The following is a 44,174-nucleotide window of genomic DNA, read 5'->3' as shown; positions in this document are numbered from 1 at the left end:
ACAAATGGCCCAACCAGCGGGCGCGTACTGGGGATAACCACATACTCCAAGCCTCCCATGCATCTGGAAGGCTCAGTGTCCCGGAACCACAATCCGCTCAACAGATGGGGTTCGTGGAGCGCTTACGAACAGGCCGACGCTGATGACGGGGAGTCCGTCACCGAGACCACCTGGGCCGGCCGGCGGCTGGTCGTCGCCCACAACCCGGAGCGCGCCGCCGAGCAGAGCACCAACCGGCGCCGTCGAATCGAGCGCGTCGACGAACTCGGCGAACGGCTCGCTCGGCGCCTGGAGAACCAGGATGCCGGCAAGGCGGGCCGGGGGCGGCGCTCCACCGACCGAAGCGCCTACCAACGCTTCCACAAGGCGGTCATCGAACAGCGCTTGTCCGGGATCATCAAGGCCGACCTCTCGGCCCCGGAGTTCCACTACGACATCGACGACAACGCCTGGGCCGCCGCCGAGCGGCTGGACGGCAAGCTGCTGCTGGTCACCAGCCTCAACGACCGCGAGGCTCGCGAGATCGTGGAGCGTTACCGCTCGCTGGCCGATATTGAACGCGGCTTCCGGGCGCTGAAGTCCACGCTGGACATCGCCCCTGTTCATCACCGGCTGCCGGATCGTATTCGCGCCCATGCGCTGCTGTGCTTCCTGGCACTGGTGGTCTACCGCGTGCTGCGTATGCGTCTGAAGGCCAATGAGGCCCTGGGTCTCGCCAGCGTCGAGCGGCTGCTGGAGGCGCTGGAGACCGTGCAACTGCATCAGGTCCACCTCGACGGCGAGGCCATCCAGGGGATCTCCATGGATAGGGTTCAGCGGGATCTGTTCAAGCATCTGGAGGTGAAGCCACCGCACCGCGATCACGTGGCCTAAGTTGTGCCAACTCAAAAGTCGCTCCCCGCGATATCAATAGCTTATCGCCACGGCTGATGAACTTGGGTGCCCAGCCCCTCGATGGAGGCCAGGCGCATGGCCGCATCGAGGATCTGGGCGTGGGTCTGTTCCCCGTCCGAGCGGCGGCGTGGGCCGCCATGGTCGTGATTACCGTCCGTCATTCTTGACAAGATAGCACGCCTGTCCTATGTACAGGGTATAGATCGCACGACCGTATTATCTAGTAGAGTGATCACCCCGTCACAGGGATGTGACCGATTGCAGGGGCCGACGTCGAGTACAGAGAAAACCGGTCGAGTGCCGGGGAGGAGTATGAAAATGGCAATGGTCAAGCTGAATGGCGTTCGGCTCTTCTACGAGCTGGTTGGCGCCCCCGGGGCGGTGCCTCTCGTCCTGGTACATGGATCCTGGGATTCCCATCACGACTGGGATCCGCTCATGCCCGCCTTGAGGGAGGCATTTCAGGTGCTCAGGTACGATCGCCGCGGACACAGTCAAAGCGAGCGCCCCACCGGACCGGGCAGCATTCGGGAGGACGTCGCGGACCTCGCGGCCTTGATCGAGTACCTTGAACTCGCGCCAGCGTGGGTGGTCGGGAACTCCTTCGGTGCGTCGATCGCGCTGCGGCTGGCCGGTGAACATCCGGGCCTGCTCCGCGGCGTCGTCGCCCACGAACCACCCTTGTTTTCGCTGCTCGCCGAAGATCCCGACCTCTCGCCAATGCTTGCGGATGTCCAGAGCAGAATCAGGTTCGTCGTTGAACGGATTGAATCCGGAGACCATGCAGGCGGGACCGAGGCATTCGTCGAGACCGTCGCGCTTGGTCCTGGCACCTGGCAAACGGTACCACCCGACTACCAGCAGGTGATGATCGAGAATGCGCCAACGTTCCTGGACGAGGCGAAGGATCCGGATGCGCCTGCCTTCGAACTCGACTGGATCAGTGACTTTTCCAGACCGGTCCTGCTCACGCTTGGCGATCAAAGCCCGCCAATCTTCGCGCCCGTGGTAACTCGCCTCTCGGAGGCTCTTCCCCGAGCGGAAGTCGTCACCTTTCCGGGTGCCGGCCACATTCCGCACGCAACCCATCCGGAGGCCTATCTGGAAACCGTTGCCGCCTTCGTTCGCCGGCACAACATGATGGCGGCCGATCAAAACCTGGAGTGCGGTGCTTGACGCCGTGTGAAGCTGAGAACTCCGGTCGAGCCCCCGGGTATGGCGCTCAGCCCGACGTGAGCAAGGCCGCCTGGCGCTTCCGGGGAATGCCCGCGAGCAGGTTCAGGCGCAGCCAGGAGGGAAAGGCGGTGCAGAGCGCTGGTGGGCCGTGGAGGCGGATGAGGCCATCGCGGATCGCCTGGTTCAGTGGCAGATCACCGTACCAGACCAGGGTCACCGTCCGGCTGCTGGCGGTGACGTAGAGGTCCACATCGAATCCGGGGTCGGTGATGCACAGGTCCACGTCGCTGCGGTCCGCGATGATCCAGCGCAGGCGCTTGATCTTCGGTTGATCATCAAACTCGAACCGGATCACCGTCCGCGTCGCGGGCAGCTTCTCCGCGTCCATCCGGCGGTGCATGTCCCACATCACCAGGTCGGGGTCGGCGCGCGCGTCGCTCAGCGTCGCGGGCAGCCATTCCCGGGACCAGATCGCCAGGCTCTCGACGGCGGGCGCAAGTGCCGCACCGGCCTCGGTGAGGTGATACCCCACGTGATCGCCCTCGGGTTCGCGCCGGATGATGCCGGCACGCTCCAGCATCTTCAGCCGGGTGGAGAGCAGCGAGGGTGACATCCGCGGCACGCCGCGGTGAATGGCATTGAAACGGGTGGAGCCGAGGATGAGTTCCCGGAGCACGAGCAGGGTCCAGCGCTCCCCCAGCACTTCGGAAGCGATCGCAAGCGGACAGTACTGACCGTAGCCTTTCATGTCTTGAAACTAGTCCAGCCCACCCATTACGGCCACTACAGATTTTTGACTAGGCGCCGCCGGCGTATCCGTGCACCTTGATGAAGCACATGTCGTCCTCGTTTACGAGGAGGTATCCCATGCTCCAGCGTGCCATCGACCAGGATCAGCTCAACGCCTTTCTCTCCCGCTGGACGGCTGACCAGGCCGCAACCCTGCATGCGGCCACCGTGGTCATCGGCGACAAGCTCGGGCTTTACAAGGCGCTGGCCCAGGGTGGCAGGCAGACCGCCCCGGCACTGGCCGCATCCACCGGGCTGAACCCACGCCTGGTGCGCGAGTGGCTGAACGCCCAGGTGGCCAGCGGCTACTGCGAATACGAGCCGGAGTCGGCCGTTTACTGGCTGACGCCGGAGCAGGCCGCCTGTCTGGCGGAACCGGACAGCCCCACGTTCGTCGCCGGCGGCGCGCTGGTCTCCAACGCCAGTCACTACGATACGGACCGTGTGGTGAGGGCGTTCCGGGACGATGGCGGCATTGGCTGGCATGAACATCACCAGCACCTGTTCGAGGGCACGCAGCGGTTCTTCGAGCCCATCTACCGCCGGCACCTGGTGAAGGACTGGATACCGGCACTGGACGGCATGGAGGCGCGCCTGCGGCGCGGCGCCCGGGTGGCGGACATCGGCTGCGGGCAGGGCGCCTCCCTGATCCTGATGGCCCGGACGTTCCCGGCGTCCCGGTTCACCGGTTTCGACTACCACGTCGATTCCATCAAGGCGGCACAGCGCAATGCCGAAAAGGCGCAGGTGGCGGATCGGGTGTCGTTCCAGGTGACAGGCGCGCAGGATTTCGAGGGCGAGGACTTCGATCTCATCTGCGTGTTCAACGCGCTGCACGAGTGGGGAGACGCCGTCGGCGCGGCGTCCCGCATCCGCGAGGCATTGGCGCCGGAGGGGTTGTGGATGTTCACTGAACCGCTGGCCGATCCCTACCCCCAGGAAAGCGTTCGCGGGCGGACCTTCTTCTCCGTCTCGACCTGCGTGTGTACGCCCAGTGCACTGTCCCAGGGCGGCCGTGAATCCATGGGGGCGCAGGCCGGCGAGGCCGAACTACGCCGTGTGGCCCACGCGGCGGGCTTCACCCGATTCCGACGGGCGGCGGAAACGCCCATGTTCATGGTGCTGGAGGCCTCCTAGGCTCGCGCCCGGGCGCTCGTGCCTCGCGCCTGTTCGCTGTAGGTTGAACAGTCACAGCGGACAGGAACAACGCGGGAGCGACCCATGACCAACTACCGGACCACCTTTGTTGCCGACGAAGACAAGAACGACTGGCGCGCCCTGTTCAACGGCTACGCCGATTTCTACGGGGTGCCGATGGATGATGCCACCGCCGATCGAGTCTGGCGCTGGCTGCGGGATCCGGGTCACGTCCTCGAGGGGTTGGTGGTGCGTGATGAAGCCGGGCGGATCGTCGGCCTTGCCCATGTCCGCAGTTGTCCGCGGCCCCTGGGCGGCTGCGACATCGGCTTCCTCGACGACATGTATGTCGCTCCGGATGCCCGCGGCAGCGGCGCGGCCGATGCGTTGCTCGACGGCGTGCGCGCTTTGGCCGAGGAGCGTGGCTGGCCGGCGGTCCGCTGGGTCACCCAGCACTTCAATGCGCGTGGCCGGCAGTTCTACGACCGCTACACCGGCGGCCCGAGCGACTTCATCATGTACCAGTGGAAGCAGGGGTGATCTGCCGGACCTGAGATTCTCCGTGACGCCCTGTCGATTTGCTCGCCTGGCGTTCGACAAAGGGTTGTCATTGGAGAACTGATCAGGAGAACGACATGGCAACCCCAGCAAAGAATACGGTATGCCTCTGGTACGACCACGGCGCTGAAGAAGCCGCACGCTTCTACGCCGATACCTTTCCGGACTCAGACGTCGGTGCGGTTCTCCATGCGCCGGGCGATTACCCGTCGGGCAAGGCAGGGGATGCGCTCACCGTGGAGTTCACGGTGATGGGCATCCCGTGTCTCGGCATCAACGGTGGGAGCGCCTTTACGCACAGCGAGGCGTTTTCATTTCAGGTCGCAACCACTGATCAGGCCGAGACGGACCGCTATTGGAATGCGATCGTTGGCAACGGCGGTGAGGAAGGCCAGTGTGGCTGGTGTAAGGACAAGTGGGGCCTGTCCTGGCAGATCACGCCCGTCGTCCTGACCGAGGCCATCGCGCATCCCGATCCGGCAGTGGCAAAGCGCGCCTTCGATGCAATGATGCAGATGAAGAAGATCGATATCGCTGCCATCGAGGCCGCGCTACGCGGATGACGACGCGCAGGCGATCAATGTCGTGCCGACCTCGCCCTCGCAGAGGGGTGCCCTTTGCCGGGCAAGGTCGGCGCAGGCCTCATCGTCCTCCAAAGGTTGGTGCGTGATCCTGGCAGAACCTCAAGAACGGCGTCGGCTCCCGGCCCAGGATGTTCCGGACGTTGTCGGTGACCGTGTCGTCGTGGGTTTCGCCGTTTCGATTACGGCGATTGACGTCCTCGACAAAGCCGGCGAAGTCCTCGGGCACGCCCTGGGCAATCAACCGGCGCCGGAAGCTGTCGTCGTCCAGTTCCACGTACCGGATGCGTCGCCCCAGCACCTCGGACAGCACTTCGGCCGCATCGTGGTGAGTGATGGCCTCGGGGCCGCTGAGTTCGTAGGCGCGGTTGTCATGGCCGGACTCGGTCAGCACCCGGGCAGCAACGTGGCTGACGTCGCGTGTGTCGATGCGGCTTACTCGGGCATCACCGATGGAGTCGTAGAAGGCGTCGTCGTTGCGGATGTCATGGCCCATGAGGGTGATGAAGTTCTGCATCAGGTAATTGGGACGCAGAAACGTCCAGACCATGCCGGTCTCCTGAATCCGCAACTCGATCTCCCGGTGCAGTTGGCCGATGACGAAGGTATCTGTGTCCGCCCCGAAGGACGAGACGTACACAATACGCCTGACTCCCGCTTCCCGGGCGGCGTCGACCATGGGCTTCTCGTGGGTGACCTGCTGGGACAGCAGAAACAGCGAATCCACCCCTTCGAGCGCCGACGGCAAGGTCTCGGGGCGATCGTAGTCGATGTTGCACGTCTCCACACCGTCGACGTCCAGCGGCCGGACATGGACCGCTGCGCGCACGGGTTCATCTTTCCTCACCAGCTCTCTCAGCAGTTCGGAGCCGATCGTTCCGGATGCGCCTGTTACAAGAATCATGAGGAGTCTCCTTGCGGTTGCGTTGCCTGCGATGGGCAACGGTGTCAGGTCAACGACTTCGGCCGAACGGGAAGCCGTTGAGCCCGAGGCTAGCGGTGATGGGCGCACTGGCGCTTCGCGCAGACGGGCCATGAAGCGCAATTCGGGGGATGGCCCGTTTCGGCCATGGACGGGTCAGATGAGGCCGGCGGTGGCGGCTTGCGTTGCGGCCGCGGCGCGTGTCGGGGCGTTCAGGCGCAGCAGGATGTTGGCCACATGCCGGTGCACGGTATGCGTGCTGATGCCCAGCGCGGAGGCGATCTCCGCATCATTCATGCCCTGTCCGACCAGCCGAAGGATCTCGGCCTGTCGCGGCGTGAGCGGTGGTGGTTTTGAGGTGGAGGGCTGCTCAAGCCGGCCGCGGGCGCCCAGGCGTTCCAGGGTGCGCCGTGCGTTGGCTGTCTCGGCCCGGGCACGCTTCGGGCGCTCCAGGGCGGCGAGCACTTCGGCGAGTTCCAGTCGGGCTCGGGCGGCCTCGAAGGGGGTGCCGGTCCGCTCGTAGGCCGCTACCGCGTCTTCGAGACAGGCAAGGGCATGCTGCATATCACCCGCTGCTCGGGAGAGGACGCCAGCGGCGAAGCACGCCGCCCCCTGCAGGGGGCCAGTACCTGTGGCCAAGGCAATGGCCTTGAGTTCATCGGTGGCCCTGGCCGCACGCGCATGGTCACGGTTGGCGGCGTCGATGCGTACCTGAAGCTCCAGAGCGGCGGCACGGCCAAGGCGGTTGCTGATGGGGATATGGCGCAGGACGGTTGCGACCCGCTCGGCGGCGTCCTCAAGGTGTCCGCGATCCACGGCGACCTCGGCCAGACCAAGCATCGCCAGTGGATGCCATTCGTACGGCAGCATCAGCGCTTCAGCTTCGTCCAGATACCCCTGGCGACGCCGCAAGTCCCCCAGGCGAATGGTGGTCTCGGCCGTTTGTGGCGGCCAGCTGGCCTGAAAACGAGCCGCAGCCTCGTTCAGGGTGGACTCCGCCTCCTGCCAGCGGCCGCGGCAAGTCAGAAGCGTCGCGTAATGAGCGCGGCATATTCCCTGGCTGGCCGTGTGCTCGAGCTGCTCGGCGGCGTCGCGCATCATCTCGCACCATTCAGCGGCACGGCCGAAATCGCGGGCCCGTTCGCAGGCGAAGATAAGCCAGCAGAGCACGGGCAGTTCCCAGATCGGCTGCCGTAGCTCTCCACCGAGTACTGCGGCCGCCGCTTCGTCAAGTCGCTGCATGCCGTCATCAATCCGGCCGTCACTGACCAGTGCGAGCCCTTCCATGGCCAGCGCAAGGATGCCGAGGTCGGGGTCGTCGCAAGCCTCCGAGACGGTCAGAGCGGTGCGCGTGCACCGCCGGACATGGTCAGGGTCCTCGTCGTGGCTGAGGGAGGCCCAGCAATCGAACAGGGCGAGCCAGCCGTGTTCCGGCACCATCGGGTGATCCTGCAGCAGGCGGTGTGCACGTTGCCTCCACCCGCGGGCGACCGCCAGTTCGCCACGGAAATCCTCGTGGTCCTTTCCGGCCCACATGGCCATGCGTGCGGCGCTGACGGGGTCGTTCTGTTGACGGTACAGCCGGTAGGCGTTCTGCCGGGCCCATAGCGCTTCATCACCCGCATCCATGGCCAGTGCGGCCCAGCTCAGGCCTTCGTAGGCTCGCGCGCTTTCCCGGGCCTTCAACGCCTCCTTGAACGTGGTGCGGGCCCTCGCCCAGTTATTCTCCTGCAGGGCCTTCTCAGCGCGGCGTAACGGTTCGTCCGAGTCGGCGCCCGACATGGCAGCCTCCGTTATCACCCCCTTGCGTCAAGAGCGGGTGCTTGTGCCCGGGCAGCCCCCCAGTGGGCTCCTCCTGAAAGGTTAGTACTATTGGCGTAAGTCGGGCGGCCTGCCACGTCGCCGCGCGCTTAGTCCGAGGTGCGGTGGCGTGTCTTGGTGCGATGGGTCGGCGTGTCGCAATAGAGCGTGCCGCGGGCCACGCGCTCCAGGTCGATGTGCCGTTCCACGCCGCGCTGCAGCTGGTTCTGCGTCGCCGCCAGCGTGGTGCACGTGTTGCGGTTGGGTCGACAGAGTTCGACCTGCGCGCCGTTGTAATGGGCCTCGGCCTGGACGCGGCGGGTGCTGCGGTCCTTCTCGCGGATTTCGATGGTCTTGGTGTCGCCCCGCAGCACCGCGAAGCCGACGGGGTCCGCTGTACGCCAGTCGCCTCCCAGGTAGCCCTCGGCATCCTGCAGCACGCAGTGCACCACCTCGCCCGGCCCGGCGTCGCGCAGGCGCGCTTCGCGGCGGTCCTGTTCCAGCTGTTCCTGCTCCGCGGCCAGGCGGGCGGCCTCGGCACGCCGCGCCCGCTCCGCCTGATCCAGCTCGGCCTGTTGCTGCCGTGCGTCCAGTTGCTGCTCCGGGCTCAGTCGCGCCCATTCATCCTCGTCCATGCCGAGGGGGTAGGAGGTGGTGGCGCAGCCGGCCAGCAGCGACACGGACAGGGTGATCAGGGCGAGACGGGTTGCATGCAATGGTGTGTCCTCGGGTGAATGGGTCGTGTCGCTCAATGGACTGGCGGAACAAGATAATGGAAACTTGTGCGAAACACATAATCGAGGGTGCGCAGAGTGAGAAAGCGGGTAATGGGGGTGTGCCTGGCGGCGACGCTGGGCGCGGGCGTAACAGCAGTGTCTGCATCCGGGGCCGAGGACCGGCCCCTCACGGCGCTGGGCGGTGTCGAATTGCTGATGTCCGGGGCGGATTACGAGGTGATCCTCGATCATCTGCTTACGGCCAATATCGGGGTCGAGCCGGAGCATCTCGGCATTGCCTTCCACAATGCCGAGACCGGTGAGCGCCTCGATCGTCAGGAGGTGCGCGAGCTCATGGGGCCTGTGCGGCAGGATGGCGCGTACGAGCTCCTGGGCCTGGCCACGGAGTTCACCGGCGGGGCGCTGCCGTACACGCAGGCGCAGCTGGAACTGCTCATGGACGCTGCGTTCGTTGCGAGTATGCGGCAGCCCCCGGACCACATCAGTGTCGAGTATTACGACACCCGCACGGGGCCGACCGGTGTCGGGGGCGGCGTGTCCGGCCGGGTTCCGGAGCGGGCGGAGAGCACGCCGCCGGAGGAGCCGGCGCGGTTATCGCCGGAGTCGTATCGACCTGCCACCGAGGCGGAGGTGATCGCCCACTTCGAGCGGTTGAACGTCCGTGTGCCGCAACGCCCGGGGTACGTTGTCCTGCCGTTGATGGCCGGGGCGGCCGACGAAGATGCGCTGGACGCGGCGCTGGAGCGGGAGATCGCACGGGCGGAAGCCGCCTTCGATGTCCGCTTCGAGGAACGCATCGCCAAGCTGATCGACGTCAGCCCCGACGGAGTGCAGCGCGTCTCCATGATCGGGTACTACACCGCTGAAGAAGACGTGCTGCGGGCGCTGGAAGAGGAAATGGACGGTATGTTCTACGAGGCGGATTCCGAGTCGGATGCCCGTTGAGGGGGCGGGAGCCCGGCCTACGTTATCGAGGGCTTTGCACCGCAGCCGTTAAGACGCTAGATTCACGATTCTGGATGCCCGGCCACGGAGCGGTTGGGAGGCAGGAGCAGCCGCAGCGCACAGGGATGTCGAGCGCACCGGGCCCATGGCTCGCCTATCGCTTGCCCCCCTGACGTTGCCGCGCGTTCAGCCCGCCATTGCTCATGCCGGGCTGGATTGTGGTGTCACAGGGAGTGTGTGCGATGACAGGACGTCAGGCGGAAATGGCGAGTGCTGCAGGCGGGGCGGATGATCCGCTGATTGCCCCGCACCCCCACAGGCAGTTCCGGCTGGAGCTGCCCGGCCTTCCCCCGGACGCGCTGGAGGTGGAAACCCTGGCGTGTGACGAGCACGCGGTGGACGCGGATTACCGGTTCGATGTGGCGGTGGTGAGCCGCGAGCCACTGGATGCCAGGGCACTCCTCGGCGCACCGGCCCGGCTGGCACTGGGGCTGGGGGATGCGGCCTCGGTGATCCACGGCGTGGTTGTGGCGGTGGAGCAGACTGGCGAGGGGGATGTGGGCCATGAGGCGCGGCTGCGCCTGCACTCGCCGCTGTGGCTGCTGACCCACGCGGTGCACCACCGCGTATTCCGCAAGCGCACGGCCCCTGAGATCGCAACCGCAGTGCTTGAGGCCGTACTGCCCGACGGTGTGCGGGTGGAGGCCGAAGTCGGGCGGGACTGCCCGCAACAGCCCATGGTGGTGCAGAACGACGAGCCCGATGCGGTATTTCTCCAGCGCGTGCTGTCACGGGACGGGCTCCTGCTGCTGGTCCGCCAGGAGGCGGACGGCCCGGTGGCGGTCATCCACGACGATCTGGCCCAGGCGGTGGACGGGTGTCTCGAGCTGACCTACCAGCGCCAGAGCGGCCAGGTCCGAGGTCATGACAACACCGTGCACGCGCTGCGCCACTGGGATGCGCTGCAACCGGCCGGCGTGCGTGTTGCCGACTTCGATCCCGCCTATCCCCAGGACAACGCGCCCGGCCTGGCCGAGGGCACCAGCGGCGCCGGCCGGGTGGAGCTGTTCGGGCAGCGTGGCGGCGGGCGCGAGGCCTCTCGCGCGCTCGCCGGCGTGCATCTGGCGGCCTGGGACGCCCAGCGCGAAGGCGTGGAGATCGAGACGGCGTGCCGCCACCTCGGGCCCGGCGTGCGCATCCGGCTCTCCGGCCACCCGGACGACGCCGTCAATGGCGAGTACGTGACCGTCTCGGCCAGCCATCACGGTGATCAGGCGGCGGCACTGAAGGGCGGCGAGGGCGCTGGTCGTCCCACTTACCGCTGTACCGCACGGCTGCTCCCGGTGGCCGTGCCGTATCGGACCGCTCCGGTGGGGCGTCCGGCGGCCGGCGCCGGCCTGCTGGTCGGCGAGGTGGAGGGGAGAGAGTCGGGGCAGGCCCACCTGGATCAGGAGGGTGCCTACCGGGTCCGTCTCGCGCTGGACGAGGGCGACGCCGACACCGCCGAAGCGAGCCCGCCGGTACGTATGGCGCAACCATACGGCGGCACGGACTACGGCCTGCATTTTCCGCTGCTGCCGAAAACCAGGGTCGCCATGGCGGGGCTGAACGGTGACAGCGAGCGCCCGGTGATTCTGGGGGCGCTCCCGTCCGACAGGCAGCGCCCGCCGGTGACCACCGAAAACCCCCACCATCATGTGCTGCGAACGCCCGCGGGCCATGCGTTCTGTCTTGATGACAGGCCGGGCACGACCCGGCTGAGCCTCACCGCCGCCAAAGAGGCGGGCAGTCTCGTGATGGAACAGAGTGAGTCGCAGCGGCGGGTGGCCCTCACCACGGAGGAGGGCAGCATGGCGCTCACCAGCGGTGGCGATCTCACCGTGCGCAGTGGCGGCGACCGGCGCGTTGAGGTGGAGGGCGATTACGCCGCCAGCGTGGTCGGCGATCACACCCTCCGTGCCGAGCGTGGCGCGGTGACGTGGAGCGCGTCCGACCGGCTGGAGCTGTCCACGGACGAGGGGGACCTGCTCCAGGAAGCCGTTGAAGGTGATGCCGGGATCAGCGCCGGGGGCGAGCTGCGTGTGGAGGCCGGTGGCGGGCTAAGCATGCGCGCCACGGAGGGGGATGCCGCGATGATCGCCGAGGCCGGGGCCCTGGACCTGGAGGTGGACGGCGATCTGGCGCTGGTGAGCACCGGCGACGGCGATATCGCGATTGGGCAGAGCGGCGGGCTGCGGATCTGCGGCAACGGCGATGTGGTGCTCGACGGGGAGGAGGTCAGCATCAGTGGCGACCGCATCACCCTGACGGCCAGCGACATCGCCGAGAACTGAACGCAACGGTACAGGGAGGTTCCGTCACGGCAGATACACCGTGGTCGCGGCCCTGGGGGCGCGTGTGGCTGGGTCAGACCGCATTCCCGGTCAAGCGGCTGGATGTGCGCGAGTGGGTGTCCAGCCCCTTTCGGGCGTGGGCCTACGTGGTGGTGGGCAAGGGCGAGCAGGCGCCTGCCCGCACCGATATCATCGGCCAGCCGGCCCACCTGGAGTGGGGCAACGGCGACTGGGGGCGGCGGTGCCGCGGGGGCGTGGTTACCTGGCTGCGTGGCGGTGACTGCGCGCAGACGGGGCGGCGCTATTTCGAGCTGACCATCGAGCCCCGCCTCACACAGCTTGCCCGGGGCCGGGCCACGCGCCTGTTTACCGCCGTGGAGCACCGGGAGCTGGTGGCCCACCTGCTGCACCGGGCCGGTTATCCCGCCCCGGCCATGGACTGGCGCGGCGATACCCTCGAGCGGCGCAGGCACCTGCTGCAGGCCGAGGAGAGCGATCTTGACCTGTTGCAGCGCGTGCTGGCCCGGGCCGGTGTCTGTTACGCCTGGGGCGACGGCGCTGAGGAGTGCATCCGGTTCGTGGAGGACCCGCGGGACTTCCCGTTACACGCGCAGACTGCCGTGTTGTCGCCGCAGTCCGTGGCGCCGGGGGCGCACGGGTTTGATCGGCACGCCTTCGTGCGCCAGCTCGCGGTGCCGCCCACGGCACCGGTGGCGCCACGGATGCGTGAGGATGCGCAGCGGCTGCGCACGGTGAGGCGCCAGCGTGCCGATGCGGCCACCTGCCGCCTGAAGGCGTCCGGCCCCAGGGCCGACCTGACCGCCGGTGATCGGCTGAAAGTCGCCAGTGATGACGGGCCTGATGTCCCGTATCTCCTTGTTCATACCCACCACCGCCTGAACCTTGATCGCAGTGGTGAACAGGTGCCCGGTGGTTTCCAGCTCAGCCTGGAGGCGGTGCCGGAGTGGGACGACGGTCAGGAACGCATCTACCGCCCGCCGGAGCCGCCCAAAGTGGCGCGGCCATTGGCAATGAGCGCGGAGATCGTATCTCGGTCGACCCGAGGTCCCGAGGCCTTCCCGGGCGGCGGCGCCCGGCTTCGCCTGGCGCAGGATGAGCAGCCCTCGGGCGAACTGCCCCGCGTGACCGCGTTCAACGGCCGGGGCAGCAGTAGTGGAGCGGGTTGGTACACCCCGCTGGCCGATGGGAACCGTGTGCTGGTGTCGTGCCTGGAGCACGACCCGGATGCCCCCGTCATCCTCGGCGTCCTGCCCACAGCCAGGAACCGCCAGCAGGCCGCGCGCACCAAGGGGCGCGACGGGGCGTGGGTGTCCGCGGCCGGTCAGGGCCTGACGGTCACGTCGGCCGGCGTCCGCGTGCCGGAACAGACTCACCTCACCCTGCACTCGCCGGGCGCGGACAACTGCCTCCAGTTCCGGGTGGAGGACGAGCGCGTAAGCGAGCTCGTGCGGCTGGCCAGCGAGAAGGGATTGTTGAACCTGGAGTGTGGCGGCGATCTGCTCGAGCGCACCGGTGGTGACCGCCGGGACGACGTCGCCGGCGACGACACGCTCACCGTAAACGAGAGCGTGACCGTGGCCGGTGAGGCGGGCGTCTACGTGCGCGCGGCGCAGTCCATCAACCTGACGGGTGGTTCCGGGGTGCGCGTGGCCAGCGGCGGGGCACTGCAGTTGCGCGCGGCCAAGGGGGCGACCCTGCGTGGCGCGGCCGGCACGCGGGTTCGCCTCTCCGGCGGGGACGGCGTCTGGCAGACGCTCGGCGGGGATCTGCAGCTCCAGGCTGCCGGCCCGATACGCCTCCGCTCTCACCGCGGGACGATCACCCTCACCAACGCATCCCGGTCGGCCGGGCTGTCGGTGGACAGCGGCGGCCGCACGGCCTTGTGGGGCGGGGATGTCACCCTGCGGGCGAACGGCAGCTTGGTCATGCAGGGGGATGTGGACTACAACACCGGTGGGCCGATCCCGGTCGAGCCGGTGGTGGTCAAGCCATCGGAGTGCGCTGGTCTGACCAAAGTGGCCGTGGAAGGCGCCATGGACATTGAACCAACGGAGTGGTGACAGCGATGCCGGGTACGGAGCTGGAGAGAATGGTCAGGCCTCAGGAGACGCGGCAACTGCGTTTTCGTGCCCGCCGCGCCGAAGACGGCGACGTGGCGACAGTGTCCGTCTACTGCGTGGATGGCAACGGGGACCGCAGGGGCGATCCGATCACGGAGAAGGAGGTGGAGCTGCGGTCCGGGCAGACCGACTACGTCGCCGAGGTTACCCTGCCCGACGGCGGTGGCGGCTGCTCCCGGGGTGGTGGGCAGGCGGCCGGCCTGCGTTTCGGGCTGCGCGTCCAGGGCACGCGCAATCGCACGCCGTCGCCCCTGGCGCGGGTCATACAGTCGTTGCGGCTGCGCCTGGAGACCTCACCGGAGACGGACTGGCAGCCGGACTGGGCCGGTGCGCGTGTCCTGCTGCGAGACCGGGAAGCGGATGTGACCTTCGAGGCGACCGCCGATGCCGCCGGCGAGGTCGCCTTCCCCGAGCTGACCTTCGGCGGGGAGATGGAGATCCGTGTTGCACTGCCCCGCGAGTCGGCTATTCGTGACACGGCCGCTACCGACGCACCATGGGTGGATGCGGCCATCTACGGCGTCGTGGGCGACGATGTGGAGGGTGACGTGCGCGTGCTGCCCGGGACGCCGGTGGTGTTCCGGATCGACGGCCCGCTGCGCGAGCCGCTCAAGGTGCGCTGCCTGCCGCCTCCCGTCATGGTCGACCTGCGCCTTGCGCCCGAGGACGCCCCGGATCCGGCGTACCGCCTGAGCGATCAGGAGCTCCGGTACTTCCAGGCGCAGGGCAACGCCGTGATCTTTGTGCATGGATACAACGTCGACCATGGTGGCCTGCCTAAGCGAATCAACGAGCTGGATCAGGAGTACAGGCTCGACGAGCGCATCAGTGTGCATCGAAGCCACTGGTCCGCAGTGGTCGACGACGACGTCGCCCGGCCCATCGCCTATGACCACTCCGTCCTCGCGGATCGATTCCCGGAGTTCCGTCGGGCGATCGATTATCCGCAGATGGTGAACATCGAGCCGAACATGGACCCGGATGAGCGGCTCAACGGCGAGGGCGCCTGGGGCTGGCTGCTGTGTATGGAGTACAACCTCAACCGGGCGGCCGGGCTTGGTGGCGAGAACGACGATGACTGGCCCTGGGAGCGCTACACCCGCTGTATCGGGGTCACCTGGACCGGTGACAACGGAACCAGGAACTTCAAGGAGTCCCAGACGGCGGCGGTCGTGGCCGGCCGCAGGCTGGTGCCGCTGCTGCGCCAGCTACACGACGCCGGCGTCGCCGTCACGCTCATGGGGCATTCACTGGGCGCGCGCGTGGTGCTCAGTGCGCTGCACGTCCATGCCGATACCGGCGATCCGCGCCGTGTGGTCGACAGCGTCGTGCTGTGGCAGGCGGCCGTGGCCGACACCGCGCTCTCTCCAGCCCCGGACAACGAGCGCGACGATCCGGACGACCCCAGCCCGCTGGGCACGGCGGTGTTCCCTCGCGCCCACCGGGCGGCCGAGCGTTTTCTGGTGTTGCACTCCAATGGCGACAACGTCCTCGGGGGCGAGGCGCCAAGTCCCGGCAGCGGATCACTGCGGGAGGCGATCCTCGGGATGTTCGGCGGCGTCTACCCCAAACACCGCTGGCGGATGAGCATGAACAGTGAGTTTCGAAGGCTGCTGGAGCCTTACCTGGGCTCCCACTACCGGATGCCGGCACCCATGGGGCGCGAGACTCGGACGGATTACGAGCGTCGTCTCGACGACTACGCACGGAGGCCGCATGTCCGCGCCGCGTGGTCCCGGTTTCGCAACGCCGTGATGGACGAGGCGCGCACCGCCAGCGCACCCGCACCCGATCTGCTGCCTGAATACGACCTGCTCAGCCCGGTCGCCCTGGACGAGCGGATCACCGAAGCCAGCGCCAAGGCTTACTTTGATGCCCTGCACGCACTGTGGCGGAACCGCTTTCATGTCAACCATTCGCCTCGGTCGGCTATGGGGTATGACGGGGTGGATATGGAGCGTGGCGGACTGACCAGTGATGGCTTGTTCACCGCCGAAGTCACGGACTTCAACCAGGAGGATGTGTTGCACCAGCACAGTGGCATGCGGGTACCGGAGGGGTTGATGGGGTTCGAGAGGAATGACGAGACCCTTTTTGAGCGCGTTTACAAGAGACGGATAGTCGGCCAGCTACTCAAGGCGCGCACGGGTTTCGGTTCATGGACAGAATACGGGGGTGAGTAGATGGTTTGGCTGCGTGTCGGTTGGTTGGTTGCCCTGTCCGGGCTAGGGGGGTGCTCGCTGCTGCAGCCCGGCCCGGCGCAGGTGGTGAGTGTCTCGGACGACGGCCGCTACGTGGTGAGCTCCCACGACAACCGACGCCTGATCCTGTGGGACACGGAGGAGCGCTGGCGCAGCGTGGTGAGCCGCAACGCGAACATCTACTCGGCGCACTTCGTTTCCGGGCGCGACGACACGTTCCTGTGGCAGGACCTGGATGACGTGGTGCACGTGCAGACGGTGGACGGGGAGGTGCTGGAGTCGTTCGAGCACTTCCCGACTTACGGCCACGTCATGGGTTCGGATCTCAAGACGTATTTCTCCTCGGATGCCAGGTTTCACATCTACAAAGGATGGGGCGATCAGAAGGAGCCCGTGAAAACGGACAGCGAGGGAGGCCAGTTCCTTGGAACCCTGCTTAACCTGGCGCTTCATGAGGACGCGGGCATATTGCTCAGCGTGGCTGAGGGCGCAGATTGGGACAAAAGGGCCTTGGGTGAGTACGGCCCATTGGACGACCGTCGAATTTCAAGGTTCGATGGGCCGGTTGTTTGGGATCTTGAAACGACGAGGCCGTTAAACAAGCTCCCCGGTCTCTACGGAAAAGCCCACGGCGACATTAGCCCGGACGGGCAGTATGTGGTCGCGGCTGGCGAGAATAAGTGGGGCTTCGTGTGGGAAACGGATACAGGCGAGCGACGCTGGCAGCTTGCGAACTACTGGTATGGCAAGCCGCGGCGTGATGTGGAAGTGCCGGAGGGCAAGGAACTCGGCGATCTTCCCCCCGAAGAACGGCTCAGGCTGGACCGGCTGATCGACATCCCCGAAGGTGGCCGGGAAGGCGAAGAGGGCCACCTGCGTGGAGCGCAGGTCGGGGCGCTGTTCATCGACGACGAGTGGTTCGTGCGTGTGGAGCGGCGGAGTCACTTCGTGGCGCTCCACCACATCGACGACCCGTTCCACACGGCGTTCCTGGACCTGGGGCAGAGCCCGTACCCGGGGACGGACCGGCACATCCCGTCGATCGATGCCGCCCCGGCGTCGAACGTGCTGGTCACCGGCCAGCGCCGCCCCAAGGGCGGCATCAACGTCTACCGCTTCGACCCGGAGACCCGGGCCCTCGATGCGGTGTGGACGCCCCGGGGCTGGTTCGCATTCTGATGGCGGGCGCTGTGGCTCCGGTCGGCATGCGGTGATCGGGCGCCGCGTGTATGTTGTGGATTGCGCGTCACTTTGAGAGGCATCGACCATGACCAAGGAGACCCCGGCGGCGGACGGGGCGCCGGTTGCCGCGCCGCAGACGGTATCGACTTCAGCGGAGTCGGCCGTTTTGTCCCGTGATCTCAAGGAACTCGGCTGGAGGTTCGTCGGCCCCACAACCGTCTACGCTTTCATGCAGGCCATGGGGCTGATCAATGACCATGCCGAGGATTGCGTGATTCGCGGCGCTGCCCCCCACGCACGGGAGTCGTTCGTGCGGCCCGTTGCCGGCCGCTGAATACGGAGGGAGAAAGACATGGATTCTGCAGCCGAACACCGCGGTGCTTGCCTCTGCGGCGCCGTCAGCGTCGTTGCCACGGTGAAAAGCGATCACATGGGCGTGTGCCACTGCGTCATGTGCCGGAAGTGGGGTGGTGGGCCGCTCATGGCGGTCGAGTGCGGAAATGCGGTGACGTTCCAGGGCGAGGATCAGATTGCCACGTTCAGCTCCTCGGAATGGGCGGAGCGCGGCTTCTGCCGGGTCTGTGGCACACACCTGTTCTACCGCCTGAAGGAGGATGGCTTCTACGCCATTCCCGTCGGGCTGTTCGACGGCGACGGGGCGTGGACGCTGGCCGAGGAGATCTTCATCGATCACAAGCCCGCGTTCTACTCGTTCGCCGAGAAGACCAAGGCGCTCACCGGCGCCGAGGTGTTTGCGCAGTATTCAGGCAGCTAGGCGGGCTTCTCCAGCACGCGGCCCACCGCGGTGACCGCCTCGTCCGGCGCCGGGATGCGGTCGGCGAATAGGACTTCGCCGTCACAGACCACACCAACGTGCGACATGCCGTGGCGCCAGGTACGCAGCGCCTGGCGCCAACCGCCGCGCTGCCACGCGTGCCGCGTGAGCAGGACGAGCAGCGCGACAAAGTTGCGGGCGTCGATCACCGTGATTTCCACGCGCTCACCGTATGCGCTGGACAGCGCGCGATAGACCTCGCCCATCGCCTGCATGCCCGAGCGGGCTTCCGCGAATGTCTTGCTGTCGGCCAGCACGCTGTCCCCGCCCGAAAGCCGGCCGCAGCAGCCCGACCCGGACACCTGCACATCCCAGTCGCGGATCAGAATCACCTGATGGCGTTCATCGGTAGTCATGTGTCGCTCCTCGGGGCACCCGCGTCACGGCTGTTCATCAACACATTACGCCTCCTGAAACGGAAATGGGACAGTGCCCCGCCCGAGTGTTGCGAGAGCGATGCCTGTTGCGATTCGATACCATGCAGGCGCGATACGCAGCCACTCGCAGTACTACGTATACGACTGGATCGGGGGCAGTATGACGACGGACACGGATGAAAACGAAGCCGGGCGGAAACAGGCGGTGCTCGGGATTATTGGCGGGAGCGGACTCTATGATCTGCCTGGCCTCGACAATGCGCGCTGGGAACGCATCGAAAGCCCGTGGGGCGAGGCGTCGGACGAGATCCTGTTCGCGGAGATCGACGGCCTGCCGGTCAGATTCCTGCCGCGCCACGGACGCGGCCATCGTCTGGCGCCCGGCGATATCAACTACCGCGCCAACATCGACGCCCTGAAACGGGCGGGTGTCACCGATCTCGTCTCGTTCTCCGCGTGCGGTTCCCTGCGTGAGGACTATCCGCCAGGGCGGTTCGTGCTGGTGGACCAGTTCATCGACCAGACCCGTGACCGCGAGCGGAGCTTCTTTGGCGCCGGTTGTGTGGCCCATGTCTCCATGGCCGATCCGGTCAGCCCCACCCTGGTCCCGCTTCTCCGGGAGGCGATGGCACAAGAGCAGGTCGACGCCTCGGAATCCGGGACTTACGTTGTCATCGACGGGCCGCAGTTCTCGTCCCGGGCGGAGTCGCGGCTGTACCGGTCCTGGGGCTGTGACGTGATCGGCATGACCAACATGCCGGAGGCGAAGCTGGCACGCGAGGCCGAGCTGGCTTACGCGACCGTGGCCATGGTCACCGACTACGACTGTTGGCACGACACCCACGACGCTGTCGACGTGGCCGGGGTGCTGGCGGTGATGAAGCGGAACACCGAGCAGGCGAAGCGCGTCATCCGTCGATTGGGCAGAACGTTCCCCTCGGAGCACCCGCCATGTCCGGAAGCCGATCGGGCGCTGGACGTTGCCATTGTCACTGCGCCGGAACACCGCGACCCGGACATCGTCCGTAAACTGGATGCCGTGGCCGGGCGGCGACTGTGACCTGCGCGTCGCGCTTGAACTTCGGGCGGTTCGCTTCCATTGTTCAGCCATGACGCGGACCTGCTGCTGCCGCATGCGGTGGCAGCAGGTCTGTTTTTCTCATGCAGCCGGGAGAGTCTGAATGGCCAGTAACGACGCCGTGTACACCCCGCCGAAAGTCTGGACCTGGGACGCCGAGAGCGGTGGCAAGTTCGCCAGCATCAACCGCCCCATCGCCGGGCCCACCCACGAAAAAGACCTGCCCGTGGGTAAGCACCCCCTGCAGCTCTACTCGCTGGCGACCCCCAACGGCGTGAAGGTCACCATCATGCTGGAGGAGCTGCTGGCGCTGGGGTACCAGGGCGCGGAGTATGACGCGCACCTGATCCGCATCACGGAAGGGCAGCAGTTCGGCAGCGGCTTCGTGGAGATCAACCCCAACTCCAAGATCCCCGCCATGGTCGATCAGAGCACATCGCCGGCCACGCAGGTGTTCGAGTCCGGCTCGATTCTGTTCTACCTGGCGGAGAAGTTCGGCGCCTTCATGCCCCAGGACGCGCAGGGCCGCACCGAGTGCATGAACTGGCTGTTCTGGCAGATGGGCATGGCGCCGCTCCTGGGTGGTGGCTTCGGCCACTTCTATGCCTACGCCCCGGAGAACTACGAGTACCCGATCAACCGCTTCACCATGGAAGTGAAACGCCAGCTCGACGTGCTCGACCGGACGCTGGCTCACCGGCGCTACGTCGCAGGCGACGATTACACCATTGCCGATATGGCCATCTGGCCCTGGTACGGCGCGCTGGCACTGGGGCGGCTCTACAATGCGGCCGAGTTCCTGCAGGTGCATACCTACGAGCATGTGGTGCGCTGGGCGGAGACCATCGATCAGCGCCCGGCCGTGCAGCGGGGCCGGATGGTCAACCGCGTCTGGGGCGAGCCCCACGAGCAGCTCCCGGAGCGTCACGACGCCAGCGACTTCGAGCTGCGCACCCAGGACAAGCTCGACGCCGCCAAGGGCGATTAGCGGGGTCGCATCGATGGCACACGCCACGTCGTTCGATGACGCCATGGAGCTGCTGGAGCGGCTGCGTGCCCTGGCTGCAGACGGTGAGCGGGCAGCGCTGGATGCCCGCATCACCGAGTTGGGCGAGAAGCTGGACGCGGCACGCCGGGAAGCTGACCAGCTGCAGGAGCGGATCGCATCGCTGGAGGCCGAGAACCGCACCCTGAAGCAGGCGGCAGCGGGGAGTGACGAGCCCGTGGAGGTGAAGAACGGCTGTTACCGCTTCGACGGCGACGATGCCCTCTACTGCCCCCTGTGCTGGGACAACAAACGCCACAAGGCCCGCACCACGCGCATTTCCTCGCGACAGCGGGTGTGCGGCACCTGCCGGTCGCCGATCAGCGCGTAGTTGCCGTCCGCTCGTCCCTGCCCTGGACGTCCGGCAGGAACACATCCCGTACCGACAGCGGGTTGCCGTCCGCATCCTCCACCTGGACCAGTCGCACCGGTCGGCCGGTGCGGCGGTCGCGCAGGTCCAGGTGTGGGGCGTCGGGGGCGGGGTTCCACTTGTCGCCCCACTGGCGCAGGGCGATCACCACCGGGAAGAGATCCCGGCCTTTTCGGGTGAGGCGATACTCGAAGCGTGAACCGTGTTCGCCCACGTCCACCTTTTCCAGAACACCGTGCTCCACCAGCCGGCCGAGCCGGTCGCAGAGGATGTTACGGGCGATGCCGAGCTGCTGCTGGAAATCCACGAACCGGCGCGTGCCGTACATGGCTTGCAGCACCACCAGCAGCGACCACCAGTCACCCACCTCGTCGAGGGCGCGGGCGACGGAGCAGGAGGCATCGTCGAAGCGTTTCTTCACCATAGGATCAGCGTATCCAAATTGGTTGCAATATGAAACTTGAATCAATAGGGTTTCAAAACGAAACCAGACTGCGGCGTCAATGACGCCGCGCCCGACCATCAGGAGTATTGCGCCATGTCCAGCAACGCCGGCCCGCTGTTCGAACCGTATCAGGTGAAATCCCTGAAGCTGCGCAACCGTGTCGCCATGGCGCCGATGACGCGCAATTTCTCACCGGGCAATGTGCCCAACGACGACGTGGTGGCCTACTACCGCCGGCGCGCCGCCGGTGAGGTCGGGCTGCTGATCACTGAAGGCACCACGGTGAACCACAAGGCCGCCAACGGCTATCCGGACGTGCCCTTCTTCCACGGCGAGGCGGCGCTGGCGGGCTGGAAGAGGGTGGCCGATGCCGTGCACGCCGAGGGCGGTGAAATCTTCCCGCAGCTCTGGCACGTGGGTGCCGTGCGTCGCGAGGGCACCGAGCCCGACCCGTCCGTCCCGGGCCATAGCCCGTCCGGGCTGTACGCTCCCGGGAAGCCCAACGGCAAGGCCATGACCAAAGAGGACATCCAGGACGTGGTCAAGGCGTTCGCCGACGCGGCCGCCGACGCGGAAGCGCTTGGCTTTGACGGCGTCGAGGTCCACGGTGCTCACGGCTACCTGATCGACCAGTTCTTCTGGGAAGGCACCAACCAGCGGGATGACGAGTACGGCGGCTCCATGGCCAACCGGCAGCGCTTCGCCATCGAAATCATCGAGGCGATCCGTGCACGGGTCAGCCCCGATTTCCCGGTCATGCTGCGCTTCTCCCAGTGGAAGATGCAGGACTACAACGCCCGTCTGGCGCATACGCCGGAGGAGCTTGAGCAGTGGCTGAAGCCGCTGGTGGCGGCCGGCGTCGATATCTTCCACGCCTCCACGCGCCGCTTCTGGGAGCCTGAGTTCGAGGGCTCCGATCTGAACCTTGCCGGCTGGGTGAAGAAGCTCACCGGTATGCCTACCATGTCCGTGGGCAGCGTCGGTCTCACCGAAGACTTCATCAGCGGCACCATGGCCAGCAAGCAGGAGCAGGTGGAGCAGTCGGGCATCGACGAGCTGGTGGGGCGGATGACCAACAACGAGTTCGATCTCATTGCCGTGGGGCGCGCTCTGCTGCAGGATCCGGAATGGCTGATCAAGGTTAAGGAAGGGCGCACCACCGAGGTGGAACCCTTTGCGCGGAAGTCACTGAAGGCCCTTTACTGAGCGGTTGTCAGGTCATGCCATGAAATCCGCGAGGCATGCCCGCCAAGGCGTGCGCCGGACACTCCGGCGCACTGCGCTGATGGCGCTCGTGGTGCTGTGCGGCGCCTGGATCAGTATGGCCGTGTACCACACGGTCAAACCCTTGCCGGAAGGCGTCAGCATGGCCATGCCAGAGCGGGTGGCGGGTGAGGCCCGGTTTCTCGCGGACGACACCTGGGTCGACCGCAACGGCGCGCGGCGAATGGATCACCGCACTTTCGATCGGGTACTGGAGCTGATCGATGGCGCTGAGCGGCTGGTGGTGTTGAACATGTTCCTGTTCAACGACTTCGCCGGTGACGTTGAGGGCGACGACATGCGCCCGTTATCCGACGAGGTCACCGCGGCTTTGGTGGCGAAGAAACGGGCGTATCCGTCCATGCCGGTGGTACTGATTACCGATCCCATGAACACCGTCTACGGCGGTGTCACCAACGACAATCTCCAGCGGCTTGAAGCAGCCGGCGTGGAGGTGGTGGTAGCCCGGCTGGAGGCGCTGCGGGATTCCAACCCGGTGTGGTCCGGCCTGTGGCGGATATGCTGCCAGTGGCTTGGTGATGCGCCCGGGAGTGGCTGGTTGCCGAACCCGGTAGGCGAGGAAGCGGTGCCGTTGCGCAGTCTGTTGAAGATGCTCAACTTCAAGGCGAATCATCGCAAGACCCTGATCGTCGACGCGCCAGATGGCTGGACCGGCCTGGTGACCTCCGCAAATCCCCACGATGCCTCGAGCGCCCACAGTAATTCGGGAGTGGAATTTCCCGGGCCGGCCGCGCTGGATCTGCTGGACACGGAGCGGGCGGTACTCCGGTTCTCGCAGGCGGAGATCGACCTGCCGGCGCGTGAAGAGCTGGCTGACATACCCGCGGGCGAGGGCTCGGCGCGCATCCAGGTGCTGACGGAGTCGGCCATTCTCGCTCGTGTGCTTTCGGTCCTGGACGGTGCGGAATCCGGTGACACACTGGACCTGGCCATGTTCTATCTCTCCCACCGCGACATTGTCGACGCGTTGCAGGCCGCACATCGGCGCGGCGTGGCCGTGCGCGTACTGCTGGATCCGAACATTGCCGCGTTCGGGCGCGAGAAGGACGGTGTACCGAATCAGCCCGTCGCAGCGGAGCTGGCGCAGGCCGGCGTGCCCGTGCGTTGGTGCACGACCACGGGCGAGCAGTGCCACAGCAAGTTTCTGCTCTACCGGGCGGCCGACGGTGGTGCGGAACTGATGGTCGGGTCCGCCAACTACACCCGTCGCAATCTCGATGACCTGAACCTGGAGACCAGCGTGCGCATTTGCGCCGACCCCGACGCGGCGGTCATGCGCGATGCCGTCGACTTCTTCGAGCGGCGCTGGCAGAACACCCCGGAACGCGTCTACAGCCTGCCTTTCGAGGAGCACGGCGATGCCGGCTGGCTACGCTACTGGCAGTACCGGTTGATGGAAGGCAGCGGCATGTCCACGTTCTGAACCGGTACGGCCGACTGCTTACGCTGTTTGCGGTAAGGTGTGCGCCCTGATACTGATCGGCGGCCAAGACAGGGCACACAACGGCAATGTCCGCATACAAAGTGAAAATCCTGCGGCTGGGCGTGTTCGTCCGGCGCCACCCCTATCTGTTTGCGTTGATCGGCTTCCTCTCGGGTGTCGGCAGCTTCGTCCTGGTGGATCGCCAGGAGGGCATGGCGAGCGCCATTGCGGCGCTAATGCTGGCGAGCTGGGTGCTGTTGCTGCTGGAGCGCCCCATCCGGTTGCTCGTGGGGCGCTGGATCGGCATGGAGGTGCCGGCGCCGGTGGTGCACTTCACCACGCAGCTGGTTCACCAGGAAAGCTTCTTCTTCGTCCTGCCCTTTTTCCTGATCACCACCACGTGGACCAGCACGCAGGCGCTGTTCACCGTCGCCATCGGTGCGGCGGCGGTGGTGTCCATCTGGGATCCCGTCTACCATGGCCGCCTGACGCGGCGGCGATGGCTCTATCTGGCCTACCACGCCACGGCCATCTTCGTGACGTTGCTGACGGCCCTGCCGATCATTTTCCATCTGAGCACGCCGCAGACCTACGCCACGGCGACCGTGCTTACGGTCATATTCGCGTTCCCCAGTCTCACCCAGGGGGTTCCGGCGCGGGGGCTGGCCGGCGTGGCGGGGCTTGTGGCACTGACGGTCGCGCTGGGTGCATCGGCCTGGTTCGGCCGGGCGATCGTGCCTCCGGCCACCTTCTGGCTGACGGACATGGCCATTACCGATGATCTGGACGAGGACATGCGCCGTGCCAACGGCATGAAGGAGGTGCCCTGCCCGGAAGCGCTCGATGGTGGCCGTGTCTATGCCTTCTCAGGCGTTCGCGCCCCGCGCGGCCTCAACGAGTCGGTCCACCACGAGTGGAGTCACAACGGCCGCCTCCACGACCGCGTGGACGTGGAGATCTTCGGTGGTCGGGAAGAGGGCTACCGAATCTGGACCTACAAGGAAAACTTCCCCGATGAGCCTAACGGCCACTGGCGGGTGCGGGTGCGCACCGAGTCGGGTCAGCTCATCGGTCAGGTCGACTTCGAGATCGACTGCTAAACCTTCAGTATGCCGCCGCACAGACGCCGTATAGCCTCATGCCCCAGTCTTACTCTCAGCTCAGGCCTTTTTCATTCGATTGCGGTGCCCTGAACTCCGGGCTTGAGCCGCCCCGAAGGTGTTGGGTTCAGTGGCCCTTGAAGTGGGAGTAGTGTGGCATGAAGAACTTGAAAACGGCGGTGGTTGTACTTGGTCTCGTTGGGTTGTTGCCGTTTGCGGCCCCGGCCCAGGAGTTCGGTCCAGCCGCGGGTGATCGGGAGTTCTCGATCTCCGGTACCGGGTCCAGTGACAAGAATATCGATAGCGGCAGTTTTGGTGCCACAGGCGATATTGGCTGGTATCTGCAGGATTATCTCATCGTGGGTGCCCGGCAAAGCGTCAATTACGCCAGCATTGAGGGCGAGAACGTCAAGGATGACTTCTGGAACGGGACCACCCGCGGCTACGTGAATTACCAGTTTGCGCCCACTGAGCGCATGCGGCCGTTCCTCGGCGGCAGCCTCGGCGTGATCTACGGCGATGGCGTCAAGGACAGCGGTTTCGCGGGGCTGGAACTCGGGGGCAAGTACTACGTACGCACCAAGACCTATCTCCTGGGTCGGGTGGAGTACCAGTGGTTCTTCAGCAGCTCCAGCGATGTTGACGACGCCTTCAAGGATGATGGGGCCTGGGCGTATACCCTGGGTATGGGTTACAACTTCTGACCTCATGTGTCAGACAACGGGGGCACAGCGTGCCCCCGTTGGCTCCTTACTGAACCGGATCAGTCGCGCTCGTACTCGGGCGCGTTCCGCAGCGTCTCTTCGTCCATGTCCACGTAGAACACGGACTCGTCGTCCTCCATGGTGTGCTGCAACTGATCCCAGCCCAGGCCGACATCCTGTCCGCCAAGCCCGAGGAAGCCACCGGTCGAGATAACGACGCCGAGGATACTGCCGTCCTCGCCGATTACCAGATCTTCGATTTCGCCCACGTCCTCATCCGACGCCCGGTGCTTGACAGTCTTGCCGATGACATCGTCGGCGTAGAATGCACCCGCAGGCTTGCCGCTCATGTACTGCTCGCCGGCATGCTCGGCCTCGGCCTGCATGTCGTCATCATGCATGTCGTCGCGGTCCTCCGCGAACGCGGCGGTGCCCAGTACCAATGCCGGGACAATGGCGGCGGAAAGGGTGAGTGCGGTCAGTTTCTTCATGGTTGGTTCTCCTGTGATTGCCGGCAGTCTGCCGGACCCTCCTGGGTCTGGAGCGCAGTTCCCTTCGCTGGGAATGCTCGTTCAGGGTGGCGATTTGCAGCTGCCGTGTCGGTGCGGTGGCGCACCTGTTCCCCGTCCTGTGACGCAGTCCCGATAACCGGCTGAAGCGCTCTTGTACGGTCTCCCCAAGTGCATTCAGGTGTCACTGTCCGGAGACCGCGTTGCGATCAACAATCCGTGCATGCCTGCTCGCGCGGGCTCTAGCCATTCCCGGCCTGCTCGCGTTCGCCGGGGCCTTGGTTGCCCATGACGGCGATGATGCCTATCGGTTGCTTGAGCTCGACGGCTACAAGGTGAAGTGGGGCGATCAGGAACTGGGCGTGGGGGCGAGTGTCAGCTACGCCTTCGCGGACCGCGCGCTACGGTTCGATGATGCGCGCAACTGTCGCGAACTGGCGCCCATCAAGGGGCTTGCTGACCAGAATCTGTCCATGGAGACGCTGACGCGGGAGACTGCGGCGGCGTTTCAGGTGTGGGAGCGCTCCGCTGGCCTGTCATTCCATCAGGTCAGTGATGCCCGGGAGGCCGATATCGTTGTCGGTGCTCAGGGCCGGCCCAGGGGGCGCGCATTCGCCAACGTCTCTTACGCCCCCGATCCGCAGGACGGTGTGCGCGCCATTGATCAGGCGCTGGTGTGCCTGAATCCCGAGCAGGAGTGGAAAGTCGGGTTCGACGGCGACAAGGATGTGTACGACATTCGCTATACGCTGATACACGAGATCGGTCACGCCATTGGTCTGGATCACCCCGGGCCGTCCGGGCAGGTGATGGCGTTCCGGTACACCGAAGCCTTCGATGAACTGCAGCCGGGCGACCTGCGTGGAGTCCGGCGGCTGTACGGATACGGCTCCGATGACCTCGCCCGACGTGATGCGGGTGATGACGCAAGTCGTTAGCCCGATCCCGGGATCGGGCCCTCGTCCCGCGATTCCCGGCGTTTCGCCCTACTAGTCGTTCATCTAGCGTCTATACTTCCCCCTGATTCTTATGCTTCTCCCCCCGGTTCTTCGGCCATTCCCCCGAAGGCGGGATGGTGTGTGCCAATGGACAGGGCGACGACGGCGCATGGGTTCAGAGTTCGATCCGTTCCGTAATCGCTTGCTCGCCGCGCTGCCGCCCGGCGAATTCAAGCGTGTCGAGGCGAAACTCGAGTTCCAGCCCCTTGCGCTGGGCGCTGTGCTCTACGACCCGTTCGTGATGATGAAGCACGCCTATTTTCCGCTGGACGCGATCGTGTCGTTGCTGTGCGTTACCCAGAATGGCGGCTCTGCAGAGATTTCCGTGGTGGGGCATGAGGGTGTGGTGGGTGTGCCGCTTTTCATGGGGGGCGGCAGCACGTCCAGTCGTGCCGTGGTGCAGTCGCGCGGGCACGCTTACCGTCTGCCTGCCGCTGTGTTACACGGCGAGTTCCGCCGCGGCGGCGCCATGCAGACGCTGTTTCTGCGCTACACCCAGGCGCTGTTGACGCAGGTGGCGCAGACTGCCGTGTGCAACCGCCACCACAACCTCGATCAGCAGCTCTGTCGGTGGCTGCTGCTCAGTCACGACTGCATCGGCAGCGACGAGCTGATCATGACGCAGGAGCTGATCGCGAACATGCTGGGTGTGCGGCGCGAGGGTGTCACCGAGGCCGCGGGCAAGCTGCAGAAGGCCGGCCTGATCCGTTACCGGCGTGGCCGTATCCTGATTCTGGATCGGCAGGGCCTGGAGGCCCGCAGCTGCGAATGCTACGACGTGGTCCGGCGCGAGTACGATCGACTGCTGCCACTGGCGCGCGAGCAGCGCGCGGCGTCGAGAATCGACTGACTGTCCCCTCGTGAACGAACTCGTGGCATGCTCTGTGGTCGTCGACCACGAGGGGAGCGGAACCCATGCGAATTGCAGTGATCGGTGCCGGTGGCGTCGGTGGCTATTACGGCGCGCGCTGGCTGGAGGCGGGCAACGAGGTGACGTTCATCGCGCGCGGGCCGCATTTGCAGGCCCTTCGCGAGGAGGGCATGCGCGTTGACCACCCGGCATTCAGGCGCGAGGGCGATGTGGCGTGTGTCGACCTCGACGGGCTCTGTGCCGGTGACCCGGCGGACCTGGACGTGATCGTGCTGACGGTGAAGTCCGGGGCGACCCGTGAGGTTGCGGAGCGTCTGCGCGCCTGGTTCGAACACCGCGGCCACCGCGTGCCGGTGCTCTCCATGCAGAACGGCGTGGACAACGAGGGCGAATTGGCGGAGGTGCTGGGCGCGGACGGCGTGATCGGCGGCTTCGCCCTGCGGGTGGCGACCCACGTGGAGGCGCCCGGCCATATCACTGCAACTGGCCCCGGCCAGGTGGTGACCGGGCTGTGGCCGAATCGCGACGCGGCTGCGGTGGGCCCCGCCAGCGCCCTGTTTCCGGAGCTGGTGCGCGCCTTCGACGCAGGTGGCACGCCGGTCATTGAAACCGACGACATCCGCCGCGAGCTGTGGCGCAAGCTGGTGATCAACAACGGACTGAACCCCGTCTCCGCGCTTACAGGCTGGGACGCCGAGCGGCTCTCCCGCAACCCGGACACGGCAGCCCTGATCCGGCGACTCATGCGCGAGACCGTCGCCGCTGCCCGGGCCGACCATGTGGAGCTGGGGGAGAGCGACATCGACGCGATGTTCCAGATCGTCTACGACCTGGGGCCGATCAAGACCTCCATGCTGGTGGACCGGGAACAGGGGCGGCCCCTGGAGCTGGACGCCATCTGCGGTGCCGTGTTCGCCCGTGCCCGTCAGCTCGGCGACGATGCCCCCGCCACCGAGGTCATGGCCAGTCTGCTGCGCAACGGGCTCTGGCATGTGCCGGGCTGACGCCCGGCCGGCTTCATTATGCGTTTGAGTTGCGTCCGTTCGGGGAGGACAATGGCGGCATGAACCACCTGACGCTCGATATCGTCTCCGACGTCGCCTGCCCTTGGTGCGCGATCGGCTACAGGCGCCTGGAGCAGGCCATGGCGGAGCTGGAGGGCGAGATCACCTTCGATGTCCGCTGGCAGCCTTTCCAGTTGAACCCGGACATGCCACCCGAGGGCGAGGATATTCTCGAGCACCTCACCGGCAAGTATGGCCGTAGTGCGGACGAGATGCGGGCGGCCCAGCAGCAGATGACCGATATCGCCCACGGGCTGGGTCTCAATTTCGCCCGCATGCAGGACCGGCGCGCCCACAACACGTTCGACGCCCATCGCCTGCTCGCCTGGGCGGCTGGGCAGGGGCGGCAGACGGCGCTGAAGCTGGCGCTCTTCGATGCCTATTTCGGTCATGCGCTCAACCCGTCGGATCCCGCAGTGCTGCAGCAGGCGGCCGAAACGGCGGGGCTGTCCGGCGACGAGGCGGGGCAGGTGCTGTCGTCAGACCACTACGCCGAGCAGGTACGACGGGAAGAGGCGTACTATAAACAGGCTGGTGTCACCGGGGTTCCGGCGTTCATCATCGCTGGCCGCTACGTGATATCCGGAGCGCAGGAGCCGCAGACGCTGGTGAATGCTTTCCGCGAAATCGCTGCCGAGCAGCCTGCGAGCGCGTGAACCACGGTTGTCAGCCGGCGGTCGGCCCATTCTGTGGTGTGCTGGATTAAGGACAGTCTGACGCAATGTCGCTCCGCTCCCGTGTGATCGCGCTGTGCACCGTGCTCGTGGGGCTGGTCGTCCTTGCCGTCCTGTGGGGCACCATCTCCATCGACGATATCTGGCAGGCAGGCTGGCTGCAGGACATGGCGACGCGTATCGCCGAGAACCCGTGGCTCTCCTGGCTGGTATTCGGTGCGGTGGTCATCGGTGTCCAGATCGCCGTGCCGCAGTTGGTCCTCGTGGTGGTCAGCGTCACTCTGCTGGGCGTCTGGGAAGGGTTTTTCGTGGTCTATATCGGCATGCTGGTGGGGTCTGCCATCGGCTATCTGCTGGGCCGCTGGCTGGCGCGGCATCCTGTGCGACGCCTGTCCGGGCGCAAGATGCGGCAGTTCAGCCGCCTGCTGGCCCGGCGCGGCATCATGAACATGACGCTGATCAACCTGCTGCCCCTGGGGCCGCACACCATCATCAATCTTGCGGCGGGAAGCAGTCACCTGCGGTTCCGGGATTTTCTCCCCGGTACGGCTATCGGTCTGTTGCCGTCAACCGTGCTGGTGGCGGCGGCGACGCATTTCCTGCTGCAGATGGGGCGCGCACCCACATCTGGCGAGGCCACGGTGGCCCTGATTCTGCTGGCCCTGCTGGGCGTCGGCAGCTGGCTCGCCACACGCTGGGCGTGGCGCTGGGTTGGTCGCCAGTAACCCCTACAGGTGGCCGCCGATGGTCATGGTCAGCCACCCGGCCAGGCGCTTGTGCCAGGGCCGCTCCCGCCAGCGCTCCAGGTCGTAGCGTTCGGCGTTGTCCAGATCCTGTTCCACGAGTTGGCGGATATCCCGGGCGAACGTCGCGTCGTAGATGTTGACGTTGGTCTCGTCGTTGATGCGGAACGAGCGGTTGTCCAGGTTGGTGGAGCCGATGCTGGCCCACTGGTCGTCAATGCTGATCAGCTTCGAGTGGTACATGGACGGTTGGTACTCGTACAGCGCCACGCCGGCCTCGAGCATCGGTTCCCAGCGGTTCACCGAGGCGTGCCGCACAAAGCCCTTGTCGATGCTGTCCCCGGGCACGAGGATGCGCACTTCCACCCCGCGGTCGGCGGCGTCGGCCAGCGCGTCCAGGAATGCCGGATCCGGGTAGAAGTAGGCCGTGCCGATGGTGATCCGTTCTTCCGCCGCCGCGATGGCGTAGAGGAACATCTTGCGCATGCGGTGATAGCCTTCACGCGGCGCGCTGCTGACCACCTGCATGGGCAGCTCGCCGGCATCGTCCAGCTCGGGGAAATACGCCTCAGCCAGGAGCAGGGCGCCGCTGGCGTCCAGCCAGTTCTCCATGAACGCGGCCTGCAGGCCGCCCACCACCGGGCCTTCCAGGCGGAAGTGGTTGTCCCGGTAGGCCTCGCCGTCGTCGTCGGGCAGCCAGTTGTCGGCGACGTTGGCACCGCCGGTGAAGCCGATGTCACCATCGGTGACCAGCAGCTTGCGATGCGTGCGGTGGTTGAACCGGGCCAGTTCGTACCACGACGGCTTGCGCCAGCGAATGAGTTCCACTCCGGCGTCTTCCATGCGTTCGAGCTTGTCCGGGTTGGCGGCGGCCGAGCCGATGTAGTCGAGCAGAGCGTGCACGGCGACGCCCCGTTCCGCCGCCTCGCTGAGCGCGTAGGCAAACGCGCCGGCCGCCTCCTCGCCCCAGAACTCGTAGGTTTCGAAGGTCACGGAGTGCTCGGCATCGTTGATGGCGTCGAGCATGGCGTCGTAGATGGCTTCGCCGTCTTCCAGCAGGGCAATGCGGTTGCCGCCGGTGATGGGGTTCTGCATCAGTGCGCCCATGGTGCGCTGGAACTGCGGATCGCTGACGCCGTAATCCACGTGTACCGGCTGGTCCAGGCGTTTTGGTTTCGGCAGGGCGTTGAAAAGGATGATGTTGCCGATCACGAATGCGACCGTGAGCACGGCGACAACGGTGATGATGTACCGGTTACGGCGTTTCAATAGCTGCACTCCCGCGGCTGCTGGCAGATCCCTGGACTGGGGCGATGGTACGCGGCTGCCTGCCCCCGGTCACGGCGAGGTCTACGACAGTTTCTGCCGAAGCGTGCGGATGAAGTCCGCGGCCGGCTGCGGGTGGCCGAACAGATAACCCTGAAACGCGGGGCAACCGGCGCGCTCCAGGAATCCGTGAATGGCTTCTGTCTCCACCCCCTCGGCAATGGCATCCAGACCAAGGCTCTGGGCAAGCAGGATAATGGTGCGCACGATCACCGCGTCGTTGGGGTCGTCGAGGACGTCGCGCACGAACCGCTGGTCGATCTTGATCTGATCCAGCGGCAGCCGCTTGAGGTAGTACAGCGACGAGTACCCGGTGCCGAAGTCGTCCAGGGAAAAGCCGATGCCGTGGGTCTTCAACGCCATCATGCGGTTGATGGTCTCTTCCGTGTCGTGGAGGAACAGGCTCTCCGTGATTTCCAGGTTGAGGCGGTCGGCGGGAGCGCCGGTGCGCTGCAGGATGGTCTGCAGACGGGTGACGAAATCCGGGTGCTGGAACTGCTGCGGGCTGATATTCACCGACACGGCGAGTGCGGCGGTATCCGTGTTGCGGGCCCAGTCGGCGAGCTGTTGGCAGGCGGCCTCCAGAATTGCCGCGCCGAGATCGATGATCAGTCCCGTGTCTTCGGCAATCGGGATGAACTGGGCCGGCGAGATCAGCCCGCGCTCCGGATCGTTCCAGCGCGCCAGGGCTTCAACGCCGGTGACCTGACCGCCGGCGTCGACCTGCGCCTGGTAGTACGGCTGGAACTCGTCGCGTTCCAGTGCCGCGCGCATGCGGGTGCCCAGTTCGATACGCGCGTTCACTGCGGCCTGCATTTCGGGGTCGAATAGCCGAAGGGTGTTCCGGCCAGCCGCCTTCGCCTGGTACATGGCGAAGTCGGCCCGTTTGAGCAGGTCGTTGACTGTATCGTCGGGGTCGCCCAGCAGGGTGATTCCGATGCTCGGGGTGATGTGCCGCAGGTGTTCGCCGAGCTGGTAGGGGACGTTCAGAGTCGTGAGAATGTCGTTGGCGACGGCCTCTGCCTGGACGGCGGCGAGATCCGGCGCATCCTGCAGGTTGTTGACCACGACCACGAACTCGTCGCCGCCGAAACGGGCGACGGTATCTTCCGCTCGCAGGCAGTCGAGAAGCCGCTTCGCCACCTCCTCCAGCAGGGCGTCGCCCTCGTCGTGGCCGAGCGTGTCGTTGAGCGTCTTGAAGTTGTCCAGGTCCAGGAACAGCACCGCGCCGCTGTGGCGGTGTCGTGCCGCGGCGCTCATGGCGTGCTGCAGCCGGTCCTGCAGGAGGCGGCGGTTCGGCAACCCGGTGAGTGGGTCATACAGCGCCAGCCGCGTGATCTTCTCCTCGTTCTCCCGGCGCACATGGATGTCCGTGGCCGTGCCGTACCAGCGCACGATGGTGCCCCCGTCGTCGAGGATTGGAACCGCTTTCACCAGATGCCAGCGGTAGCTGTCGTCGCGCTGGCTGCGAATGCGGAACTCCACGGAGTAATGCCGGCCGGTCCGCACGCAGCGGTCCCAGGCGCGGGCAACGCGTTTGCGGTCGTCCGGGTGGATGACCGTCATCCATCCGTCCCGGGACAGGTCCGCGCGCTCCAGCCCGGAGTAGGTGCTCAGCGTTCTGTTGCCGTAGAACAGATGGCCGTCGCCGTCGGCCACCCACACGCTGATGGGCATGGCGTCGGCCAGCTCCTGGAAGTGCCGGCGGCTCTGGTCAAGGGTGCGCTTGACGTTCTTCTGCTCGGTGATGTCCTGGAACGCGCCCTGGACCTGTGTAATGGCGCCGCTGGCATCCCGCAAGGCCGCGCCCATGGTCCGCACCCAGATGCGTCGCTCCCGTGCGGTGACGAGTTCAAGCTCCTCGTCGAAGGGCGTACCGTCGGTGGCGCAGCGGTTGAACAGCTTGCGGATGTGTTCGCGCCATTCCGGGGCGTAGAAGCCGATGCCCTGGTCCACCGTCGGGGTCGTACCCGGTGGCATGTCGTGGATGGCACAGACTTCGTCCGACCAGAGGATGTGGCCCGATTGCAGGTCCAAGGCCCAGCCGCCGATGTTGGCGGCCTGGCCGGCGATGCGCAGTAGCCAGTCGCTGCGGTTCAGCGCCGCCTCGGCGCGTTTGCGCTCGGTGATGTCGCGGACGGACGCGCAGTTGTACTCGCGGTCCTTGTGGACCAGGAAATTGGCGTTGATCTCCACCGGCAGGGTGCCGCCGTCGGTCATCCAGAGTTCGGCTTCGAAACACATGGAGCCGGCCTGCTTCAGGTCCTCCCAGTGCTCCCGCCACAACGACGGCGTGAAGCCGGCGCAGACGTCGTAGACCGTGCGCTGCAGCAGGTCGTCCCGATCGTAACCCAGCATGCGGCAGATGGCCGCGTTGGCGTACTCGTGAGTGCCGTCGCTCCGCAGCCAGACGATGCCGTCTGCCGCGTTCTCGACGGCAAAGTGGGCGAGTTCATGGTGGAGTCGGGTTGATGCGTCGTTATCGTTCACACGGCCCCCCGCAGGGCGTGGCAATCCTTGCGCTGCCATCGGCAGCCCGCCGGGCGGTCCACAGCGGACGGAAAGGGGCAGCCCCTACACGAGACGATAGCATTGCGGTGCCCACGGGTGTAGGCGGGGGCGGGGTCACCCGTTCATGATCCGCCGCCGCAGCGCCCACACCGAAAGCGGAGCGAACACGGCGGTAATCGCCACCGACCAGGCCACGGCCCAAAGGGCGGGCTCCAGTACCGGGCCGCCGACGATGAGCCCGCGGGAGGCGTCCGAGAGCTGGGATATCGGGTTGGCGATCACAATGACCTGCAGCCAGCCCGGCATGGTCTCCACGGGCACGAAGACGTTGCTGACGAAGGTGACCGGAAACAGTGCGGTGAAGCCGAACAGTTGCACGTGTTCCGGGTCCCGGGCGATGACACCCACCAGGACCATCACCCACGACAGGGCCAGGGCGAACACCAGCACCAGGGCGGCCATGGCGAACAGCCCGCCAACGGAGGTGCCCAGCCGGAAGCCAAGCAGGAATCCGATGGCGAGCAGCAGGACGATGGACCAGGCCTGTTTGACCAGGTCCGCGAGAATCCGCCCGGCCAGCGGCGCCCAGGGGGCGATTGGCAGCGCCCGCAGACGGTCGAAGAAACCCTTGGTGAGGTCGGTGTTCAGGCCGTGGCCGACGTAGACGGTGACAAAGGCCATGTTCATGACGATCACCCCGGGCAGGATGAAGGTCAGGTAATCGCTGGTGGAGCCGGCGATGGCGCCACCGAACACGTACAGGAACAGCAGCAGAAAGAGCACCGGCTGGATACTGAAGTCGCCCAGCTCCCAGGGGTTGTGTCGGAGCTGCAGCAGCGTGCGCCAGGCCAGGCTGGCGGTCTGTTGCAGGCCCCGGAGCAGGCCGGGCCGGCTCATGGGTGCTCCCCGGGTGCTGCCTGCGCGTCGTCGCCCGTGTCGGCGTGGTGGCCGGTCAGGGCGAGAAAGACGTCGTCCAGGCTGGCACTGCGGAGCATCAGTTCGTTCACTGCCAGCCCGTCACGGTCCAGGGCGCGGACCAGGGCCGGCAGCATGTCCGCATCGCGGGCCGGTGCGGAGATCCGCAGGCCGTCCACCTCGGGCGCCTCGCCGGTCACGTGACCGATAGCGGCCGCAATGCCGCCGACGTCCGCTTCCTGCGCCGCGCCGGCCACCAGCGTGCGGGCGCCGATGCGGGCCTTGAGCGCATCGGCCGTGCCGGAGGCGATCACCCGGCCGCCGTCGATGACCACGATCTCGTCGGCCAGTTGGTCGGCCTCCTCCAGGTACTGGGTGGTCAGCAGCACCGTGGTGCCCTCGGCCACCAGCCGGCGGATCAGACCCCAGAGTTCCAGGCGAGCACGCGGATCCAGCCCGGTGGTGGGTTCGTCCAGGAACAGGATCTGCGGCTGCCCGACCAGGCTGGCGGCCAGGTCCAGGCGCCGGCGCATGCCGCCCGAGTAGGTCTGGGCTGCGCGCGCGGCGGCGTGCTCCAGCTGGAACTGCGTCAGCAGGGCGTCGGCGCGTTCGCGGGCGGTTCGGTGGGGGAGGCCGAGCAGTCGACCGATGAGAATCAGGTTCTCGCGGCCGGTCAGGCGTTCGTCCACCGAGGCGTACTGGCCGGTGAGGCCGATGCGCTGGCGGACCTGATGCGCCTGGGTGTGGACGTCGAAACCGCCCACGGTCGCAGTGCCGGCATCGGCGTGCAGCAGCGTCGAGAGGATGCGCACCACGGTGGTCTTGCCGGCGCCGTTGGGTCCGAGCAGGCCGAGCACAGTGCCCGGTTCCACATCAAGGCTCACCCCCCTGAGCGCCTGCGTGTCGCCGAATCGTTTGCACAGGCCCTCGGCGTGAATGGCTGTGGTCATGGGGTCGTGCTCCGGCGGGGATCGAACCCGTTCAATGGCATGGTGCAATCCTCCCCGCGATCCGGCGCGATGTCCAGAGCCGGGGCGGGCGATGGCGGTAGCACTCAACTATGCTTGGAAAGCAGAGGGTTACGGCAGTTGAGGCGTCGCGCCATGGAGCAGGATCTGAATCTGAACAGCACGGGACGGCCGGCTATTGAGGAAGAGCGGCTTTATGATCTCTACTCGCTCAATGTGCTTGATACGTCGGCGGAGACGCGCTTTGACCGGCTCACGCATCTGATCGCCGACATCTTCCGCTTGCCGGTCGTGCTGATCAGCCTGGTGGATCGCGACCGGGAGTGGTTCAAGTCGGCCTTCGGCTGGGATCGCGCTCAGGTCGATCGCGACATCTCTTTCTGTGCGCACGCCATCGACAGCAAAGATGGCATGCTTCTGGTGTCCGATACGCTTCGGGATCCACGCTTTTCCCGCAATCCGTTGGTGACCGGCGATCCCGGCATCCGCTTCTACGCTGGCGTGGTGGTGCACGGCCCGGCCGGCCATCCCGTGGGTACCCTGTGCGTCATCGACCGCATCCCCCGCGCCTTCGACGAACAGGCGCTGTCCCGGCTCCGGCAGTTCGCGGAGCTGGTGCAGCATGAACTGCACCATGTGCGCGAGCTGCGCCGCCTGCGCGCCGCCGTTGAATTCTCCGTGTTCTACGATCCACTCACCCGTCTACCCAATCGGCGCTTGGTTGGTGAGCGGCTGCAGCACCTGATCGAGCTCAGCCAGGGAGACGGACGCAAGGTGGTGGTGCTGCTGTTCGATATCGAGGGGCTGCGGCTGATCAACGAAAGCCACGGCACCGCCACCGGTGACCGGATACTGGTGGAACTCGCCGCGCGGCTGCGTGACGGCTGCCCGCCGGGTGGTACGGCGGCGCGGCTGGAGGGGGACGAGTGCGCACTGGTCCTGCCCGCGCCGGGGCGCGATACCGGTTGCATCGACACCATGGCCGAGCAGATCCGCGGGGCACTGGAGCGCCCGTTCATCGTCGACGGGCACGAGCACTACCTGAATGTCCGCATTGGCGGTTCCGTCTTCCCGGACCACGGTACGACACCACGGCGGCTTCTGGAGCGGGCGGCGACCGCGGTCCGCGTGCCGTCGGACGGTGTGCACAGGCCCGTGCGGTTCGTCAGTCAGGCCGACTCCGCGGACATCTCCCGGCGCATCGCCGTGGAATCCCGGCTGCGCAGAGCCACGGAGCGGCAGGATTTCCGGCTGCACTATCAGCCCATCACGTCGCTGTCCGACAACGGCATTGTCAGCTACGAGGCGCTGTTGCGCTGGCACGATGACGAGCTGGGCGAGATGTCGCCGGGCAGTTTCATCGCCATCGCCGAGCAGACGGGTCTGATCGTCCCCATGGGCCGCTGGGTGGTGGAGGAATGCTGCCGGCAGCTGGCCGCCTGGCGGCGTGCCGGGGTAACCCTGCGGCCAGTGGCCGTCAACGTGGAAGCGGTGCAGCTCCAGGACCCGCTGTTCGCCACCATGGTGCTGGACAGCCTCGAAGCGGTGGGCATGGAACCGGAGCTGCTGCATCTGGAGATCACTGAACTGTCACTGGTCAGCCACGGCGGCCAGGTAGCCGACAACATGCGTGTGCTCAGTGAGGGACGGATCAGCATCTACGTGGATGATTTCGGCACCGGCTATGCGTCCCTGGACTATCTGCGCCGCATTCCCATCGCCGGGTTGAAGATCGACCGGTCCTTCGTCGACGGGCTGCCCGAAGACAGCCAGGACGTCACTCTGACCCGCTCCATGATCGGCATGGCCCGCAGCCTTGGCCTGAAGACCGTGGCCGAGGGCGTGGAGACGTGGTCGCAGTATCAGTTCCTGCGTGAAGCCGGCTGTGCCCTGGTCCAGGGCTATCTGCTGGCCCGGCCCATGCCGGCGGAGGCGGTGGGCCGGCTGCCGGCCGCCCTGCATGTCTCCCCGGGCATGGATGGACTGCGGTGAGCGCGTATGTTGGTGTGAAGGCGTGACACGGGCCACCCGGGGGAGAGCCATGGACCAGCAGGTGCTGGCCGACGCCGTCGAGCGCGGCAAGGCTGTGCAGGACCGCTTCGAGACGCTTCGCTACACGCGGCTGGTGGACACGGTTGGCGGCTATCCCCGCGGCAGCGTCGTTATCGATGACGGTATCGTGGTTCCGGGGTACCCCTCCATTGGCCGGGTGCAGTCGCTGGCGGCCGGGCTGGAGCGTCATTTCGACGACGCCTTCTGGGCGGAGGAGAAGATCGACGGCTTCAACGTGCGGATCGTGCGCCACGGAGACGATCTGTATGCCTTCAGCCGTGGCGGTTTCGTCTGCCCGTTCAGCACCGACCGCCTCCCGGATCTGGTGGACCCGGCGATCCTTGATGACGAGCCTGGCTTGGTGCTCTGCGCAGAGATTGCAGGGCCGGAGAACCCCTATCTGGAAGGCTGCCCTCCGGACATCAAAGAGGATGTGGCGCTGTTCATCTTCGACATGATGGACACCACCTCCGGCCACTTTCTCCACCAGGAGCACCGCATGTCGCGGCTCGACTATTATGCCCTGCCGGCTGCGCGGATCTTCGGCCGTTACCGGCCCATGGACGTCCAGCCCCTGCGCGAACTGATTCTGGAGCTGGATGCGCGGGGCAGCGAGGGGCTGGTGTTCAAGGCGGAGCGCGACGACGTTCGGGCCAAATACGTGACCGGCCGCAGCAATATCGTCGACATCGCCCTGTGCGGCGATCAGCTTCTGGATCTGCCGCCGGAGTACTTCACAAACCGGCTGATGCGCCTCGCGCTGTTCGCCAGTGAGCACCAGCAGATGGGCGATGCGGCCCTTGAGCGCCAGCTGGGGCAGGCCTTTCTCGAAGGGGTGGGGCGGGCCATCAACCGCAGCCGGGAGTACGGGCGTGTGGGTATCCCGTTCCGCTGTCGATTCCGGCGGCGACGCAACGCCGAGCTGTTCATGGCGCACATGAAAGCCACCGGTGGCCGGCGGGTGCACATCGCCGAAGACATGCCGTGCTGGGAAGACGGTTACTGGCGGCTGGAGTTCGAACGCGAACTGGAGCGGATGACCGGCACCCTGGCAAATACCCTGTCCGGCGGCGCGCAGTTCGACTGAATCACGACCGTCTGGGGTCGCGCTCGGCCAGGTTCTCCATGACCCGCCGCAGGTAGGCAGCGGTGACCAGCTTGACTCCCATGCGGTTGCCCATCTTGCGCATGCCCTCGTCGGCGGTGGCGAGCTCCGCATCCAGCTCCATGGCGAGCAGGACAGCGTCCACGTCCTCGCGGGAGTCCACCAGTCCCTTGCGCATTGCCTCGCGGAAGCGCTCGCGCAGGTGGGTGATCAGCTCCGGGTCCATGTCCACCGACGCGCCGGCCCGTTTGGTGTGCTCCTCCGCAATGCGCAGGCCGCGGTCGATGCGCGTGCGCACCTCGTCGATGAACTCGTACAGCACATCGCTGGGAATGGTCAGCGAGAAGCGCTGGGGCGAGCGGACCCAGATCTCGGTTTCCACGTCGCCGGCCAGGGCGTCGTCGAGCTCGCGGATGGTGCGGAACTCCTCGTAGACCGACAGCGGCATGTAGAACTCCGCCGGGCAGCGCCGCGCCAGCGCGAGAAACGTCTCCAGGACCTGGACCGGTGTCTCGCCGAACTGCGCGGAGACGTGCGGGTTGGTGAATACGCTGGTATCCAGAACGAAGCGACGCATGACGGCTCCCGTGAATGCGCGGACTCTCCTGGCATCATGTGTCGAGGGCGCCGGTGCGTCAACGGCGCCAGCGAGCACGCGTTCGTCGTGGGACAGGATGGTGTTCGGGCCGGTTGTCAGCACTCTGGCTCCCGGGTTCGGTTCACGAGGCCCACGGACAGGTGGGCATACTGGAAGGTTAGTACAAACAGTGGCATGGAGCCGCTGCACCGCAAAGGTGATATGGTCTGCAGGGCAGACAACAGGGAGTGTTCCCATGACGGACGCGCTGATTTTCTATACCAATCCCATGTCCCGCGGCCGGATCGTGCGCTGGATGCTGGAGGAACTGGGCATTCCGTACCGCACCGAGCTGCTGGATTACGGCGAAGCCATGAAATCCCCGGAATACCTGGCCATCAACCCCATGGGCAAGGTGCCCGCCATTCTGCACGGCGGCACCATTGTCACCGAAAGCGCCGCCATCTGCGCCTATCTCGCCGATGCGTTCCCGGATGCCGGGCTGGCGCCGACGCCGCAGTCCCGCGGCGCCTACTACCGCTGGCTGTTCTTTGCGGCGGGTCCTCTGGAAGCGGCGCTGATGAACCGCAGCATGGGCGTCGAGCCCGATGCCCGGCAGCGGATCCAGGTCGGGTGTGGCGACTATGCGTCCGTCATGGACACTCTGGCCCGGGCGCTGGTTGGCGGCAGTTTCATCGCCGACGAGCGGTTCACCGCCGCCGATGTCTACGTCGGCTCGCAGATCGGCTGGGGGCTTCAGAGCGGGATGATCGAGGAGCGTGAGCTGTTCCGCGACTACTGGGTGCGGGTCAGCGACCGCGATGCCTACCGCCGGGCGGCTGCGCTGGACGACGAGGCCATGAACGCCGCGCACTGACCGGGGCGGCCCGTGGAGAGCCGCCCCGAGTCGGCGCCTCAGGTCTGCGGTGCCGCGGCCCGGTCCGACACCATGCCGGCGTGGGGCGAGGGCAGCCGCTTGCGCCCGAATACGATCAGCCCGATGGCCGGGATGAACATGATCAGGCCGTACAGTGCCGCCGGCATGAGCATGGTTTCGCCGTCCAGTGCCCGTAGGGTGGACCTTCAGGTCCACCAAGCGATCAGCGACGACGTTCGACAAACGGGAAGTGCAGGCTGCGCCAGGACGACGCAACCCGCTGCAGAGGGAGATCAGACGGGGTCGACAGCGGTTTCCATCGCCCACACCTGGCCGGCCATGCGGCGTTGCGCGGCGACGTACTCCCGCTCCAGGTTGGTGACCACCTCGCCTGCGGGGCGAACGTCGCGGATGCTGCCCACGCCCTGACCGGCGCCCCAGATGTCCTTCCACGCCTTGTTCTTGCTGCTGCCGCCGGAGCCGAAGGACATCTTGCTCTTGTCCGCTTCCGGCAGATCGTTCGGGTCCAGGCCGGCCCGGGTGATGCTGCCGCCCAGGTAGTTGCCGTGCACGCCGGTGAACAGGTTGGTGTAGACCACGTCGCCGGCACTGGAGTCCACGATCATGGACTTGTAGTCCGGTGCCGCGTTGGCTTCCTCGGTGGCGATGAAGCGGGTGCCCATGTAGGCCAGGTCCGCCCCCATGCTCTGCGCCGCAAGGATGTGCTCGCCGCGGGTGATGGCACCGGAGAGGATGATCGGCCCGTCGTAGAAGCTGCGGATCTCCGAGACCAGGGCGAACGGGCTGAGGGTGCCGGCGTGACCGCCGGCGCCGGTGCAGACCAGGATCAGGCCGTCCACGCCCGCCTCGATCGCCTTCTGCGCATGCCGCACGTTGATGACGTCGTGGAACACCAGCCCGCCGTAGGAATGCACCGCCGGGATCGCCTCGGTGGGGGCGCGCAGGCTGGTGATGACGATGGGCACCTCGTACTTCACGCACATCTCCAGGTCATGCTCCAGGCGGTCGTTGCTCTGGTGCACGATCTGGTTGACGGCGTAGGGCGCCACCTTTTTCTCCGGGTGCGCGGCCTTGTACTCGGCGAGCTCGGTGTGGATGCGCTGCAGCCAGAGCTCCAGCTCCTCGGCGGGGCGAGCGTTGAGTGCCGGGAACGAGCCGACAATGCCCGCCTTGCACTGGGCGATGACCAGATCGGGGTTGGAGACGATGAACAGGGGCGAGCCGATTACCGGCAGCCGCAGGTTCTCTTCAAGAATCGTTGGCAGAGTCATGTGGGTTCTCTTCGTGATGATCGGTGTCGGGAGTGTCCGCAAATCTACCAGTCGCGCGAACACCGAAAATCGTCGTTTCGGACGACGCGCGGCGTTGTGCGCGACCGTGACCATGGTTCTCAACGGTAAGAGACTCGCCGTGTCCTCAGCCGGAGAGCATCAGGCCATGATCAAGCTTGTCTACTGTGTCAGAAAACGCACCGATCTGTCTCAAGAGGCGTTCGCCAGGTACTGGCTTGAGCAGCACGGCGCGCTGGTCCAGAGCCTGGCGGAGGCGCTGGGGGCGCGGAAGTACGTGCAGAGCCACACGGTCGAGCCCGACATGAACGAGGCCATTCTCAAGTCCCGCGGACTCAGTGAGCCCTACGACGGCATCACCGAACTCTGGTGGGATGATCTGGCGAGCTACCAGGCCACTGCGAACTCCCCGGCCGCACGGGAGGCCCGGCGCGCCCTGCTCGAGGACGAGGCCACGTTCATCGATTTCTCGCGCTCGCGCATCTTCCTCACCGAGGAGCACGTGGTCTTCGACCGGTAACGGGCGCCGGCGCAACCGCGGCATGAACAGAACAATGAGCGAGGAGAGCCATGTACCTGACCCAGCCCCTGCACAAGTCCCTGCGTGAAAGCCCCGGTGCCACGGCCACCGTCTTCGGTGAGCGTCGCCGGACCTGGGCCGGATTCGTCAGCCGTGTCGCCCGGCTGGCCGCCGCCCTGCAGGCACAGGGGATGCAGGCCGGCGACCGTGTCGGCATTCTGGCCCTGAATTCCGACCGGTATCTGGAGTTCTTCTACGGTGTGGTCTGGGCCGGCGGCGTCATCAATCCCGTGAACATCCGCTGGAGTCCCGCGGAGATCGCCTACTCCCTGGATGACTGCGATACCCGAATCCTGCTGGTGGACGCCACCTTCCGGGAGCACATTCCCGCGGTGCGGCAGCAGTCCCGGTCGCTGCGTACCGTCATTGATCTGGATGGCGGCGATGGTGACGGCGCGCTCGACTACGAGGCGCTCATCGCCGCCGCCGACGCCGCTCAGGACGCCATGCGCGGCGGCGATGACCTGGCCGGTGTGTTCTATACCGGCGGCACCACCGGCAAGCCCAAGGGCGTGATGCTCAGCCACGCCAACATCTACAGCGGCGCCCTGGGCACGCTGGCGGCAGGCCACCGGCCGGATCGCGCCGTGGCGCTCCACGCCGCGCCCATGTTCCACATCGGCGGCACCGGACTCACCGTGCAGGTCTCCGCGCGGCTCGGCACCCACGTGGTCATTCCGCAGTTCGACCCGGTGTCGGTGCTGCAAGCCATCGAGGCAGAGCAGGTCCAGGAGACCTTTCTCGTGCCGACCATGATCGGTCGCGTTCTCGACGACCCGGCGTTCCGGCAACACGACACCAGTACCCTGCGGATCATGCTCTACGGTGCGGCGCCCATCGACTCGTCGCTGCTGGAGCGCGCTACCACCGCGTTTCCCGCCGCAGAGTTCATCCAACTCTACGGCATGACCGAGCTCTCTCCGGTGGCGACGCTGCTGCCCGGCTGGTGCCATACCAGCGAAGGCCGCAAGGCCGGCAAGCTGCACTCCGCCGGTCGCCCCATCAGCACCGCCGAACTGCGGGTGGTGGACCCGTCG

The 44,174-nt window shown here is 66.3% G+C and carries 43 protein-coding genes and 2 pseudogenes (1 of these 45 cut by a window edge); 30 read left to right on the top strand and 15 right to left on the bottom strand.

Translation table 11 applies throughout. From position 1 onward, the window contains the following. Positions 1-873: IS1634 family transposase (locus ACNSTU_RS08225; RefSeq protein ID WP_418212244.1), on the top strand; the 873-nt coding region annotated here is incomplete at its 5' end. Between the two features lie 41 nt (positions 874-914). On the opposite strand, the gene ACNSTU_RS08220 is transcribed toward ACNSTU_RS08225, so the two are convergent. Beyond that, the gene (locus ACNSTU_RS08220; protein ID WP_418212243.1) at positions 915-1,064 is read right to left on the bottom strand and encodes a hypothetical protein; all 150 of its coding nucleotides are present in this window, start codon (positions 1,062-1,064) and stop codon (positions 915-917) included. Positions 1,065-1,212: 148 nt separating this feature from the next. Here ACNSTU_RS08220 and ACNSTU_RS08215 point away from each other — a divergent pair, with 148 nt between their 5' ends. Then, positions 1,213-2,070 carry an alpha/beta fold hydrolase gene (locus ACNSTU_RS08215; RefSeq protein ID WP_418212242.1) on the top strand — a complete coding sequence of 286 codons (858 nt, stop codon included), beginning with the start codon at positions 1,213-1,215 and terminating at the stop codon, positions 2,068-2,070. 46 nt (positions 2,071-2,116) lie between these two features. Here the strand turns inward: ACNSTU_RS08215 and ACNSTU_RS08210 are convergent, their stop codons facing one another. Next, complete coding sequence (locus tag ACNSTU_RS08210; RefSeq protein WP_418212241.1) at positions 2,117-2,818, bottom strand: winged helix-turn-helix transcriptional regulator; 702 nt, start codon at positions 2,816-2,818, stop codon at positions 2,117-2,119. A 119-nt stretch (positions 2,819-2,937) separates the two neighbouring features. Here ACNSTU_RS08210 and ACNSTU_RS08205 point away from each other — a divergent pair, with 119 nt between their 5' ends. The 3 genes from ACNSTU_RS08205 (at position 2,938) to ACNSTU_RS08195 (ending at position 5,117) form a co-directional block, all read left to right on the top strand. Further along, positions 2,938-3,996, top strand: coding sequence for a class I SAM-dependent methyltransferase (locus ACNSTU_RS08205; RefSeq protein WP_418212240.1), 1,059 nt, complete (start codon positions 2,938-2,940; stop codon positions 3,994-3,996). Positions 3,997-4,080: 84 nt separating this feature from the next. Beyond that, positions 4,081-4,536 carry a GNAT family N-acetyltransferase gene (locus tag ACNSTU_RS08200; RefSeq protein WP_418212239.1) on the top strand — a complete coding sequence of 152 codons (456 nt, stop codon included), beginning with the start codon at positions 4,081-4,083 and terminating at the stop codon, positions 4,534-4,536. Between the two features lie 95 nt (positions 4,537-4,631). Then, positions 4,632-5,117 (top strand): VOC family protein, encoded by a 486-nt coding sequence (locus tag ACNSTU_RS08195; protein WP_418212238.1) that lies wholly within the window; start codon positions 4,632-4,634, stop codon positions 5,115-5,117. Positions 5,118-5,196: 79 nt separating this feature from the next. Here ACNSTU_RS08195 and ACNSTU_RS08190 read toward each other — a convergent pair whose 3' ends face one another. The 3 genes from ACNSTU_RS08190 to ACNSTU_RS08180 form a co-directional block, all read right to left on the bottom strand. Further along, positions 5,197-6,039 carry an SDR family oxidoreductase gene (locus ACNSTU_RS08190; protein WP_418212237.1) on the bottom strand — a complete coding sequence of 281 codons (843 nt, stop codon included), beginning with the start codon at positions 6,037-6,039 and terminating at the stop codon, positions 5,197-5,199. A 174-nt stretch (positions 6,040-6,213) separates the two neighbouring features. Then, a complete protein-coding gene (locus tag ACNSTU_RS08185) occupies positions 6,214-7,839 on the bottom strand; it encodes a LuxR C-terminal-related transcriptional regulator (RefSeq protein ID WP_418212236.1) in 1,626 nt (541 codons plus the stop codon). 128 nt (positions 7,840-7,967) lie between these two features. Then, positions 7,968-8,573: a hypothetical protein gene (locus tag ACNSTU_RS08180; protein WP_418212235.1), complete on the bottom strand. Its 606-nt coding sequence runs from the start codon at positions 8,571-8,573 to the stop codon at positions 7,968-7,970. A 96-nt stretch (positions 8,574-8,669) separates the two neighbouring features. Here ACNSTU_RS08180 and ACNSTU_RS08175 point away from each other — a divergent pair, with 96 nt between their 5' ends. The 7 genes from ACNSTU_RS08175 (at position 8,670) to ACNSTU_RS08145 (ending at position 18,171) form a co-directional block, all read left to right on the top strand. Next, positions 8,670-9,539: a hypothetical protein gene (locus tag ACNSTU_RS08175; protein WP_418212234.1), complete on the top strand. Its 870-nt coding sequence runs from the start codon at positions 8,670-8,672 to the stop codon at positions 9,537-9,539. Between the two features lie 242 nt (positions 9,540-9,781). Continuing rightward, positions 9,782-11,872, top strand: a complete 2,091-nt coding sequence (locus ACNSTU_RS08170; RefSeq protein ID WP_418212233.1) for a type VI secretion system Vgr family protein — start codon at positions 9,782-9,784, stop codon at positions 11,870-11,872. Positions 11,873-11,934: 62 nt separating this feature from the next. Beyond that, entirely contained in the window at positions 11,935-13,953 is a 2,019-nt protein-coding gene (locus ACNSTU_RS08165; protein WP_418212232.1) for a contractile injection system protein, VgrG/Pvc8 family, read from the top strand. Between the two features lie 29 nt (positions 13,954-13,982). Then, positions 13,983-16,196: a hypothetical protein gene (locus ACNSTU_RS08160; RefSeq protein ID WP_418212231.1), complete on the top strand. Its 2,214-nt coding sequence runs from the start codon at positions 13,983-13,985 to the stop codon at positions 16,194-16,196. After that, positions 16,197-17,393, top strand: a complete 1,197-nt coding sequence (locus tag ACNSTU_RS08155) for a hypothetical protein (RefSeq protein ID WP_290635130.1) — start codon at positions 16,197-16,199, stop codon at positions 17,391-17,393. It abuts the gene before it with no gap. 88 nt (positions 17,394-17,481) lie between these two features. Further along, positions 17,482-17,730: a DNA-3-methyladenine glycosylase I gene (locus tag ACNSTU_RS08150; protein WP_290635128.1), complete on the top strand. Its 249-nt coding sequence runs from the start codon at positions 17,482-17,484 to the stop codon at positions 17,728-17,730. An 18-nt stretch (positions 17,731-17,748) separates the two neighbouring features. Then, positions 17,749-18,171: a GFA family protein gene (locus tag ACNSTU_RS08145; protein WP_290635126.1), complete on the top strand. Its 423-nt coding sequence runs from the start codon at positions 17,749-17,751 to the stop codon at positions 18,169-18,171. Here the strand turns inward: ACNSTU_RS08145 and ACNSTU_RS08140 are convergent. Beyond that, positions 18,168-18,587, bottom strand: a complete 420-nt coding sequence (locus ACNSTU_RS08140; protein WP_290637989.1) for a hypothetical protein — start codon at positions 18,585-18,587, stop codon at positions 18,168-18,170. The two genes, ACNSTU_RS08145 and ACNSTU_RS08140, sit on opposite strands and share 4 nt — an antisense overlap. Before the next feature lie 181 nt (positions 18,588-18,768). Between ACNSTU_RS08140 and ACNSTU_RS08135 the strand changes: the two genes are divergently transcribed. The 3 genes from ACNSTU_RS08135 to ACNSTU_RS08125 all read left to right on the top strand — a co-directional run bounded on the left by ACNSTU_RS08135 (position 18,769) and on the right by ACNSTU_RS08125 (position 21,062). Next, positions 18,769-19,668, top strand: coding sequence for an S-methyl-5'-thioadenosine phosphorylase (locus tag ACNSTU_RS08135; RefSeq protein WP_290637988.1), 900 nt, complete (start codon positions 18,769-18,771; stop codon positions 19,666-19,668). Between the two features lie 121 nt (positions 19,669-19,789). After that, a complete protein-coding gene (yghU, locus tag ACNSTU_RS08130) occupies positions 19,790-20,674 on the top strand; it encodes a glutathione-dependent disulfide-bond oxidoreductase (RefSeq protein ID WP_418212230.1) in 885 nt (294 codons plus the stop codon). A 13-nt stretch (positions 20,675-20,687) separates the two neighbouring features. Further along, positions 20,688-21,062 (top strand): hypothetical protein, encoded by a 375-nt coding sequence (locus tag ACNSTU_RS08125; protein WP_418212229.1) that lies wholly within the window; start codon positions 20,688-20,690, stop codon positions 21,060-21,062. On the opposite strand, the gene ACNSTU_RS08120 is transcribed toward ACNSTU_RS08125, so the two are convergent. After that, complete coding sequence (locus tag ACNSTU_RS08120) at positions 21,052-21,525, bottom strand: winged helix-turn-helix transcriptional regulator (protein ID WP_418212228.1); 474 nt, start codon at positions 21,523-21,525, stop codon at positions 21,052-21,054. The two genes, ACNSTU_RS08125 and ACNSTU_RS08120, sit on opposite strands and share 11 nt — an antisense overlap. A gap of 114 nt (positions 21,526-21,639) precedes the next feature. Here ACNSTU_RS08120 and ACNSTU_RS08115 point away from each other — a divergent pair, with 114 nt between their 5' ends. From ACNSTU_RS08115 to ACNSTU_RS08095, 5 genes and pseudogenes are all read left to right on the top strand, one after another. Further along, a complete protein-coding gene (locus ACNSTU_RS08115; protein WP_418212227.1) occupies positions 21,640-22,752 on the top strand; it encodes an NADH:flavin oxidoreductase in 1,113 nt (370 codons plus the stop codon). Between the two features lie 19 nt (positions 22,753-22,771). After that, complete coding sequence (locus ACNSTU_RS08110; RefSeq protein WP_290631770.1) at positions 22,772-24,253, top strand: phospholipase D family protein; 1,482 nt, start codon at positions 22,772-22,774, stop codon at positions 24,251-24,253. An 86-nt stretch (positions 24,254-24,339) separates the two neighbouring features. Further along, positions 24,340-25,056, top strand: a pseudogene (locus ACNSTU_RS08105) (DUF5924 family protein); the annotation flags it as partial. 105 nt (positions 25,057-25,161) lie between these two features. Next, a pseudogene (locus ACNSTU_RS08100) lies at positions 25,162-25,353 on the top strand (DUF2914 domain-containing protein); the annotation flags it as partial. 158 nt (positions 25,354-25,511) lie between these two features. After that, positions 25,512-26,057 (top strand): hypothetical protein, encoded by a 546-nt coding sequence (locus ACNSTU_RS08095; RefSeq protein WP_290631774.1) that lies wholly within the window; start codon positions 25,512-25,514, stop codon positions 26,055-26,057. 59 nt (positions 26,058-26,116) lie between these two features. On the opposite strand, the gene ACNSTU_RS08090 is transcribed toward ACNSTU_RS08095, so the two are convergent. Next, complete coding sequence (locus tag ACNSTU_RS08090; RefSeq protein WP_290631776.1) at positions 26,117-26,548, bottom strand: PRC-barrel domain-containing protein; 432 nt, start codon at positions 26,546-26,548, stop codon at positions 26,117-26,119. Positions 26,549-26,769: 221 nt separating this feature from the next. Here ACNSTU_RS08090 and ACNSTU_RS08085 point away from each other — a divergent pair, with 221 nt between their 5' ends. From ACNSTU_RS08085 to ACNSTU_RS08065, 5 genes are all read left to right on the top strand, one after another. After that, on the top strand, positions 26,770-27,504 hold the full coding sequence (locus ACNSTU_RS08085) for a matrixin family metalloprotease (RefSeq protein WP_290631778.1): 735 nt from the start codon (positions 26,770-26,772) through the stop codon (positions 27,502-27,504). A gap of 169 nt (positions 27,505-27,673) precedes the next feature. After that, a complete protein-coding gene (locus ACNSTU_RS08080) occupies positions 27,674-28,414 on the top strand; it encodes a Crp/Fnr family transcriptional regulator (RefSeq protein WP_290631780.1) in 741 nt (246 codons plus the stop codon). Between the two features lie 65 nt (positions 28,415-28,479). Further along, positions 28,480-29,439 (top strand): ketopantoate reductase family protein, encoded by a 960-nt coding sequence (locus ACNSTU_RS08075; RefSeq protein WP_290631782.1) that lies wholly within the window; start codon positions 28,480-28,482, stop codon positions 29,437-29,439. Between the two features lie 59 nt (positions 29,440-29,498). Then, positions 29,499-30,155, top strand: a complete 657-nt coding sequence (locus ACNSTU_RS08070) for a DsbA family oxidoreductase (protein WP_290631784.1) — start codon at positions 29,499-29,501, stop codon at positions 30,153-30,155. A gap of 65 nt (positions 30,156-30,220) precedes the next feature. Then, entirely contained in the window at positions 30,221-30,898 is a 678-nt protein-coding gene (locus ACNSTU_RS08065; RefSeq protein ID WP_290631786.1) for a TVP38/TMEM64 family protein, read from the top strand. Positions 30,899-30,901: 3 nt separating this feature from the next. Here ACNSTU_RS08065 and ACNSTU_RS08060 read toward each other — a convergent pair whose 3' ends face one another. From ACNSTU_RS08060 to ACNSTU_RS08045, 4 genes are all read right to left on the bottom strand, one after another. After that, positions 30,902-32,185 carry a phospholipase D-like domain-containing protein gene (locus ACNSTU_RS08060; protein WP_290631788.1) on the bottom strand — a complete coding sequence of 428 codons (1,284 nt, stop codon included), beginning with the start codon at positions 32,183-32,185 and terminating at the stop codon, positions 30,902-30,904. An 81-nt stretch (positions 32,186-32,266) separates the two neighbouring features. Then, positions 32,267-34,732 carry an EAL and GGDEF domain-containing protein gene (locus ACNSTU_RS08055; protein ID WP_290631790.1) on the bottom strand — a complete coding sequence of 822 codons (2,466 nt, stop codon included), beginning with the start codon at positions 34,730-34,732 and terminating at the stop codon, positions 32,267-32,269. A 135-nt stretch (positions 34,733-34,867) separates the two neighbouring features. Continuing rightward, positions 34,868-35,650, bottom strand: a complete 783-nt coding sequence (locus tag ACNSTU_RS08050) for an ABC transporter permease (protein WP_290631792.1) — start codon at positions 35,648-35,650, stop codon at positions 34,868-34,870. Continuing rightward, positions 35,647-36,618, bottom strand: coding sequence for an ATP-binding cassette domain-containing protein (locus ACNSTU_RS08045; protein ID WP_290631794.1), 972 nt, complete (start codon positions 36,616-36,618; stop codon positions 35,647-35,649). The genes ACNSTU_RS08050 and ACNSTU_RS08045 overlap by 4 nt, the downstream gene beginning before the upstream one ends. A 153-nt stretch (positions 36,619-36,771) precedes the next feature. On the opposite strand from ACNSTU_RS08045, the gene ACNSTU_RS08040 reads away from it, so the two are divergent. After that, positions 36,772-38,628: a putative bifunctional diguanylate cyclase/phosphodiesterase gene (locus tag ACNSTU_RS08040; protein WP_290631796.1), complete on the top strand. Its 1,857-nt coding sequence runs from the start codon at positions 36,772-36,774 to the stop codon at positions 38,626-38,628. A gap of 49 nt (positions 38,629-38,677) precedes the next feature. Then, positions 38,678-39,775, top strand: coding sequence for an RNA ligase (locus ACNSTU_RS08035; RefSeq protein WP_290631798.1), 1,098 nt, complete (start codon positions 38,678-38,680; stop codon positions 39,773-39,775). A 1-nt stretch (position 39,776) separates the two neighbouring features. Here ACNSTU_RS08035 and ACNSTU_RS08030 read toward each other — a convergent pair whose 3' ends face one another. Further along, positions 39,777-40,370, bottom strand: a complete 594-nt coding sequence (locus ACNSTU_RS08030; protein ID WP_290631800.1) for an RNA ligase partner protein — start codon at positions 40,368-40,370, stop codon at positions 39,777-39,779. 256 nt (positions 40,371-40,626) lie between these two features. Here ACNSTU_RS08030 and ACNSTU_RS08025 point away from each other — a divergent pair, with 256 nt between their 5' ends. Beyond that, positions 40,627-41,247 carry a glutathione S-transferase family protein gene (locus tag ACNSTU_RS08025; RefSeq protein ID WP_290631802.1) on the top strand — a complete coding sequence of 207 codons (621 nt, stop codon included), beginning with the start codon at positions 40,627-40,629 and terminating at the stop codon, positions 41,245-41,247. 38 nt (positions 41,248-41,285) lie between these two features. Here ACNSTU_RS08025 and ACNSTU_RS08020 read toward each other — a convergent pair whose 3' ends face one another. Next, positions 41,286-41,420 (bottom strand): hypothetical protein, encoded by a 135-nt coding sequence (locus ACNSTU_RS08020; RefSeq protein ID WP_290631804.1) that lies wholly within the window; start codon positions 41,418-41,420, stop codon positions 41,286-41,288. Between the two features lie 120 nt (positions 41,421-41,540). After that, the gene (locus tag ACNSTU_RS08015; RefSeq protein WP_290631806.1) at positions 41,541-42,539 is read right to left on the bottom strand and encodes an NAD(P)H-dependent flavin oxidoreductase; all 999 of its coding nucleotides are present in this window, start codon (positions 42,537-42,539) and stop codon (positions 41,541-41,543) included. Between the two features lie 139 nt (positions 42,540-42,678). On the opposite strand from ACNSTU_RS08015, the gene ACNSTU_RS08010 reads away from it, so the two are divergent. Both ACNSTU_RS08010 and ACNSTU_RS08005 read left to right on the top strand, forming a co-directional pair. Continuing rightward, the gene (locus tag ACNSTU_RS08010; protein ID WP_290631808.1) at positions 42,679-43,077 is read left to right on the top strand and encodes an EthD domain-containing protein; all 399 of its coding nucleotides are present in this window, start codon (positions 42,679-42,681) and stop codon (positions 43,075-43,077) included. 50 nt (positions 43,078-43,127) lie between these two features. Beyond that, a protein-coding gene (locus ACNSTU_RS08005) for an acyl-CoA synthetase (protein ID WP_290631810.1) crosses the window boundary here: on the top strand, positions 43,128-44,174 show its 5' portion. 504 nt of this gene lie beyond the right edge of the window; the window shows 1,047 of its 1,551 coding nt (coding positions 1-1,047); the start codon lies at positions 43,128-43,130; its stop codon lies beyond the right edge, outside the window.

The organism is Aquisalimonas sp. APHAB1-3 (genome assembly GCF_048323695.1).
Lineage (GTDB): Bacteria > Pseudomonadota > Gammaproteobacteria > Nitrococcales > Aquisalimonadaceae > Aquisalimonas.
The sequence above is the reverse complement of the archived record's forward strand: the minus strand, read 5'-3'. Positions and strand labels throughout refer to the sequence as shown.

Coding starts and splice junctions, on each gene's coding strand:
- ACNSTU_RS08135 (WP_290637988.1), top strand. CDS start 18,769: ATGACGACGGACACGGATGAAAACGAAGCCGGGCGGAAACAGGCGGTG.
- ACNSTU_RS08185 (WP_418212236.1), bottom strand. CDS start 7,839: ATGTCGGGCGCCGACTCGGACGAACCGTTACGCCGCGCTGAGAAGGCC.
- ACNSTU_RS08075 (WP_290631782.1), top strand. CDS start 28,480: ATGCGAATTGCAGTGATCGGTGCCGGTGGCGTCGGTGGCTATTACGGC.
- ACNSTU_RS08040 (WP_290631796.1), top strand. CDS start 36,772: ATGGAGCAGGATCTGAATCTGAACAGCACGGGACGGCCGGCTATTGAG.
- ACNSTU_RS08145 (WP_290635126.1), top strand. CDS start 17,749: ATGGATTCTGCAGCCGAACACCGCGGTGCTTGCCTCTGCGGCGCCGTC.
- ACNSTU_RS08190 (WP_418212237.1), bottom strand. CDS start 6,039: ATGATTCTTGTAACAGGCGCATCCGGAACGATCGGCTCCGAACTGCTG.
- yghU (WP_418212230.1), top strand. CDS start 19,790: ATGGCCAGTAACGACGCCGTGTACACCCCGCCGAAAGTCTGGACCTGG.
- ACNSTU_RS08035 (WP_290631798.1), top strand. CDS start 38,678: ATGGACCAGCAGGTGCTGGCCGACGCCGTCGAGCGCGGCAAGGCTGTG.
- ACNSTU_RS08120 (WP_418212228.1), bottom strand. CDS start 21,525: ATGGTGAAGAAACGCTTCGACGATGCCTCCTGCTCCGTCGCCCGCGCC.
- ACNSTU_RS08170 (WP_418212233.1), top strand. CDS start 9,782: ATGACAGGACGTCAGGCGGAAATGGCGAGTGCTGCAGGCGGGGCGGAT.
- ACNSTU_RS08200 (WP_418212239.1), top strand. CDS start 4,081: ATGACCAACTACCGGACCACCTTTGTTGCCGACGAAGACAAGAACGAC.
- ACNSTU_RS08070 (WP_290631784.1), top strand. CDS start 29,499: ATGAACCACCTGACGCTCGATATCGTCTCCGACGTCGCCTGCCCTTGG.
- ACNSTU_RS08140 (WP_290637989.1), bottom strand. CDS start 18,587: ATGACTACCGATGAACGCCATCAGGTGATTCTGATCCGCGACTGGGAT.
- ACNSTU_RS08210 (WP_418212241.1), bottom strand. CDS start 2,818: ATGAAAGGCTACGGTCAGTACTGTCCGCTTGCGATCGCTTCCGAAGTG.
- ACNSTU_RS08155 (WP_290635130.1), top strand. CDS start 16,197: ATGGTTTGGCTGCGTGTCGGTTGGTTGGTTGCCCTGTCCGGGCTAGGG.
- ACNSTU_RS08150 (WP_290635128.1), top strand. CDS start 17,482: ATGACCAAGGAGACCCCGGCGGCGGACGGGGCGCCGGTTGCCGCGCCG.
- ACNSTU_RS08015 (WP_290631806.1), bottom strand. CDS start 42,539: ATGACTCTGCCAACGATTCTTGAAGAGAACCTGCGGCTGCCGGTAATC.
- ACNSTU_RS08125 (WP_418212229.1), top strand. CDS start 20,688: ATGGCACACGCCACGTCGTTCGATGACGCCATGGAGCTGCTGGAGCGG.
- ACNSTU_RS08205 (WP_418212240.1), top strand. CDS start 2,938: ATGCTCCAGCGTGCCATCGACCAGGATCAGCTCAACGCCTTTCTCTCC.
- ACNSTU_RS08065 (WP_290631786.1), top strand. CDS start 30,221: ATGTCGCTCCGCTCCCGTGTGATCGCGCTGTGCACCGTGCTCGTGGGG.
- ACNSTU_RS08110 (WP_290631770.1), top strand. CDS start 22,772: ATGAAATCCGCGAGGCATGCCCGCCAAGGCGTGCGCCGGACACTCCGG.
- ACNSTU_RS08095 (WP_290631774.1), top strand. CDS start 25,512: ATGAAGAACTTGAAAACGGCGGTGGTTGTACTTGGTCTCGTTGGGTTG.
- ACNSTU_RS08160 (WP_418212231.1), top strand. CDS start 13,983: ATGGTCAGGCCTCAGGAGACGCGGCAACTGCGTTTTCGTGCCCGCCGC.
- ACNSTU_RS08115 (WP_418212227.1), top strand. CDS start 21,640: ATGTCCAGCAACGCCGGCCCGCTGTTCGAACCGTATCAGGTGAAATCC.
- ACNSTU_RS08080 (WP_290631780.1), top strand. CDS start 27,674: ATGGGTTCAGAGTTCGATCCGTTCCGTAATCGCTTGCTCGCCGCGCTG.
- ACNSTU_RS08090 (WP_290631776.1), bottom strand. CDS start 26,548: ATGAAGAAACTGACCGCACTCACCCTTTCCGCCGCCATTGTCCCGGCA.
- ACNSTU_RS08215 (WP_418212242.1), top strand. CDS start 1,213: ATGGCAATGGTCAAGCTGAATGGCGTTCGGCTCTTCTACGAGCTGGTT.
- ACNSTU_RS08020 (WP_290631804.1), bottom strand. CDS start 41,420: ATGCTCATGCCGGCGGCACTGTACGGCCTGATCATGTTCATCCCGGCC.
- ACNSTU_RS08025 (WP_290631802.1), top strand. CDS start 40,627: ATGACGGACGCGCTGATTTTCTATACCAATCCCATGTCCCGCGGCCGG.
- ACNSTU_RS08030 (WP_290631800.1), bottom strand. CDS start 40,370: ATGCGTCGCTTCGTTCTGGATACCAGCGTATTCACCAACCCGCACGTC.
- ACNSTU_RS08195 (WP_418212238.1), top strand. CDS start 4,632: ATGGCAACCCCAGCAAAGAATACGGTATGCCTCTGGTACGACCACGGC.
- ACNSTU_RS08050 (WP_290631792.1), bottom strand. CDS start 35,650: ATGAGCCGGCCCGGCCTGCTCCGGGGCCTGCAACAGACCGCCAGCCTG.
- ACNSTU_RS08045 (WP_290631794.1), bottom strand. CDS start 36,618: ATGACCACAGCCATTCACGCCGAGGGCCTGTGCAAACGATTCGGCGAC.